Raw genomic sequence first — 56,661 nt, 5'->3', positions numbered from 1 at the left:
TCCGAGTCAAAGTAGTAGAACATGAAAATGCCCCGCGTGAAGACGCGGGGCATTCGCTTTTATGACTTTGGTTTCCTATTCTCCGATGTTGTATTCGGGCTTCCAGCTTTTGATCTCGCCGGAGTAGAGCGACTCGTTGGCCAAGGCAACGGAGATGGCCGTTTTGCCGCCGGTGTTCACGTTGGACTCCGGTTGGGTAGCCTTGGTGAGGGACTCGTAGAAAGCCTCCAAGGCATAGATCGTCCCGTCTTTGGTGGGCTCTTCGGTGAGTTTGATGCCTTTTTTGTCGCTCGCCCAGATCAGGGGAGTGGCTCCGCTCACCCCGTCCACCACTTCCAGCTCTTCGCGGGTCTTGGGCTCGGGATAAAACATCCCCTCGTTGGTCAGCAGGTTGATCATGCCTTTCGAGCCCTTGATTTTGAAGGAATACCCTTCATGTTGGTTGGCGCAGGTAGCTCCGAAATTCCCAACCATGCCTTCTTCCTCGTAGCGTACGGTGAGCTGCACGTTGTCAAACGTCTCGCGGCCGTCCTTATAGACGTCGATCCCGCCGGTGCTGAAGAGTGTGCTCGGGCTGGTCTCAAATGCCCAGTGGATGAAGTCCATCTGGTGGGAAAGCAGCTCTGCAACCAGTCCGCCGGAGTAGTCCTTGTACATTCTCCAGTTGATCTTGCGCTCCAGCGCCGGATCGTGGACAGGTCGCCTCCAGTTCCAGTTGCGGTCCCAGCGGGCGTCGATGGAGGTGACCTTGCCCAGATAGCCTTTTTGGATGTAGTCTTTTACCTTAAAATACAGCGGGGAATAGCGGTACTGATGGCCGATCTGAACGATTTGCTTGGGATAGCGCTGGGCGATGTTGACCAAGTCCAAAGCCTGATCGACTTGGAAGGTCATGGTCTTTTCGAGGAAAAGATGCTTGCCCGCTTCCAGTACCGCCTTGCCGTGCTCGTAGTGGAGATACAGCGGGGTGGCGATGATGACCAAGTCCAGGCTTTTGTCCTCGAGGAGTTTTCGGTAGTCTTTGTAGAACACAATGGATTTGCCGGAGCTGGCCTTTTTGGCGTTTTCCAGTCGGAAGTCCAGTTCGTCGCAGATGCTGGTGACTTCAAACTTGTCCTCCAGCTTGGAGATGGTGCTGTAGATGCCCGATCCCCGGTCGCCAAAACCGATGATTCCCACTTTGAACTTTTGCTGGGCCGACTTCGCAATGCTCCACAGGCCCGAGCTTCCCAAAACTGCAGTCGCCAATCCGGCGGACTTGATAAACTGTCTTCTTTCCAAAATCTTAAATTTTTACCGAGTCGGCTAAAATAGCGAAATCGAGAATTGGGCTGTCCTGATTCGTCAAGGATTGGAAAAAGATCGCCGACAAACTACGCAAACGATTTCATGGAAAGGGGCGTTTTGCAGATTCCGGAATAGGGAACCTCAGACTTCTCCTGTCATTTTGCGTCGAGGATTCTGTGAGGCCAGCCAATAGCCTTACCTTTAGACTGAAGAAAATGGAATTTGCCATCGTCGATATAGAAACTACCGGAGGCTCCGCCGCCGGGGGAGGGATCACCGAGATCGCCGTGCTGATCCACGACGGGGTGGAGATCGTGCGCGAGTTTCAGACGCTGATCAATCCCGGACAAAGCATTCCCGCCTACATCACTGGGCTCACCGGTATTGACAATGCCATGGTGGCCGATGCGCCGACATTTCAGGAGATAGAGGAGGAGCTGTGGGGGCTTTTGGACGGCAGGGTCTTCGTCGCCCACTCGGTCAACTTTGACTATGGCTTTATCCGCGAGGCTTTTTTGAAGACGGGAAGGGAATTCAAATCCCAGAAGCTGTGCACCGTCAGGCTTTCCCGCAGGGCTTTTCCGGGCCTGCGCTCCTACAGTTTAGGGCGGCTTTGCGAAAGCCAAAAGATCCCCATCCTGGCTAGACACCGGGCTATGGGAGATGCCCGCGCCACGGCCATTCTTTTCGATCGGATTATCAAGGAAAGCCAGGACTTGGTCTTTTCTTCCCTGAAGCGAAATTCCGGCGAGACCTTCCTGCCTCCCAATTTTCCCCTATCCCGCTATCGGCAGATCCCCGAGTCCTGCGGCGTGTACTACATGCTCAATGCAAAGGGCAAAGTGGTCTACGTGGGCAAGGCGATCAATATCCGCGAGCGCTTCAAGGGGCATTTTTCCGGAAGGGTTTTGCCCCAGCTCAAGCAGCAGCTGAAAGCCGAAGTCTGCGACCTGCAGTGGAAGCTGACCGGATCGGAGGTCATGGCCCTGCTTGTGGAGACGCTGGAGATCAAGCGCCTGTGGCCGGCCTACAACTCGGCCTTGAAGCTGCCCAAGGCCCTTTGGGGACTGTTTCACTATCAAGACGGCTCAGGGTATTGCCGTTTTCAGCTGGCCAAAGTCTCCAAAAACCTCGTGCCGCTGGAGACCTTCTTTTCCTCCGAAGAGGCCACGCAGTTTCTCAAATCCGGCATCGAAGCCTATGGGCTTTGCCAAAAACTATGCGGCCTGAGAAAGGTCACCTGTCAGGTGGTGCAGGACGAAAGCTGCCGCGGTGCCTGCAATTCCACAGAAAAGCCTGACGCGTACAATGCCCGCGCGGAGGAGTTCCTTACACTGATCCACGAATCCAAGAAAGACCTGATGCTCGCGCTGCCGGGCAGGGAGGAGGGGGAAAAAGCCTATTGCTACTTTGAGGGCGGGATGCTCAGCCGCTACGCGTACCTGAAGGGCGGGGACTTTCCCAACGCCGAGGAGCTCGAGGTGGTGCCTCGGGTGCCGGAGACCTTCTACATACTCAGACAGTACATCCATCTGCTCGACCCGGAGCAAATCCGGGTTTTTTCTAGCACCTGAGTCTTAAAATTTCATTCCGCCAGCGTCCTTAGCTTAAGTCTCTATGGCCATTCGCCTTCGAGCAGGCTGTAGTAGATGGTGTCTCTTCGTCGGCCTTTGGTGAGCAGGGTGTGGCTTCGAAGCACGCCCTCTTCTACAGCGCCGAGCTTCAGCAAAGCCTTGCGGGCAGGCATGTTCAGGACGTCGGTTTTGATTTCCACGCGCTTGAGTTTCAAGGTGCCAAAGCAATAGTCCAGCATAAGCTTTTTCATGGCCTGGTTGATGCCGGTGCCTCGGAAGTCTTTTCCCAGCCAAGTCCAGCCGATCTCGATGCGCTCGTCCCTGGCGGAATAGTTGCCAAAAGCAGTGGCGCCCGCCACCTTCCCGCTCTCCTGGTCTATTACGGTGAACTGGAGGCGCTCTCCATCAAAATGGGGCTGGGCCCATTTGTCCATTTCCTTGGGAATGCTCAGGTCGTAGGTGAAGTAAACCCACATCTGGGGATCTGAGGTAAGGGGCTGAAGTAGTGGTAGATCCTCTCTTTTCATGGGGCGCAGGCAGACCCTGCCGTCCTGCAATACCAGATTTCTGTCCAAGCTCATCCCAATACCGATTTGATGGCTTGGTTGTAAAGGGTGATCTCCTCGATCGTGCCGGTAGAGATCCTGCACCAGTCATTCAGCGGAGGAAAAGGCCGGCCGATGATGAAGCCCATCTCTGCCATGGTTTTGCCCAGTTCGGAAATATCCCTTCCGGCTTGGAAAAAGACGAAGTTGGCGTGGGACTCGAGATAGGGAAGCTTCAGCTCGTCCAGGGTTTGGGTGATCATCGCTTTGGCTTCCGCGTTTTTCTGGAGGGAAAAACGGTAAAAGTCTTGGTCGGCAAGGGCGGCTTTCCCAGCCTCTATGGCCATGATGTTGGTGTTGGCGACGACACGGTCGCGGAGCTTTTGCGCCAGCTCGGGCCGGGCGATCAGGTATCCGATGCGGATCCCAGCCAGCCCATATACCTTGGACAGCGTGCGGGAGACCACCACGTCCTTCCCCTTCTTGACCAGCTCTACCATGCTGGGATAGTTGGGGACGGTGATGTAGTCATAGTAGGCCTCGTCGCTGAATACGACCGTTCGCCGGCTTACAGTTTCGCAGAAGTCCATCACCCGATCGGCAGGCAGGAGCTTTCCTGTGGGATTGTTGGGGTTGCAGAGGAAGACGAGGCCGGTCTCGTGACTGACCCGCTTTTCTATTTCCTCCAGGTCAAAATCCAGGTCTTTGTCGAGCGGAACCCAGTTGATCTCCGTGCCCCAGAGCTCGGCATATTCCATCATGGAGAGAAAGGTCGGCGCGCAGCTGATGATCTCGCGTCCTCGGCCAAAGGTAATCCCGGCTACCTTGAGTCCCTCCATGGAGCCAGCCACCAATACGATGTGGTCTTCGGGAACTCCCTCTTTTTCGGCGACCATTTTTGCCAAAGAGCCATTTTGGCTCCAGGGGTAGCGACAGCCGCTGTCAAAGGCCGCCGTCATTGCCCGGCGCATTGCCTCGGATGGGCCGTATGGATTTTCGTTGGACCCGAGCCGTATCGGGCCCGCCAAAGGCCTTGGATTGTATTTTCTGACCTCTTCCGCACTGAGAGACGAGGCGATTCCGCTGCCGCCCAGAAGTGCGAAGGCTCCTCCGAGGGAAGTGGTTTTGATCCAGTCTCTTCTTGATAGACCCTTCATTGTATATCTGTTTTGATTGTTAAAATACTAAGGTTTTGCCGAGTGTTTTAGAAATAATTCATTTTTGGAGATACTTTATTTAATAGAAGTTTGTGCTGTAATTGTATATGCAAAAAATGTTTTTATTCTGAAAATTGATTTTTTACGAAATAAATATTTAAATTATTCGAAGCACAATTAACCCTAAATCCAATATAACATGAAGAAGATTGTAATACTCTTGGTTTGTGGGTTGCTGTGGGCAGGAGTCCTCAACGCCCAGCAAACTCAGTATATGGTATTCGAATTCATCAAGGTGGAGAAAGACCATCTTTTTGACTACATCGAGTTCAAGGATCTGATGGAAAAAGTCTATCGACAGGCTCTCAACGACAAGCGCATCAAGGCTTGGGACTTCTGGTCCCTGCAAAATGGCGCCGACGAGGGCGATTTTCAATATATTATGGTGACCACCTACGACGACCCGGTCAAGATGATGAACGGACTAGACGACGAGTCCATGATGGAATACACCAAAATAGCCTATCCGCATCTCACGGGAAACCAGGTGGCGACGCTCTTTGAGCAGTCGCTGAGTATGCGGGATATGCCCATGCGCCTATACATGATGGAGATCGTATCCACCGACGACAGCTTTCAGTTTAAACCCGGGGCTTTGGCTTCCTTTGACCTCATGAAGGCCGTGGAGGGCAAATTCCAAGAGTACGAAAAAGCTGAGATCGAAGTATTCAGGCCCATCCACCAAAAGCGTATCGAACAGGGCCTGATGGGACATTGGAGCTTCCTGAGAACTGCCCTGCCACAAGGCTCAGAGGCCAAATCCACCCACCTGACCCTGAACATGTACAAGGATTACATGCAGTTTTTCAACGCGCAGGCCTATGAGGATCTGTCCCAAACAGCGGAGCAAAGAAAGGCCGTGAATGAAGGCCTGAACTCACGGGACCAAAAGTGGGTTTACTTGGCAACACTCGAAAATGTAGTTAGATGATAGTCCGGTTTGACTAGACGGTAAAGAGGCTCCTTTTGGGAGCCTCTTTTTTGTGTTGCCATCTTGTGATCCGGGCCATTTAGGCGCCGAGGATGGATTTGATTTTCGAGACTTCCTCGCCTGTGAATTGCGTGTTGGCCACCGCGGCTACGTTGTCGTCCAGCTGCTCCGCTTTGGACACCCCCACCAACACCGAGGTGATTCTTGGGTCTTTGAGTAGCCAGGCGATTGCCATCTGAGCGAGGGTTTGGCCTCTTTTGAGGGCAATTTCATTGAGCTGGCTGACCATTTCCAGTTTGGCTGGATCGAGCTTGCCGGGATTCAGGTAGCGTCCGTCTTTCGCCGCGCGGGAATCGGCGGGAATGCCTTTGAGGTACTTGTCGGTGAGCATGCCCTGCTCCAGTGGGGAGAAGGCAATGCTGCCCACGCCCTTTTCGCCCAAGACATCCAGGAGGCCATTTTCCACCCATCTGTCCAGCATGCTGTAGCGTGGCTGGTGGATGAGCAGGGGAGTGCCCAGGGATTTCAGGATCTGCTGGGCCTTGGCAGTGTCTTCCGCATTGTACTGGGAGATGCCGACGTAGAGGGCTTTTCCCTGTCTCACGAGCTGGTCCAGGGCGCCCATGGTTTCTTCCAGCGGTGTGTTTGGATCTGGGCGATGGTGGTAGAAGATGTCGACGTAGTCCAGCCCCATGCGCTTCAGGCTCTGGTCACAGCTGGCGATGAGGTATTTTCTGGAGCCAAAGTTGCCATACGGCCCCGGCCACATGTCCCATCCCGCTTTGGAGGAGATGAGCAGCTCGTCGCGGTGGGAGACAAAGTCTTTCTGGAAGATCCGGCCAAAGTTTTCCTCGGCAGAGCCATAGGGAGGGCCGTAGTTGTTGGCCAGGTCAAAGTGGCAAATCCCCAGGTCAAAGGCCCTTCTCAGTATTTTTCTGCCAAGGGTGAGGTCGGCGTTGTGGCCAAAGTTGTGCCAGAGGCCCAGACTGATCTCGGGAAGCTGGAGCCCACTCTTGCCGCAATAGCGGTACTTCATTTGGCTGTAGCGGTTCGGAGCGGCTTGGTAAGGTGGTAGGGGATTGTGGTCGTTGATCTGCATAGGTTATTCGGATTGGTGTAGATTTAGGCAAACCAAAATAAGGCAAGGATCGCGGATATCAAACCCAAGCCCAAAAGGAGCAGGAAGCTTTTCCAAACATAGGCTATCCAGCGGTCGTAGGCCACCCCCGCCGCGGCGATGACGGCCATCATGCCCCCATTGTTTGGGATGATGATATCCATCAGTCCGGCGGGATACTGGTAGGTGAGAACGGCCACCTGTCGGGAAAGACCGAGAAGGTCCAGCAGGGGAGCGGATAGCGGCATCGTCAGCACCGCCTGCCCCGAGGTACTGGGGACCAGGCCGTGGATCAGTCCTTGGCTCACAAAGATGCCGATCGTGGCCAGGGTGGAAGGCAGGACTTCGAGTGGCGAAAACAAGCCTTGGATCAGGGTGTCGATCACCTGTGCTTTTTCCAAAACCAAATAAACGCTACGCGCCAATCCGATGAGTATGCCTGCAAATATCATTTCGGAAAACCCCTGTGAATAGGCTCTTGCGGTGCCGTTTACGCCCATTTTGCCAATGAGCCCGCTGGCGATTCCGATGACGAAAAACAAGGCGGACATTTCATTGTACCCCCAGTCACGCTGGATGATACCCCAGGGCATGAGTACCATACCCACACCCGTGAGGAGCAGGATCAGGGCGTGGGGCCGTGAGATTTTTACTGGGGAAAACTCCGTCTTTTCGTCCAGGTTTTGCTTTGATTTTCCCAATCGGAGGTGGAAAAAAGTCCAGCTCACAAAGGCCAAGACCAGGAAGACCATGCGGTACGCAAAGCCCTGTCCAAAGTCCAACTCGGCGATCTGCTGGGCCAGCAGAGAGCCAAAAGGATTGATTGGGGAGAAGGCCGCTCCCACCAGCGAAGAACCGAGGGAGAGGGAAATAATCGCTCGCAGGTCGTAGTTGATTTTGCGCGAAAGCAACACCAAAATAGGCACCATCGCGATGATCTCCTCCTGCATGGCAAAGCTCACCCCACCCAAAAAGAACACTGCGCTGAAGACGACCAACAGGAGGGACTGGCTGCGGCGAAAGCGATAAACCAAGGCTTCGATGCCTACTTGCAGGGCCCCGGTCTTTTCGATGACATAAAAAGCCCCGCCGATCAGCAGGATCAGCACGATGATATCCGCGCCCAGGATGATGCCCTCCGGAACGGAGCCCAGTGCGTCATAGAGACTGATGCTGCGGTCTTCGGTAAGCTGGTAGCTGCCCGGCACCACGATCTCCCGCCCGGACTCTTCATCCAGCATGCGCTCGAAGCTTCCCGACGGGATGACAAACGTCGAGAGCGCGGCCAGGGCCAAGATGCCCAAGAGGATCACCATGGGGTGGGGAAAGGAGAGTTTCATTGGCTGTGGTCGGAGCTGAGTAGGGTGAGGATTTCGGAGGAAAGCAGCTTTCGAAAGTCCGCTTTGTCCTCCGCATTGGCGAGGAGGAAAAGGCCCAGCTCCAGCTCCGGGGAGTACGCCAAGATAGCGCTAAAGCCACCCTGCTCCCCAAAGTGGCCCAAGAAAACGCTCCCGTTGAGCGTGATTTTCTGGAACCCAGCCGGCAGGTCAGACTTGCCCTGAAGCCAGCCCAGTTCCTTGTCAAAGGCCCCCATATTTCCCCGGCAAAGATGGAGCAGGGCCTTGGACAGCTCCTCAGGGCTCACGAGCAGGCCGGAGGAGGGGGAAGGGTAGCGCTCTAGCTTCAGGTCCGTGGCCTGGAGCCTTTTCCAAAGAAAGGTACGCTTGTAGCCTTGCGCTGGGCCGAGGGGCCGTGCGGAAGGGAAATGACTTGTTTCCATACCGGCTGCCTTCAGCGTGCTTTCCCGGATCAGCTCTTCAAACGGCTTTTTTGCCTTGCTTTCCATGGCATAGCCCAGCAGGTCAAAATTGATGTCTGCGTACTGGTATCCCTTGTTGTCCAAGTCGGGAGTAGGCAGGTACTCAGGCAGAAGGTTGAGCTTGCGTTTTTCTTCCCCGAGCAGGAGATTTCTGATGCTTCGGGAGTCCGAGAGCCCGGAGGCATGCCTTAGCAGATCCCGCAGCGAGATTCCGTCAAACTCCCGGGGAAGTTGCTTGCCTCTTGGCAGGAGGGCATTGAGGGTGGTGTCGACGGGGAATCCGCTTTCCAGGCCTAGCTTTGCGAGGCCAAGGGCCGTAAAGAGCTTGGAAACGGATGCAACAGGAAGCTGGCTTTGCACCGAGAGGCTGTCTTTGGTTTCCAGATCCAGGTAGCCAAAGGCCTTGAGGTAGATGACTTTCTGGTCTTCCACCACGCCCACAGCCAGTCCGGGAATCAGCAGATCACCAAGAGCTCGGAGCAGGACCGAATCGATTTTTCCCTCCAAGGATTCTGGATGGACGACCGGGACTGGTCTGACCTTGGGATAGCTGCGCCACCATTCCCATCCCAAAAACAGCAGGAGCCAAAAAGCCAGACCCAAGATGGCGTATTTGATTTTCCAGTTCATGACTGGAGTAGAGGGGCTGTGGGAAAAGAAAAAGCAGAGGCCTTCGCCTCCATCATGGTAATCGCTGACTTCATGTTATTTGGGCCGAGGAAAAATGAAGGACTAGTCTAGCCGTCCTGTCAATCAGTTTCTTAAGGTAGAACAAAATATGAGTATCCGCAATGTTGCTTTTGACCCATTCCGCACAGAATTCCATTGCGGATACTCGTCCGCAGTCCATAGACAACCTTCCGCTGCCAGTGGAAATGCGCGCGGAAGATGATTCTATTTGGCTAGGTGCATGACTGCGAAGGTGCGGCAAACAAACATCCAAAAGCTCGAAAAAAAATTGAAAGGATTGGGTTCAAGACTTCCGGACAAGGCTCTTGTTTAGTGGCTCAAAAGCAGTTTTTCCAAGGTTTTCATGCCCAGGGTGGCCTTTTCTTGGATCACTACCACCTCCCTGTCCAGCCGAAAGTCAGGGACTTGTGGGTCGATGAGGAATTTTTTGGCGCTTTTTGGGACATAGTCGATCAGGCTCGCCGCCGGGTAGACCTGCATGGAGGTGCCCAATACCAAGAAGATGTCGGCCTTTTCGGCCAGCTTCATCGCAGGTAGCATCATCGGCACCGCCTCGCCAAACCAAACGATGAAAGGCCGGAGTTGGCTGCCTTTTTCACATTTGTCACCAGGCTTGATTTCCCAGTGATCGAGCGTATAGACCAGCCTGGGGTCGACGGAACTCTGGGCTTTGGAGAGCTCGCCGTGGAGGTGGATCACCTGGGTGGAGCCCGCTCGTTCGTGGAGGTCGTCGACGTTTTGGGTGATGATCTGCACGTCATAGTGCTCCTCCAGCCTGGCCAAGGCGAGATGGGCCTCGTTGGGCTGGCAGTCTCTGGCCTGCCGGCGGCGCTGGTTGTAAAAATCGAGGACCAGATCCCGGTTTTTTCTCCAGCCCTCGGGCGAGGCGACTTCCGTGATATCGTGGTTTTCCCAAAGGCCATTGCTGTCCCTAAACGTCCGGATGCCGCTTTCGGCCGAGACTCCGGCGCCGGAGAGCACTACCAGTTTTTGCTTCATGGTGGGCAGAAAAAACAAACCCGAAGCTTGGGGCCTCGGGTGTGGTCGGATTAGGTAGAAAGAATGTTGGCGACTCTGAGGTCTTCCTCATCCACGATCTTGTCATCGACGATGGCCTTGACGATGGGGGTGAAGACGACCTTATTGTTGATCATCCCTGCCATCACATCGTACTTGCCCTGCATGAGTCCTTCGACGGCGGCTACTCCCAGTTTGGAAGCGAGCAGGCGGTCAAAGGACGAGGGAGCCCCGCCCCGCTGCAGGTGGCCGAGGATGGTCACCTTGATGTCATAGTAGGGGAGGAATTTTTTCACCTTGTCGGCAATCTCCTGGGCAGAGCCACTTTTGCCGCCTTCGGCTACGATGACGATGTTGGAAGCCTTCATCGCTTTGGATCTGGACTTGAGTTTTTCGACCAGATTCTCGATAGGAGTCTTGTTTTCTGGAATCAGGATCGCCGCCGCGGCGCTTCCTATGCCCGCGTTGATGGCGATGAAGCCTGCGTCTCGGCCCATCACTTCCACAAAGAACAGACGGTCGTGGGAAGTGGCCGTATCACGGATTTTGTCGATGGCGTCGATGGCCGTGTTGCAGGCGGTGTCAAAGCCGATCGTCGAGTCAGTACCGGAGAGGTCATTGTCTATCGTGCCGGGAAGGCCGATGGACGGAATGCCATACTCCTGGAAAAACAGATGGGCCCCGGTCAGGGATCCGTCCCCGCCGATCACCACGAGCGCATCGATGCCGTGGGATTGGAGGTTTTCGTAGGCTTTTTTGCGCCCTTCCGGCGTGCGGAATTCTTCGCTTCGCGCTGACTTGAGAAAGGTGCCTCCCCGCTCCAAAACGTGGGTGATGTTTTTGGAGTCGAGTTTTTTGATGTCATTTTGGATCATGCCCTCGTAGCCGCGGTAGATCCCGTACATGTCCAGGTTGTAGTAGAAACCGGCTCTGACCGCTGCGCGAATGGCGGCGTTCATTCCCGGCGCGTCTCCACCGGAGGTGAGTACACCGATTTTTTTGATGGTTTTGGCTTCCATTTTTAAGATTGTGTTAAGGCTTTAAACATGAGTGCCGCGGAGGCGGGGTTGGTGGCCAAAGGGATATTGTGTACGTCACATATCCGCATCAGCATCTGTACATCCGGCTCGTGGGGATGCTTGTCCAGAGGATCTCGGAAGAAGATCACGGCGGCGAGCTTTTTTTCGGCTGCCAAAGCAGCGATCTGCGCATCGCCACCCAGTGGACCGGAAAGCAGGCGCTCCACCTCAAATCCCGATCTCTCGATATGGGAGCCGGTGGTGCCGGTGGCAACCAGCTCGATATCAGTCCGATGGAGGGCTTCCCGGAATCCGGTTAAAAAGTGTACCATGTCGGCTTTTTTTCCGTCATGGGCGATCAGGGCGATTTTCATGAACAGGTGATAATAGGTTTAGGTCAAAGTTAGGAAAATTTCGCGTTTCAGGTCTCAGACCTTGACTTTATAGTGCTGCCTCCCACAGGTGAGGCAGGTTTAGTGTTTCGTTTTCCCTTCCAACATTAACAAAAAGGCATATTCCAAGGCCAGTTCCTTCAGCGCATTGAACCTCCCCGAGGCGCCGCCGTGCCCAGCCTCCATATTGGTCTCCAGCAGGAGGAGGTTTTGGTCGGTCTTGAGCTCGCGGAGTTTGGCGACCCACTTGGTCGGCTCCCAATACTGGACTTGGGAGTCGTGGAGCCCGGAGGTTACCAGCAGGTTGGGGTAGGCCTTGGCCTCCACGTTGTCGTAAGGGGAGTAGGAGAGCATGTAGTCGTAGTATTCCTTGTCCTTGGGATTGCCCCACTCCTGAAACTCGCCCGTGGTCAGTGGAATGCTTTCGTCCAGCATGGTCGTCACCACATCCACAAAGGGGACGTTGGCGATGGCACCCTTGAAAAGCTCCGGCCGCATGTTGATCACCGCGCCGACCAGCAGGCCTCCCGCACTTCCTCCCATGGCGTGGAGGTGGTCGGCGGAGGTGTAGTTTTCTCCGATAAGATGGGTGGCGCAGGCGATGAAGTCGGTAAACGTGTTGCGCTTGTGTAGCATCTTGCCCTGCTCGTACCAGTGCCTGCCGAGATCTTCCCCCCCACGGATATGGGCTATTGCAAAGATAACCCCCCGATCCAGCAGACTGAGGCGGTTACTGGAGAAGTAAGCATCCATGCTGTAGCCATAGGAGCCGTAGGCATAGAGGAGAAGGGGGCTTTTTCCGTCTTTGGAAAAGAGGGATTTCTTATAGACGAGAGAAATGGGGACGAGCGTGCCGTCGGCTGCTGTTGCCCAGATGCGCTCCGAGTGGTAGAGGTTTTGGTCATAGCCTCCTACCACTTCCTGCTGTTTGAGCAATGTTTTTTCTCCCGAAATCATGTGGTAGTCAAAGACCGAGCTGGGAGTCACCAGGGAGTTGTATCCAAAGCGCAGCAGGTCGGTGTCAAACTCGGGATTGGTGCTGATCCAGGCGGTGTAGGTTTCGTCGTCAAACTGGAGCGCAAAACCCCGCCCTTCCCAAGGCTGAACCTGGATTTGCGTGAGGCCATTGGAGCGCTCCTGAGTGACCAGGTAGCGGGAGAAGAGGTCAAAATCCTCCAGCAATACTTCCGGCCGGTGCGGGATCACGTCCACCCAGTTTTCCTTTGAGGGAGCCGCGATAGGGGCTTTGACCAGCTTGAAGTTTTGCGCGTCGGCGTTGGTCCTGATCCAAAAGTGGTCTTTGTAGTGGTCGGCGGCGTATTCCAAGAAAGGAACTCTCTCCTGTAGCATCCGAAACTCCCCATCCGGCTTGTCGGCTTCCAGAAAACGCATCTCGGAGGAAATGGTGCTTTCGGAGTGGATGAAGAGGTATTGTTCCGTTTTGGACTTGTGCATGACGCAGGAGAATTCCTCGTCTTTTTCCTCAAAGACCAGCTCGTCCAGCTGGCTGTCCGTTCCGAGCCGATGCTTGTAGATTCTGTGGGAGCGCAGCGTGTCGGGGTCCTGCTTGGAGTAGAAAAGCGTCTGGTTGTCGGCCGCCCACACAAAGTTGCCCGTCACCTCCGGGATGGGCTCCAGGTAGATCTCCCCTGTTTCCAGGTTTTTAAACCAGATGGTATAGATCCTTCTCCCCACCTCGTCGGCGGCGAAGGCCAGGATGTTTTGGTCGGGAGTGGTGGCGGTACCCCCGACTTGGTAGAAGGGCTTGTCTTTGGCTAGTTCGTTGACATCCAGGATGATTTCTTCCTGTCCGTCGAGCGAATCCTTTTTTCGGCAATAGATGGGGTACTCCCCACCTTTTTGGTAGCGCACATACCAATAATAGCCTGACTTGAAGTAGGGGACGGTCTGGTCGTCCTCCTTGATTCGCCCTTTCATCTCCTCAAAAAGCTCCTTTTGGAAGTCCTCCGTAGGCTTCATAACCGACTTGGTATAGGCGTTTTCCGCCTCCAGATAGGAGATGACCTCCGGGTTTTCCCGCTCGTTCATCCAGTAGTACTTGTCGGTTCTTTGGTGGCCGTGGGTTTCTAAAAGCAGGGGTTTTTGTGGAGCTACGGGTGCTTTCATGCAGGGTGATTTTGTTGCATGATTATCCGCAATCTTACCAGTAAGCGAATTTACTTCTTCACCCGGCCTGCCTGAGCAGACAGGCTGGAAGACCCCGACACGTCGGGCAGGCGATGACCGAAGACCGAAGTAGGGCAAAGCCCCAATTTTAGCATTCCTTCAGATTGTCACTTTGCCTACTGGCATAAAAACGGATAATCAGATTTTGTTGCAAGGTTAATCAAAAATCAATGGGCATGGTTCAAAGTTTTCCATTCCATCGCGGATTTTTGTCTTTACCATCATGAAATTTGAAGGGGCTGTTGCACATGAGCGTAATTTTCAGAATATTGATCTATACTTCAACCAACCTTATACTTTATGGGATTATTGAAAGAGTTTAAAGAGTTTGCCGTCAAAGGCAATGTCATAGACCTTGCTGTCGGTGTGATCATCGGCGGTGCCTTTGGGAAGATCGTGTCGTCTTTTGTCAACGACGTGGTCATGCCTCCGATTGGCCTGCTGGTAGGAGGAGTGGATTTCAAAGATCTGCAACTGGTGCTCAAAGAGGAGACCGTCGATGCCGCCGGAGAAGCGGTCGCCGCCGTGACGCTCAACTATGGGATGTTTATCCAAAATGTCGTTGACTTCATCATCATCGCATTTGTGATTTTCTTGGCGATCAAAGGGATCAACCGGATGAACAGGAAGAAAGAGGCAGAAGCTGCGCCGCCGCCACCGCCTCCGGGGCCTACTCCTACCGAGAAGCTGCTCGAGGAGATCAGAGACCTGCTGAAAAAACAATAACAAAAAGGCCCCGAAAGTGATTTCGGGGCCTTTTTGCTGCTCCAGCTTAGCCCCAGAGAGAGCTAAAGCCAAATAAAATGGACCTTCCTAGCTTGGGCCTACTTCCGTTCGTCCCGGCTACGCTGATAGAGATGCCGGTTGAAGTCGCGGGCTATATTGTTGAGCATCAGGATTTGCTTGGAGCTGAGTACTTTGGAAGCCGCACCCACGAAGTTTTGCTCTTGCTTGAGCAGCTCGCCTTGGAGCTGTAGGCGTTTTTGGATTCTGGATTTGGCCTCTTCCTCGCTGATGTTTTCGAGGTCTTTGCCCAAGGCGGACATTTGGCGCATGGTGTTTTCGCGAGAGTCGCTAAACTCGTTGAAGATGGGCCAGAATTTTTCCGCCTGCTCAGGCTTGAGGTCGATCCGTGTGGTGATGAAGGCGATTCTTGCTGCTTCCAGTTTCTCCCGGTCCACGGGTGGCCTTTGCGCCAGCGCATTCCAAACGAGGCCAAGGAAGAGTACGATAGATAGAGGGAGGTATTTTTTCATAGGATTAAAACCAAGTTAGTTCGTTTTCCAGCCAGACATCATCGGACACGGGCATTTCCTCGGCGATGATCTGGTCCAGCAGGGCATTGGGGTCATCGGACAGCGTGAGGACGTCCTCGGCCGTCCAGACCTGGCTGTCGATATACAGCTGCGCTTCCTCGTCCAGGCTCAGGAGCTGCGGCTCCGGGCTAAACCATCCCAGCTGCCAGGCAAGTCCCAATCCGATCAGGACTGCGGCCGCGGCGGCGTAGGGGACGGGAAAGGAAAACTTCCGCCCCTTTTCCCTGGTCAGGATTTGGTCGGGAAGGCGTTCGAAGTAGCCCTCAGGCGCCTGGAAATCTTTGAGTTTCGGCAGTTGATTCATCGTGAGTTAGACTTGGGTACAAGGATAAAGTTTACTCTGAAAGCACATATTGTTCTACTTTTTTGACCGCGTGGTGATAGCTCGCCTTGAGCGCACCCACGCTGGTGCCCGTGATCTCGGCCATTTGTTCGTAGGTCAGTTCCTCCTGGTATTTGAGATGAAAGACCAGTCGTTGCTTCTCGGGAAGCTTGAGCAATGCCTTTTGGAGGCGGAGCTGAATGTCGTCTCCGTTGAGCCCGCCCTGCTGATCGAGGTAGGATTCCATCTTTTCCTGATGGTCGTCTAGGGAGAGGAAAAAGCGCTTTTTCTTTTTCTCCAAGAAACTCAGGGACTCATTGGTCGCAATCCGGTAAAGCCAGGTAAAGAGGGAGGAGTTCCCTTCAAACTTGTCCAGGTTGCGGTAAGCTTTGATGAAGGTGTTTTGGGTCAGGTCATCGGCATCCTCGTGGATGAGGACCATCCGGCGGATGACGTGGTAGACTTTCCGCTGATAGGTTTCGATCAATTGCCTGAAGCCCACCTCCCGGGTAAACGGAGAGCGGATCTGCTCCAGTATTTGTTGATCGGTTTGGTTCATTCTCGGGTCATTAGACTTGGGGAATGAAAGAAGGTTTAAAAAAGTGTCAGACTTCTGTCAATGTCGGCATTCAGGTTCTCCGACATCGCCGATTGTGCTGCGTCAGATTTCCAGGATATAGTCGAGGATTCCGGCATTTTTGCCCTTTGGCCGGGTCACGAGCAGTGGGAGGCTGTCGTTGAACTGGATCAGGCGCTCCGCCATGCTGCCGATGAACAGGGCCGTCGCTGCGGTGCGGCCTTTGGCTCCGATGATGATCGCGTCTGCTTCGATCTCCATCGCCTTGGCCACGATCTCCTGCACGGGATCGTCGTCATCGTCCTTGGTGTAGATCGGGGTGATCTTGATGCCCTTGGTGTCGATCTTACGGATGAACTTCCGGTAGTTGATTTCGGCGTGCATTTTCATGATCTCGGTAAACTCCTCGTAGCTTTTGCCGGTAAAATGGTAGCCTGTAGGCACGGTAAATACATTTTGGCAGACGATCTCCGCCTGTCCACCGTGCCTGGCAGCGATCATGATCGCTTCTTCGAGGGCATCTTTGGAGTAGTCCGAAAAATCACTGGGAACCAACAGTTTGGATATCCTTGGCTTGGAGCCCTCGGGCACGATAAGCAGGGAGCAGCTGGCCCGGCGCGCGAGTCTCTGCGAAGCTACTCCGGTCCCGGGAAGCTCGACTTTTCTGCCGATCAGGATCATGTCGGCGGATTTTTCCTCAGCCAGCTTCAGCACTTTTTTGGAAAGATTGCCCTCCTTCACCACATAACTGATGGCCAGTCCCTTGATCTCCGGCAAGTACTCGTTCACCATCTTTTCCATGGCTTCCTTGCGCTCGTTGATCATGTTTTCGATCAGGTTGGGAAATTCCTCCAGTACCTCCTTGGGGATCGAGAGATTCTTGATCACGTTGGTGAAGTAGATCTTCTTGGTCTGATTGACTTTGGCGATGAATGCGGCGTGCTCGATCAGGGTTTGATCCAGGGGAGTTTGATCGAGGCAAACAATCAATTTCTTAATCAGGTACATAGTAGCCGAGGATTTGCGGTGCAAAGTTATTTGAAGACCTATAATCTATCGAGAAATTCGCAAAATAAAATTCCGATTTTGATAAGTGGGCGCTTAAATTCCTCATCCTGACCGGATTCAAAATGTTTCGGGGGGAAATAAAATTTGGGGGTCTTTTTTTTCGGCGGCAATCGCGGGGAATTGCCGGCCATGGATTGCCTATTTCTTGGGTGGATTGGCCAACCCATCCGATTTGATCCCGTATATTTGTGGTGTCCGGGCCGCCGACTTGTTCAAACTTCACAATTTAATTACAATTACGAGTGAAGCCCTCTCCAAAAACAGGCCTCATCCCGATAGCTATCGGGACCTCGCACAAAACGCAGGATAACAGTGGAAGTTTGCGGATTTCAGGCAGCTCAAATCTTGTCAGTACGGAGGTTTGTAACACTCTAAGGCCCGGACTTTTTTAACCTCGCCCTGATCCACTGCCACTCTTCCCTGCCGAGTCCCAGCAGCCAGGACATTCCCAAGAAAATCCCCAAAACCAAAATCGACTTTACCGCCATCAGCAAAACGGGGTGGAGAAAGTCTGTCTGCATAAACATCAGGCCAAACGCCGGCAGACCCGCCAGCAGGATTTTTCCCGTTTCGGCGCTGAAGGGAGAGAGGTCCATGCGCACGTTGAGGTAGAGGTATTTCACCAGATTGAAGGAAAGCATCACCGCTGCGGAGCCTATGGCCGCGCCTTCTATCCCAAAGACCGGAATCAGCCAATAGTTGATCGCGATGATCAGCAGGCTCATCGCGATGGTGAGCGAAAGGTTGAAGCGGTAATAGTTGGAGAAGACCAGGATCTCCCCGTTGACCGAGAAGGCGACGTCGAAGATTTTTCCCAACGCAATATAGAAGACGACCCACTTGCCAGCTTGGTAGATTTCCCGATTGGGCACAAAATGGTAGATGCTGTCGATGTTGCACCAGATCAAGGCAAACAGCAGCAGACAGATGTAGAGCTGGCGGTTGGAGATCTGCCGGTACAGGCGGTTGATGGCCGAAAGTTCGTTTTTTGCAAAATGCTCGGCGATCACGGGCATGGCCACTTGGGAGATGGCCCTCCGCGGCAGCTCCACCACCAGCGCCATGTAGAAGGCGATGGAGTAGATGGCGTTGGCCTCCAAGCTCACCATGGAGCTGACCATGATGCTGTCGATCTTCATGATCAGGGTGGATGCGGCTGTCGCCAAAAAAGTGACCAGGCTGAAGCGGACGAAAGAGGAGCGGAAGCCTTTGGGAAAGCTTTTCCAGTTGAAGTCCACCTGGATTTTTCCCAGCCAAGCCAAATAGCCCCATACTCCAAAAAACGCCAGCCCATACACCACGACGAGTCCCTGCATCACCTGCCCAAAGCTGATCCAGTCCAGCAGGTACACGGCCACCAGGACAGAAGTCAGCAACCTCAGGAATACCTCCCGGAAAAAGGTCGGCACGGCGACTTTGAGGTAAGACCTGCCGTAGGCGTCCAGGACACTGCTGAGCAGCGCAAAGAGCGTGATCAACAGGACGATTCCCAGAAAGTTGATCACCTCCGGTGAGTTGGCGGCAAACAAGCCGACTACCTGGTCTTGCAGCCCAAAGAAGATAGCAGAGACCGCGATGAACCCAAAAAGGGAGAACGTGAGGCTGTAGAAAAGAAAAGCGGATTGGTTTTGCTCGAGCTGGGGGAAGAAGCGGGTGATGCCGTGGCCCACACCCAGCTGGGCAAAGGGTACGAAGAGCAGCCCGAGGTCCTGTATGGTCCGAAAGGTGCCCAACTCGGTGGCGTCCAGCGCAAAGGGGTAGAGCCAGAGGACATTGATGTAGCCCAATACTACGCCCAGGTAGGAAAAAACGGTGGTTTGGATGCTTTGCTGGGCGATCTTACTCATGGTCGAAAAGTAGAAAAAAACCGGGAATCCATGGGGATTCCCGGTTTTTTAGGGCTTGGCACACTTGTCACAGCCCGGCTGCTTCTTGGACTTGAGGAAATATTTTCTCCCCAAGAAGACCAAGGCTCCAAGCACCAACAAACCGACGCCAATTTCCTGCCACATGCTTAAGATAGGATTTGGTAAGTGATCAGCGCGCCGACATAGGCCAGCACGCTCATGTAAAGGGTCTGGATCAAAGGCCATTTCCAGCCTTTGGTCTCCCGCTTCACCACGGCCACGGTGCTCATGCACTGCATGGCGAATGCGTAAAATACCATCAACGAAAAGGAGGTGGCCAGATTGAAGGTCTTTTCCCCCGTGTTGGCGTTGATTTGCTGGGCAAGCTTCTCACGGATGGTGAGCTCATCCTCCAGGTCCCCGCCTATGCTGTAGATCGTGGCCATGGTGGACACGAACACCTCTCGCGCGGCAAAGGAAGTGATGAGCGCGATGCCGATCTTCCAGTCGTAGCCCAAGGGGCGGATCGCGGGCTCTATGGCTCTTCCCATGATTCCGATGAAGGAGTTTTCCAAAAGCAGGGAGCTCGTCTCCGCTTCTATCAAGGCGATCTGCTCCTCATCGCTCACGTTTTCCAGACGGGCCTCGCCTTCTTGGCGGATTTGGTCCATGGTAGCGGGTGGGCCATAGGACGCAAGTACCCACAGCACGATGGAAATGGCCAAAATGACCTTACCCGCTTCCATCACAAAGGTCTTGGACTTTTCAAACATCGTGATGCCCACATCTCCCCAGCGAGGAATGCGGTAGGGCGGAAGCTCGGAGAGAAGAAAACTCTTTTCGGAGGTTTTCAGGATAAACTTCAACACGAAGGCTGTCCCAAATACGCCGACGATTCCCAACAGATACAGTCCCAGCAGGGCCAGGGCCTGTAGGTTGATGAATCCCAAAACCACCTCGTCGGGGACGGTGAGTCCGATCAGGATGATGTACACGGGGAGTCGGGCCGAGCAGCTCATCAGCGGGGTGATCAGGATGGTGATCATCTTCTCCTTCCAGTTGGAGATGTTTCTTGCCGCCATCACGCCGGGGATGGCGCAGGCGACTCCGGAGACGAGTGGGACGATGCTTTTGCCATGCAGGCCAAAAGGCCTCATCCATCGGTCCATCAGGAATACCACCCGGGACATGTAGCCGGTGTCCTCCAAGATGGCCAGGAAGCCAAACAGCAGTGCGATCTGGGGAATGAAGATCACCACCCCACCGACGCCGGGAATCACCCCCTCCGAGAGCAGGCGCGTGAGCGGCCCGTCAGGCAAAGCCGAGGACGCCCAGCCGCTGATGTCGGCAAAGAGTCCGTCTATCAGATCCATGGGGTAGGAGGCCCAGGTGAAAATCGTCTGGAATATCAGCAGGAGGATGCCCAGGAAGACCGCATAGCCCAGTATGGGATGCAAGAAGACCTTGTCCAGGTTGGACTTGGGCTTGGGTTCGGTTTTTTTGGTGAGCGCTTTGGTGACGATCTCGGTGATCTTCTTGTAGCGGATCTTGGTCTCCTCGAGTTGGGCTTCCTCCAGGTCAAAATCGGCCGATTGGGCCAGGTTTTCGAGCCAGGCTCGGTTTTCGGCAGAGACGGCCTTGTCCCGGGTGCCAAAGCGGATCATCTGATAGGCCTGGTAGTGGTTTTCCAGTGCAAAGCGCTCTTTGACCTGAGCCAGCATCTCTACCGGCACCACCTGCTGGATGTCGATGAAGTTGGGAGCCTTGCTGAAGTTGCGCTGGCTGATCAGGTTTTTGACCTCCTCCAGTCCCTTTTGGTTTCGGGCATCGGTGGAGAGGATGGGCACGCCCAGCGCTCTGAAGAGCTCGTAGGACTTGATGTCGATGTTGTTCTTCAGGGCCAAGTCGGCCATGTTGAGGATGATAGCCAGATTCACCCCCAGGTCGATCAGCTGGGAGGCGAGAAACAATCCCCTGGAAAGCTGGGAGGAGTCGATGACCATGAGCACATGGTCGGGACGGGTCTCCAGCTGGGTATGGTTCAGCACCCGATGGGCGATGATTTCGTCTTCGGAGTTGGGGAAAAGGCTGTGCGTCCCAGGAAGGTCGAGGATCTCAAAGCTCTCGCCGTTGATCTGGACAGAGCCGGTTTTTTTGTCCACGGTGACGCCTGGATAGTTTCCGATTTTCTGGTTGAGGCCGGTCAGGTAGTTGAAGATCGTGGACTTGCCGACATTCGGGTTGCCCACCAGAGCAATCCTCGAGGTGAGGGTCTTTTGAGAAAGGGTAGTTTCGGCCATGAATTAAATCTGTTCGACGCGGATCAGGGCAGCTTCGGATTTTCGAAGCGCCAGGAGAGTTTCGTCCATTCGGAAAGCCATGGGGCCGCCCGAGGGAGCCAGGTGCTGGAGCGTGATCTTTTTGCCCGGCAGGAAGCCCAGTTCCATCAGGTTGATCTTGAGTGGGGAAGGCAATATCTCTAAAATTTTTCCGGATTTGTTGAGCGGAAGGGTGTCAGCTGTCATGGATCAAATTCTCCTTTCGGCAAAAATAGGATTATTTGGAATGAATCTAAGGAAAAAAAGAAGATTTTCCCCGCCAAAGAATCCATCCAACGACTCCAAAGCGGGCGGAGGGGTACAACTGGCCCCCGCCTGCTCGATACGCGGATGCTTTTCGGCGCCTTTTTGGGCAAGGACTGCGGAATAAGAACGGTCGGATTTATGTTGTTTTTCGAATATCGGTTTGCATATATCCCGTGCATACCTATTTCTTTTTTCCTAAAGCGGACTTAAGAGTAATGTTTTCAAGAAAATAGCGCCTGGTTTCGCTGGCCTTTCCAGGCAAAATTGGTTAGATTGAATCCTCTATTTTTCAATTTTCAATCGATTTCGAAGCGGGTTTTTCTTGGGGCTAGGCAATCAAACGGCAATTGCGAAATAGTTTTTTCAACCCTCAATTTTTTACCAGATGGAAAAAGACCAGTTAAGTGCTTTACTCGCTGAAGTGTTCGGGCACCTTCAGCTCAGCGACGCCCAGGATGCCAAGCTTTGGGAAGAGGGTCTGCCTCTTTTTGCCCGAAGCCTGCTCCTGTCCAAAGACCTCACGGTCAAGTCCGAGTCTTTCAGCTTTGAGCGCTCACAGCTGTTTGCTAAGGAGCGGATCAAACCCTCCCAGATGGAGAAGATCCGCGAAGTCGTGGAAAAGGTGCAGGTGGAGGAGGCAACTCTGAAGGCCGAGGAGAAAAAGACCGTGGCGACCAAAGCGGCCACAGGAGTGGAACTGAGGCCTTTTGTGAGGGAGGTGCCGGTGAGGACTACCCAAATCAAAACCAGCGTCCCTGCCTGGGCGGCCGGTGCGAAGGTGGAAAAGACCGTTGGCCCCCTGCTCAGGGAAGACGGCCGCCTGGTGTTGATCGATTTTTATAAGGTCGTCAAGCTACTGGGCCTCTACCAGCAAAACAGCGCCTTGCCCGTGATCCTCTTCCAGGCCGAATTCCAGACCAAGCTGGTCAAGCCAGTCAACAGCCCGCCCGTGGAAGTGACCAAAGAATACAAAGTCGTAGCGGGAAGCGTCTGGATACGGGCCGATATGCTCGCCGCAAATGCGCCTAACAACCGCTATGCAGGGCTCAAGGTAAGCTCTGGGACGATTCAGTTGAGCCAGAATCCCGTCCTGCAAAACGAAAAGCTGGTTTTGGGCGCGCAGACAGGCGTGCAGGTTTCCCTGGATCTTGCCCAGCCGGATCCGATCGCCGAACCCAAAAAGAAACATGGAAAGGACGGTTTGGCGGCAGTGGTGAAGACTCCGTCGAAGTTTGCCTTTTCCTTCACAGGGGCGACGAAGGCCCAGATCGCCTTGGTAGGCGAGGGGGCTGCGGAGCTCTATGCCCAAAAGTTTGCTTTTCAACAGAAAAATGCCGCTCCGAGCTACCACGCCCAGATCAGCCGCCTGCTGATTCCCATGGCGAGCAGCCAGCAGGAAGTCAAGCCTGCCAAACAGCGCAGTCCGCTCATGGAGCTCTCGGAAAGTGCTCCGCTCAAAGGGGCCTATTGGGCCATCCCTGCCGCGGAGCTAGATGTGGACAACCCACTGGAAGTGGCGGGATCGGGGGGATTTATGCTGGAGGGAAAAACCGGACTGAAGTGCAGCTGGAAAGGCCTACAGGCCAAAAACCTGAGACTTTTGGCGCCGATCTTCCTGGTCGATCCGGGAAGGATAGGGATCACGGATCTGCTCGCCGAGGGGGAGGGGGCGTTTCAGGAATTTGCCCACTGGAAGGACGGACAAAATGAGCATGGCACCAGCTTGAGCGTTTTTCTGGGCAAGAAGACCTCTTTTCTCTACAACTCCCTCGCTGAGGGAATCGAGCTCCTCGTCGCCTCCGCCAATGCGGTGCACTATGTAGATCGGCCTGTGATGGTCAATGGCCTGCCCGTAGGCGTGAAGACCAAGGACAGCCTCCTGATCCTGGCGGGTACGGAGGCCAAGAATATCCTTTACCTCATCGACGACAACATCCTCTGGGACAACAAACTACCCAATGACAAGGTGCCGAAGTTCAAAAGTCTTGCGCTGGCACTGGAAAACGCGCTCTTCACCGTGACACCGGTCAATGGCGCGATGGTTTTTGGGGAATGTACGGAGGACTGGACGAGGATCATCCGAAGCGAAACGATCTTGGTATTTGGGCTGCTGGGCTACCTGCCCACGCTGCCGGACCCTTACTTGGCCAATATTTCCTATCTGAAAAGGCTTCAAAGGGGAGAGGGAAATCGGGGATTTGAAGGGATAATCACCTGGCTGGTTTGCCAGATTTCACAGAAGCCCGTGGATGAAAAGCCGGACAGTGTAAAGGTAGGCTTCCATTTTGGCAACGAGGCCGCCGGGCAGCAAGGTCAGGGGGCTAGTTTGGGCGTGTCAGGAGGGCTGCAAGCCAGCGCGGTCAGCGGTACCGCCAGCGTGACCGCCAAAGCTGCGACCACCGCCACGGTAGCCGCCTCGACTTCCTCTGCCAACAGAATCAGCAAGCAGGAACCGCTGCCGCCCTATGAGCAGCACTTGGTGCCCCATGTGCAAAAGTACCAGAATGAATTTTTTGCCCTGCTCGATGTCAGTTCCAACGCCAACCAAATGGGAGTCAGCTTGGGCACTCCCTTTTTCCGGAGAGTTCGTACCGGAGTAGCCGTGGGAACGGCCGAAAACGAGGCGCATATCGAGCAAACTTCGAATCAGCTTTTTGGGGTAAAAGGCATGGAAGTGGTGGTGGCAGGCTCGGCGGCGAGGCTTTTTATGCTGCCCCAGGTCGCGTGGGAGCCGGTGTACAACTTGACACCTCCGGGACAAAATGTCCTGGGAGACCCCCAGTTGCTTTTCAACTATTATCCCAACGATGGCGGGCCGACGCGCATCGCCAACTATCACGCCGGGCTGGTTCCCCTCGCGCCGATACCACTGGTGGACTACACCCTGGAGCAATACAAAAACCAGAAAACGCCAGTGGATGCGCTGTTTACGCTCCCCTTTGGGTTGAGGGCTTTGGCAGAGCTTTCCCATGACGAGCCTCGGGAGTCCGAGAAGCCCGAGCTCAACCTGGTCGAGCCGAGCTTCCCCAACGACATGGTGGGCGGCATTCAGATCCGTGCGATCGCAAAAGACTACGGCAAGGACGCCATGCAGGGAGCCGGGCCGGACAGTCCCATGTTTAAGGGGTTTACGGTGCAGCTGGCCAACATACTCGGTATGAACGGACAGCCGACCAATACCAGCACCTTGGGGAGAAGCGTCACCAAGATTTTCAACGGGGAGTTTTTCACAAATGAATCCACGCCACATATCCTCAAAAAACGCGGCGTCCCCCTCTCGAAGATCGATTTTTCCGGCTACGGAGCGAGTACCTTCAGCAACTGGCTGAGTCCCCGCGCGGCCATTGCAGAGACCAGTCAGGCGAGGTTTGACATCATGCTGGGTCGGACTGGGCACGAGGTGATCCAGGTGAAAAGCATTCTTTATCCCTGGGGCATCCGGGTGGTGAGGACGATCACATTGTTCAGGACAGGTTCTGGCTACGTGTTTCGCACGGACAGCGGCTGGCAGGCCGAGTCGGACGGGCTTTTTGACTTCCGCTACAAATACATCGACAAAAGCCTCCCTACCCAAGGGGTGGATGAATCGGGCAACACAATCTATCATACGGTGACCGTGGAGCCCTACGAGCTACACACCGGTGCGATCAGGGGGCTGTTTGACGTGACCAATATCCAAGAAGATGGAAGTATCGCCGAGTACAATGTCCCCAAGGCGATTTCTGTCCCGATTGGGGAAAATTACGTGGACGAGTTTGGGGAGTGGGTGAAAAACACCTCCGGCGAGGTGGTGACCAAAGACGTGATTTTGGCTCCGGTCTGGTTTGACGCAAACATCAAAATCGATAACCTGGTCCAGGGACACAAGGGAGGCATGACCCCCTCAAAGAAAATCCTCGGCTATGTACAGCTGGCGCCGCAGGGAATCACGATTCCCAAAGCCCACTTCAAGGCGCTCTTGGACTTGCAGGGCGGACAGATCGGAGGGGACATTGACTGTGTCATGAACCTGAACAATTCCGGGCAGATGATGCGGATCACCCGCTTTGACATCTCCGCTTCGGTGAAGAAAAACAACGATCTGACCGACCCGATTTTTGTTGCCGCAGCTCGGGGAAGTGTGCTGCTGCCCAAGGACGGCAGCTGGTCTATGGTCCAGCACGAGACCGGCACCGGGGAAGTGACCCAGCTTCCTACCTACGTGCCCGTGCCGGTAGTGAGGGAAGGGGCATGGAAGGAAGGCAATGTCCTGCCGGCAGCCGTGCAAACCGGCAAGCTGCTGCGACTCGCACATCCCATGGAGATCCTCAGAAACCCCGTTGCGGCAACGATGAATTTTGGCCTGCTTCAGACCACGGCCACCCAAAAGGCGCTTTTCCTGACGCCGAGCTTTGAGTTTAACAAAAAGAAGCTGCTCAGCAAGACGCCCCCGGCTTTTGCGGATGCCTACCGCCTGATGGACAGCAGCAGTATTTTTCCCAACATCGGCGACGGATATACCAACTTGGGCAAGGCTGTGGCCCTGCTGTCGGGCGTGGATGCCAACGGCAACGCCATCGATGCCTTCAAGACCAGTGGGATCCTCGACGGAGACCGGCAGGTCTTTGAACTGATGGAGCTGGCGGTAAAGGAGCAGGCAGGGGAAGTGATAGACCGAGGCTTCAAGCTGTTGACCGGGGAGGCCAATGACTTGCTCAACAAGGCGATTGCCTTCGATGTGCCGAGTTTCGAACCGCTCTATCTGGTGAATATGGACGCGCTGAAGATCTATATCGAATACAAAGCCAAAGAGACCAAGCCGCAGAATACGCCCTACATCGATTCGAAGCTGAATTTTGATGTGGACTCTTTTGCCAATGACCTCAAGGACACTTGGAAAAGCAGGCTGAACAATGTCGGCATGGTGGTGGACTTAGGTTCCTTTGAGCGGCTGATGACGATCAAGGGGAACTTTGATGCCCAAAAAGGCAAGGAGTCGGGCTACGAAGGCGGGACTGACACCCCCACCAAGCTCGACGGCATTCCCACCCCGGAGATAGAATTTAGCGACGCGCTCCAGCCGGTGATCGACCTGCTCCAGCTGCTCGCTTCCATGTCCACAGGCAACTATGCGGAGGTCTTGAAAAAAGGCCTCAAGATCGCCATGAGCAATGCGGGTGAGATTTGGGAGTACAAATTTGAGGCTACCAAGGAGATCCCGCTGGTAAGATTCCCTCCGGTGAAGGAGGCCTATGAGTCGCCACAGTGTCCACTGCGGTTGGAAGCCGGGCTGGCGCTCGGAGTCTATTTCAATGCCGCGCTGAAAGTCACTACCGACCCGACCCAACTTTTGCCCACGGCGGGGGGCTTTATCCAGTTCAAAGGCGGGCTGGAGGTGATGTGCGTCACTGTGGGTGGAGCGACGGTGTATGCCATCGGTGCCGTGGAGCTGAAGATCGCCTGCGATACGAAGGTCGGGCCAAACCTGACCATGAAGTTTGGCTTTGGGGCTTCGATCTCCGTGGGCTTGCCGGTGATCGGCAATGTAAGCGTCACCTTCATGGTCGGCTGCGAGATCTACGCCTCTGCCGAGAAGATTTCCGTGACCGCCTTTATGATGTTCAAAGGACATGCGAGCTTGGTGGGCGGACTGGTGAGTGTGACGATCTATATCGAAGCCAGCGGCACCGTGACGAGGATACCCGCACAGGACAAGACCGATTGCACGGCATCTGTCACGTTTGGCCTGGATATCAGCATTGCCTTTATCATCAACATCAGCTTTGAAGAGACCTGGCAGGAACAGCGCCAAATCGCCTGATTTTTTTCCTTTAATCCTTTTGAAATGGAACCAAGAAGAATCCTAACCCTCATGACCTTTCCGCAGCGACTGACTGCGAATGTGTTGACTGTCAATATTGTCGTGGTGCCGCGAAATAGCGATCCCTTTGCCGCATGGCCTACCGGTCTGGCAAGTCCTGCCCAAGTGCCGGGATTTGCCAACTTACAGCCCAAATTTAAGCTGGCGGTGGTCAAGGGCACCGATGACTTTCCCCTGAGCAATGCCACGGCGGCAAGCCGAAAGCCTATCCTCGTGGACGTGAATGAAGTCCCTGCGGCAAACAAGGCGGCGCTGCTCCAGCAGATTTCGGGGACCTTCACGGTCACGGACAATACGGACAAAATGCCCGATCCCGTTCCCTTGGCACAAGCCGGGAAGCGCGGGATCAAAAAATACCTTCCGCTTTCCTACCGAAACCGGTTTAATTTCACCCAGCCCCGCCATCCCAATGCGGTCACGGACGACTCCTACCACTGTGCAGTCCGAGACAAGGTGGAGGTCATCCAGAACTACTCTCCCAAAAACAACGTGAGTTGGGGAAAGGTCTTCGCCAATATCCTGCGTCAGCCCCTGCTGGCGAAAGCCTGCGGAATGATCTACGAGGTGCAGCTGGAAGTGCAGCCGGATTGGTTTGAAAACGGCGGCTACCTCTACGCAGATATCGTGGGTAGTGACTACGAACTGGCTCAAAATGGACTTTTGGAAAAGGCCGATGGTCCACTGGTCAAGCGCTATGCGTCCAAGATCCCCGAGCTGGTGATCGGGGAGGACAGGCCGGTCTTTGCCCCGGTGCTTTTTCCAGTCCTTTATCAAAAATCCACCGAGCTGACCGAACCCATACCTGTGGGGCCTTGGGATGAGCTGTTTTTGGAAGCCCATCTGTATAGCGACGGGTTTGCCAAGATCGTTCATGCCAACCAGGCCGAAAGTGGAAACCTGCTGGAGGAAAAGCCGGACGGGCTGCCTCCCCAGTCGGACTCCGGGATTCGAATGGGCTGGGACGACGAGCAGATCCTGGTGTGGTACCTGCGGCAGATTCTCGAAAATCCCGGAGACGCCCCCGGCTCCAACAAGCGACTGGATGCGCCTCTGGGTGTGATGGGCTATCATATCGACGTGCAGCAAGCCTCGCCCGGAGCACAGTGGGAAAGCCTCAACGTGATCCAGGTGAATGGAGGACAGGGCGGCTTGGCGGCTAGCTTTGCCAACCAGAGCGCAGAGCTGCCCTACCAGGTCTATCCGACCAAGATCGCCGGGCCAAAAAGCGATGGGTATTGGCTGCCGATGTACTATGCCTATTGGATTGGGAAAAGCCTCTCTACCGAAGACCGGGATGCCCTCGAAATCTACAAGAATGACCAGGTCAACGGCAAGCGCCAAAATGAGCCACAAGATGGAATAGTGGCGCCAAACAATACCTTGGTACCGGGAGCAATCCAGACGCAGCTCCGCTACGGAAATACCTACCGATTCCGTATCCGTTTGGCCGATATCTCGGGGGGTGGTCCGAGCTTAGCTGATGAGCCCCTCAATCCAGCTCCAAGTCCCGATACCTCGGTTTCGTTTAAGCGCTTTGTCAACCCCGGCATGCTTCGGATAGAAAAGCCCCTGGAATACACGACCCACAAGGTAGACTTCTTTAATTCCCTGGATCCGGGCGACACGGAGTTTGGAGACAATGTGGTGCTGGAGATCGAGCGGCCTCTGCTGGAGTATCCGGCGGTGGTCTTTACAGACAAGTACCAGCTGGCAGGGCAGGATCCGATTGCGATGCTGAAGGCTCTGTCTTTTGGGCCTACCGGGCTGAAGCCGGCCCTCCCTGATCCCGATGTTCAAAAGATCAAGATCCTGGTGGAGGTCAAGTCCCTCCGGATGGATACCCAGCTCAGCCGCTCCGGCCGGGACAGCTACATCCCGCTGTATTCTCGGGAATGGGATTTTCCAGAGGATTTTGCGGGGAAGATCAGCATGCCGATCACGTTCCTAGACGTACCCGTGCTCAATCTCGGAGAGGCGGCCGACCCCTTTCTCTCCAAAAAACTTGAGTTCGACCAATTGTCCGAAAATTCCCTCGTGCTTCCCACGGGTCGTGAGGTGAGGGTTTCGCTAAGGGCTGTGGCTTCTTCGGATCAGCCCGAAGAGGTCTATTTTGGGATTATCGACAGCGACGAGGACAAGGACAGCCGTTTCGGGAAGGTGCAGCAGCTTATGTTTTACAAGGAGACGACCGACGAGGAAGCGTTGCTTTTGCCCTACAAAAATATCCCAGAGCTCCAGGCCCTTTACCTCAAGCCCGACCCGATTCCCACCGCGAAGCAGATCACCTTGGGGGCGAGATTGCGAAAAAGATCCGAATACGATCAGCCCGATGTGGTGAAGCGCCTGGCAGATTCCCTGGGGCTGGCCTCGAAGGGTTTGACCCTGATGGCCAAAAAAGGGGAACGCGTGGCATTTGGCTGCAGCGCCAGAATTCGCCATACGCTCGCCCCGGACGGAAGCAGCATCACCTTTGCCACCAAGGCCGACCTGTATTACCACTGGGTCACCTGCCTCAGCTATCAGCTCAACCGGGACTGGAGCTGGGACGGTCACCAGGATGTGGCTTTTGTCATCCAGCGAAAACACCGTTTCAGAAGAGAACCCAAAAAAGAAGTACGCATCAACGAGTACCTCGACGACATCGAGCTCAAGCACACCGTGTCCTTTGAGGCCCTGCAGCCCGACAACTTTGACGATGTCAACCGGGACTATACGAGGATCATCTACATCGACGCACTCGAACCCAAAAACGAACGCACACAGCCCGCATCGTCCCAGCTTCGTCTTCCCGACGAGCTGTGGGCCGAGTACACGCTGGTGCCAAAAATGAAAAAAGGCCATGCCGATCCGGGTTCAATCACAACGGATCTCCTCAAGCTGCCGACCGTGCTGAACCCCGCACAGACACCGAAGGTCGTCAGTGTAGGCTTGGCTTTTTCCCCCTATGAAAGAACGGAGGACTACAGCCAGTCAGAGGCCAGGAGGCGCTTTCTCTGGGTGGAGTTTGAAGAGGCTATCCAAAACCCGGATGACACCTACTTCTGCCGCATGCTCGCCAATGCGCCAGACCAACTGATTTCCAACAACGATTTTGACCTCTTTGAGACACCGGAGGAGGCCTCCCTCAGCTTGGATCCCGAGGTGATCCGACGGATCATTCCGGGACAGAGCGATGACAAGTCGGGCATAGACGCCATGCAGATGATGGTCAAATCCACCGACAGCGACAAGCACTACCTGTTGCCGATACCTCCGGGCATGCATCCGGAAAGCCCAGAGATGTTCGGGTTTTTCACCTACGAATTTCGGGTAGGGCACGCGCACTTCATAGACCGGGAGGCGGAAGACGAGGAGCTGGAGTCGCAGACATTTACCAGCGTTCAGGATTTTGAGGTGATCGGGGGCACGCCCAAAGGTAATCTGTGGTCTACCGCCCAGGGCCGCTTTGGAAGAGAGCAGCGCGTGACGGGAATGCAGCATCCGGTGCCGACCCTGCTTTGCTCGCTCAACAGAAACGAGAACCACATGTACGTCTCGGCGCCTTTTGCCAAGGCGGTGTTCAAGGGCAAAAACGTCACCTCCAAGCCTCCGCGCACCAGTCTCTGGACGCTGCTCTATGCGCAAGTACACCAAGCGGACGGACTGGACTATCGAAATATCCTCCTTGCCGAGCGCAGGATGAGCGTGGACGTGCAGGTAAATACCGATCCCAAAAAGCTCAAGGAAATCAACCAGCTCAGGGAGACGACTTACTTCCAACCCGCGCTGCCAGACTACCAAAAGGGTATTTTCAAAGTTACCCCCCAACTCTCCAAGGCAACGCTGTTGGCCTATCTGAAGGAAACCCACCCCGTGGGTACGGCGGTGTTTACCTCCCAAGAGATCGCCGGATACCTGATCGACCTCGGTCTTCCCGAGGACAGTCCCCTGAGTGTGCTGGTCGTGGAGGTCTTTGGCAATATCACCAACATCGCCGAGCACCTCAATCTACAGAGAGCCCGGGCAGCCGACGACCAAGCAACTGTCGCCATGGCAGAGGCCCGCAAGTCGGTGCGGACTCCGGGGGCTGCCCCCGCGCCCGACCGGGTAGTGCTGGGTGATCATCTCGGCCATTTCCGGATCCTGCGGACATCACCCCTTACCAAGGTACCTTTTGTTTGTTGCCCTACCTGCGAGTAAGTTGCTGAACCCTCCCTATGTAAATGCCCAGCCAAATGGCTGGGTATTTTTGATTGGGTATGTACTGGCCCGGAAAAACTGCCCGCCCTAATGATACGCTCTGTCGCAAGGTTTCTGAAAAAAAATAGTCGTTCGTATAATGGATGGGTAGTTTAGTTTGTTTGGATTCTTTATATTAGAAATCAGCTATTTAAACTTACTATGAAGAAAATCCCGTTGCTTTTTGTCGTGTGGAGCCTGATTGCCTTTTCCTGTCAGGAAGAGGCCGAACCGGAGACGGTTTTTGGCAGGTATGTGGTCCAGTCCATTGTGGCCGATCAGGCTATGGACATTTCCGGAGGAGGGGTCTCAGCCGTGGATCTTTTGTCGCAGTTTGAGTCTATGAGGATCTGGCCGCAGAGCATTTTTGTGTCACTCTACAGTCCACAGGAATTTAATGTGGGCTATTCCCAAGTGGTGTTTACAATCCCGTTCCAATCCGAAGAAGATCCCAAGCTGGGTTTCGGAAATGGCAGTTTCGGAAGACGGGCCGATATCTCAGCCGATGGGCGAATGTCCCTCGACTGGTCTTTGGCGCCTGATTTTGACCAGCCGGATCAGTTGCACCAAAGTATCAGAGTGGAGGGAGTCCGGCTTTTGGAAAATGCGGAGAAGGAACTGGAGGTAGTGTTGCAGCAGACTTTTTTTGACCAAGGAACTCGGGAATGGGTGGATGCGCGAGTGACCTACAAGCTTCAGCTGGAGAAGGGGACTTGAGAGGTTCCGGTTTTGGCTTGTTCCGATAGGCTACTTCCCAAACAATGCCATAAAAAAGAAGCCAGTGGTGACACTGGCTTCTTTGCGTTAAGTTTGAGAAATCAGGCTTCCTCGGCTTCCACTACTTCGAGTGGTCTAGTGGAGATTTTTGCTTCGCCGACCTGGAAGTCGTCGATCACGATGGCTACTTCCTGCTGGAAGGTCGAGTCCGTACCCACCAGCCTGAAGGTATAGATCGCGTCTAGCCGGACTTTTTTTGGAGTCATGAAGAGCTTGGCTTCTCCGACAGCGTGCGGGGGAATTCTTACCGCGACCGACTTGCTGAAGGTGCTGGCTTCGCTCACCGTCTCTTCCTCCCCGATGGTGAAGGTGTTTTCGAGCGTTTTGCTGATGCTGGTTTCCATCTCGGCTGAGATCGGGCCCTTTTCGACCCCCACGCTGGCCGTGGTGGTGACAGTGATGCCGATCAGCGTCGAATTGCTCCAGCTTCGTGTGGTGGATTTGGTGATTTCCCTCTCCAGAGTCAGCGTGTTGACCTGCTCGATACTGCTGTGGTTGACGGTGGAGTCGGAGAGTCCGATGGTGTTTCCGTCTGGCAGGGCCACCTCGTTGATGTATTCGATGTTGATCAGCTCCAAGTCGGGCCGGATGATCTGCACGCTGGAGATTTTGTCGTTGAACCCAAAATGCCCCAGGTTGCTGTATTCGCCCGGGCCAAACTCACGATGGGCGCCTCGCAGCCCACTGTCTGCGTAGAGGATCACACGGGCGCCGTGGGGGACTTTCATCGAGGAGATGCTGTCGTTTTTGAAAAAGGGAAAATTGTAGTCCGCGCTGGCGCCCAAGCCGGCGAGGTTTTGCTGGAAGCCACCGAAATTGGCATGTTCAAAAAAGCTCACCATGGGATAGAGCTCGGCATCGTGCTCGAAGATCTCCATCGAACTGATCTGGTCATTCCACTGATGGACAAAGGAATAATCGCCCCCAAACAAGACCAGACGAGGTCCCCGGAAGCCGGAGTCCTTGTAGAAGTAGGCGAAAAAGCCAGGCTCGACCTTGATCGAGCTGATCTGGTCGTTTCCGATGGGGATGGTGGCGTAGTTGCCTTTTTTCAAAGTCATGGCGGTGCCACCGAAGTTTGCGTGTTTAAAAATAGATACGGACATGATGGATAGAATTTTGGTGTGAACTGGAAAAAAACCGACTGCAGAGCGACCAAAATGAGTGCTGCCGGCAGCGGCTGAGCCAAGTCCTGACGCCCTCTTAAAAATCTTCCCGGGAAAGGGTATCAAAACTTCGACTATACAAAGGTATGGGCTATAAATGGCTCATATCTAACAGTTTCACGACAAGTCTTGGCACTTTTGCGACAAGCCAAAAAGACGCTTACAGCCACTCCTTAAGCCTTGATCCAAGCCAGTAGAGCTATCAGCGCCAATGAAAAAAAGCCAAGCTGCAATCCTGCCAGGATCAGGTGCTTTTTCTTCAGGACAAAGTCTTTCTTTACTTCCAAAGAAAGGATGAGGTTGAAAATGATGGAGGTCAAGACCGTCAGTACAAAAAGTGAGATGGCGGTGAAGAGCCAAAACGACAGGGGGGCGGATTTGTCCGGCCGAACGTCCCGCAGCACGACGATGCAGCCTGTGGCTGCCGAAAAGTTGACCCCCACCATCCACTTGCTCCAGTTGATCAGTTCCTTGGGGATTTCTTGGTTGGTTTCCATGTAGAGTCTCATTGATGCCATGGAAGTTATCTAGAGAATTGTCAGGGCTATGGCATTTTCCCGACAGATATCATCACTATTGCGACGAATCTGAGCACTCAGTACTGGGAGATGAGGGAGGAGGGGCTGATGCCAAATTCCTTTTTGAAACACTTCGAGAAGTAGGAGGGATTGGAAAAGCCCGTGAGGAAGGCGATTTCCGACACGACGTACTTTTGCGAAAGCAGGAGCTCTTTGGCGCGATGTAGCCGGACAGAGGAGATCAGCTGGCTGGGTGACTTGTTGCTCACCGCCTTGAGCTTTCGCTGGAGCTGCCTTCCGCTCATGGACAGCTCGTCGGCCAGCATATTCAGCCCAAACTGCTCGTTGTCCAGGTGGGTATGGATGCACTGGATCACACCCTCGAGAAAGGACTCGCTCCACGAGGTGCCATGTTGGCTGCTTCCAGTAGCCGAAGCAATGCCGTCGGTCACTCGGAAGAGCGCCTGAGGCTGCCAGTTTGTAGTTTTTAGCGTGTGGAGGGAGGGGGAGATGGTCAGGCCCGTTCCGGCGAGGAGGTGTTTCGCCGTTTGGGTGATCAATAGTTGTCCGGGGAGCCCTTGTTCCCACATCGCGTCCGTCCATGCTTGCGCTTCTCCCCAGTTGGCTACCGGCTCCTCCGAAGCGGTCTCCAGCATGTGGATGCAGATGGCCAATCCTCGCTGTGGGTTCGTCGCCAAGTCCATCAGTTCCAGGCCGCAGTGCACCGCTTTGCTCGGTCCTTCAAAGGTAGCAACCAGCCTTTCCTCATCGAGGTGGGACAGCTTTCCCCTGAACTTGGAGATGGCCTGGCGGAAGCTGCCTTCCGGACTGCTTGTCGGGTTCTCGCGGCGGATTTTTGCGACGAGTACCGCAGTGAGCCGCTTGTCGCCGTGCGGATGGACTTGGTTTTGGAGAATAAAAGCCTTCATGCAGTCCAGGACTTCCTGACTGTCTCCGGCCCAAAAAAGATGGTCGCTTCCTTCCATCTCCACGAGTGTTGAGTCCGGGATCTTTTCGGAAATGAAGCGGCCTTCCTCGATTTTGACGTCGATGTCCTGCCTGCGCTGCATAATCAGCGTCGGCACGCGGACCATTCCCAGGATGTCGACGATATCCACGAGGGTGTTCATCCGGGTTAAGACCATCGCGGCGCTGGGACTGGCTCCCGAGCGGAAGTACTGGGCCAGCCAATCCATAAATTGCGTGTCATCGGCCCGTGAGGGTGCCAGGGTCTCCAGCTCCATGTCGCCGCTTCCCCAGCTGTTTTCGATCATGTCATAGACTTTTTGTCGCTGCTGGTCTGTGGGAGCCCAGGGATAGTCCGGGGAATACCGTCTCTTGGCAAAAATCCCAAAGGCAATCAGGGAGATGGTACGCTGGGGATAGGTGGCCGCAAACAGTGCAGACACCGAGCCTCCCTCGGAGTGACCGAATAGGATGGACTTTTCCGAACCCACGGCATCCATCACCGCACGCAGGTCGTCCATCCGCTCCTCCAGGGTGGAGAGCTCGCTGATGCGGTCTGAGAGGCCGGTACCCCTTTTGTCAAATAGGATGACCCGGCAGATCTTGCCAAGCTCTTTGAGAAAATAGGAAAGCGAAGGGCAGGCCCACATCAGGTCGATGTTGGAGACCCAGCCTGGGATATAGACCAAGTCGATGGAGCCGGTGCCAAAGACCTGGTAGGCAATGTTGATGCTGCCGCTTTTCGCATAGCGCGTGGCTGGTTTCATGAATAGCTATCAAAAAGATGGAAAAAATAGGACAGGGCTTGGCCACAAGTTACCCAAAACTAAGGTTGCATGTGGTTGGTTTCCGGATTTTATAGCGTTGTGCTGGAAAAAAATGGGGGAATACGACTAGGGAAATCGAAGATCATCTAGCCTTAAAACGAATAAAACCGACCTGGCTAGGTCGGTTTTATTCGTTTTGGGTGCTTCCCTTAGCTTTTCTTTTTGGCTCCGAAGCGCCCTTTTTTCTTTCCGGCGTCCGGTTGGGATTCGATGATCTCCAGTGTCTCGGCGTAGGAGAGCTGCTCGGCTTCCTTGCCCTTCGGGATCTTGTAGTTGGTCTTGCCAAACTTGATGTAAGGTCCCCAGCGGCCGTTTAGGATCTGGATTTCCGGATTTTCGTCGAAGGTTTTGATGTGCTTTTTGGCATCTGCCTCACGCTTGTTTTGGATGAGGATGATGGCTTCCTCCTCGGTGATGGACATGGGATCCTGTCCTTTTTCCAAAGAGTAGAAAGCGCTGTCGTGGCGGATGTAGGGGCCAAATCGACCAATAGCGGCCGTCATCTTTTTGTCCTCAAAGAAGCCGACTTCACGAGGCAGCTTGAAGAGCTCCAAGGCATCTTCCATGCTGATGTTTTCGATGAATTGGCCTTTTTTCAGGCTGGCGTATTGCTTGTCCTCGTCCTCGTTTTCGCCGATCTGCACCAGTGGCCCAAAACGGCCCAGGCGCGCATAGACGTTTCTGCCCGAAGTAGGATGCTGTCCGATCAGTCGGCTGGAGTTGACGTCCTGGCGGGATACCTGCTCGGTCTCTTCGACGCTTTTGTGGAATTTGCCATAGAAGGCATCGATCATGTCCTCCCATACCTGCCCTCCTGAGGCGATGTCGTCAAATTCCTTTTCTACCCTGGCGGTGAAATGGAAGTCGATCACATTGGGGAAGTGCTCCACCAGGAAGTCGTTGACCACCATGGCCGTGTTGGTAGGGAAGAGTTTGTTCTTTTCGGCCCCTGTGTTTTCGGTTTTGGTGACATCTTTGAACTGCCCGTTGGCGATCTTCATCTCCACGTAGTTTCTCGGAGTGCCGTCTCGGGCCTCTTTGACCACATAGTCGCGCTTCTGGATCGTAGAGATGGTAGGCGCGTAGGTGGAAGGTCGGCCGATGCCGAGTTCTTCGAGCTTTTTCACCAGCGAAGCTTCCGTGTAGCGTGGAGCAGGTCGGCTGAAGGTCTCTCGGCCTTTCATCTCCTGCAGGTTCAGGCCCTGTCCTATGGACATAGGGGGCAGGAGGGACTTGCCGCCGTCTTCGTCCTCCTCTGGCTCGTCGTCGGTATCCTCCAGATAGACCTTGAGGAATCCGTCAAACTTGATCACTTCACCGGTAGCTACCAGGTTGAGCGGTGAGTTGGAGACCGCAATGGTGATGGTGGTTTTCTCCAGTTCCGCATCGGCCATTTGGGAGGCGATGGCTCGCTTCCAGATCAGTTCGTAGAGGCGCTGCTCGTTTCGCTCACCTGAGACTTGGCTTTGGGAAAAGTCCGTGGGACGGATCGCTTCGTGGGCTTCTTGGGCGCTTTCGTTTTTGGTTGTAAACTGTCTGGATTTATGGTAATTGGCTCCATAAGAATTCTCGATGGCGCTTTTCGCCGCGGCCATCGCGTCTTGGGAGAGGTTGGTGCTGTCGGTACGCATATAGGTGATCTTACCGGCTTCATACAACTTCTGCGCGACGGACATGGTCTGGGCCACGGAAAAGTACAGCTTTCGCGAAGCTTCCTGCTGCAGGGTAGAGGTGGTAAATGGCGCTGCCGGAGATTTCTTGGTCGGTTTTTTCTCCAGGTTGGCTACGGAGAAGTCGGCCTGAAGGCAATTTTTCAGGAAGTCTTCGGCCTCCTGTTTGGTTTCGAATTTCTTTGGCAGCTCGGCTTGGAAAGTTTTGCCTTCCACTTCAAAGATCGCCGTGATGCGGAAGGAAGACTTGGCCTTGTGCGCCTCGATCTCACGCTCGCGCTCGACGATCAGACGAACGGCCACGGATTGAACGCGACCCGCGGAGAGGCCGGTTTTGATCTTTTTCCACAGAATGGGAGAAAGCTCAAAACCTACCAAGCGGTCCAGGATTCGCCGGGCCTGCTGGGCATTGACCAGGTCATAGTCTATACCGCGCGGGTTTTCTATGGCTTTGGTGATGGCGTTTTTGGTGATCTCGCGGAAAACGATGCGCTTGGTATGTGTTTCGTCCAGTTTGAGGACTTCCTTCAAATGCCAGGAAATGGCTTCTCCCTCCCGGTCATCGTCACTCGCGAGGTACACCGTCTCGGCGTCCTTGGCAAATGATTTCAGGTTTTTGATCACCTCTTTCTTGTCGGCGGTGACCTCGTAGGTGGGTTTGAAGCGGTTTTTGATATCTATAGCTTTATCGCCTTTGGGGAGATCCCGTACGTGGCCGTAGCTGGAGACTACCTTGAAGTCCTTGCCCAGGTAGCCTTCGATGGTCTTGGCCTTGGCGGGGGATTCGACGATGACTAGATTTTTTGACATAGAGAAAAGGGAATTTAGCCGTCGGTCCGGCCGATATTGAAATGCTAAAAATAGAGGGCCTAGTCTTTCCGTCCAAATATTTAAAAATTGAGGCGCTTGGGTTTGGATGGATTTTTGATGTTTAGCTCGCTGGATTTCTGGCAAAAAACGATTTCGAAATGAAACATTTGATACTCTTGAGACATGGCGAGGCTGGCTTTTCGGACGGGGTGGATTTTCAGCGCCAGCTGACCCCCAATGGCAAGGACAGCCTGAATCGCTTGGGCGAGACGCTTCAGTCGGGTGGACTGAAGGTGGATTTTTTGCACTGCTCGGCGGCCACCCGGACGATGGAGACGGCTGAAATCATCAGGAAATATGTGCCCATAGAAGAAGTCGAATACACCCGCGACATCTATGAAGGCCACTTGGATGCCTTGATCGGCTTGCTGGAGCATACACCCAAGCAGGCCGATTCCTGCATGCTGATCGGCCACAACCCGACCATCAGCCTGCTGCTGTCGCACCTGACCCACGAGAGCTATCTGGGACTAAAGCCCGGCATGATGGCCCTCATCGAGCTGCAGATCACCGAGTGGTCTATGATCGGGCTGGGGACGGGAGTCTTGAAGGAAGTGCTGCAGTGATCAGTTTTGGCAGTTTTCAGTTGGCAGTGATCAGTAAGCTGGCGCAGTAGACCGTGGGCAGGTAAGTAGTAAACAGTAAATTGTGAGTGGTGTTATTACTTATAACTCACTACTAACCGCTTACAAATTAATACCTTACGTTAGAATACTGCGACTGCCGACTGCACACTGAATACTGCCAACTTATCACTGATTCACCCAACCTTCTCAATATCCGCCTCTGAGTACCTCGGCGTTCCGCCTTTTTGCGTAGCGACAAATGCCCCCAGTCTACAGGCGAAATCCAGAATCTCCTCGGGGGCTTTTTCCTCCAGATAGGTTTTGATAAATCCGCTGAGGAAGGCATCTCCCGCGCCAATGGAGTCCTGCACCTGCACGCTGTAGCCGGGATGCTCAAACAGCTTTCCTTTCTGGTAGATCACTGCGCCCTTGGCTCCGCGAGTCACACATATGATCTCCATGGGATAGTGTTGGTCGAGGTAAAAGCAGAGGTCTTCGATGGTCGCTTCGGTCTCGAAGTAGTCGGCAAATATTTCCAGCTCGTCCTCGTTGATCTTCAGGATGTCCGCAAAGCCGAGCAAGGTCTCGATCACCTCGAAATCATAAAATGGAGGTCGGAGGTTGGCATCAAACACACGCAGGGTAGGGTGATGCAGCAGTCGGATCAGGGTTTTGAGGCTTTCGGGATTGCGAACGCCCAGGGTGCCGAAGACGAAGGCGTCTGCCTCCTCGACTGCCCGGTCGTTTTCCTCATTCCAAGCCACAAAGTCCCAGGCGACTGGAGAGACGATGGTGTACTTGATGTTTTCCGGGTCAGAGTCGTCCACGAGCACCTTGGAAGTGTCATGGTTTGGCTTGATCTGGATCAGGTCTAGGGGAAGGCCGAAGTCCGCCAGAAAGCCGCTGAGTTTTTCCCCGTCTTCATCTTTGCCCACAGCCGAGATCAGGCGGGAGCTCAGGCCCAGCTGGTGCAGGTTGAGGGCCACATTCATAGGAGCACCGCCGGCGACGGGTCCAGAGGGGAGGCAGTCCCAGAGCATCTCCCCAAATATCACGACATGATCACGCATGGCTTTTTTGTAAGTCTTTTTGAATTTCCTCCAGCGAGCGGCCTTTGGTCTCAGGCATCTTAAACATCACCCAGAGCAGCTGCCAGACCATCATCGCGCAGAAAAACGCGAAGATATAGCCCGGACCAAAACTGTTGGCAAAGAAGGGAAAAACGTTGGCGATAAGCGCGGCAAGAATCCAGTGGGTAAACGATCCCAGGGACTGTCCATAGGCACGCAGCTCGTTGGGAAACATCTCGGAGATAAAGACCCAGATCACCGCGCCCTGTCCCACGGCATGCGAGGCGATGAAGCCAAAGACGAAGATCGGCAGCCAAAAACCCGGAATGCCCGGACCGAGGAAGTTGTAGGCCATCAGGGAAAGCGAGATGATGTAACCCAAAGAGCCGATGTACATGAGGACTTTTCTGCCAAGCCTGTCGATGAGGTAGAGGCCAAGAAAGGTCGCAAACAGGTTGATCAAGCCGATCCCTACGGTGGAGATCAAGGCGCTCTCTGTCGAAATCCCGGCCATTTCAAAGATCCTGGGGGCAAAGTAGATGATCGCGTTGATGCCGGAGACTTGGTTGAAAAAGGCGATCATCACTGCCAGCATGGTGCTGGAGAAGAACCGTTTTGAGAACAGCGTTCCGAAACCTGCCTTTTGCTTCATGCTTTTTTCCTCCTCCAGAGCCAGGCGAATCGCTTCGTCCACGCCCTCAGAGTCGGTCTTGCTGAGGATCTCCCGGGCTTTGTCCAAGTCGTTGAACTTAGCAATAAGCCAGCGTGGGCTCTCGGGGATCCGGAAAATCATCACACTATAGATCAACGCGGGGATACCCTCGACTCCCAGCATCCAGCGCCAGTCCTCTGCCAACCCGGCGGTACCGATCAGGTAGTTGGACAGGTAGGCCATCACGATCCCAAAGACGATGTTGAACTGGTACAAGGCAACCAGGAGACCGCGGTTTTTGGCAGGTGCGATCTCGGAGATGTACATCGGGGCGACCACCGAGGAGGCGCCTACTCCCAGGCCGCCCAAAAATCGAAACAGGGTAAAAGAGGTGAAGTCCCAGGCGAGAGCCGATCCCAGCGCGGACACGAGGTAGAAGACGCCGATCCACAGGAGACTTTGCTTCCTGCCCCACTTGTCGGCGGGGATCCCGCCAAAAAGCGCGCCGATCACTGTGCCATATAGCGCCGAGGCAATGGCTAGTCCGTGCATCCAGTCGCTGAGCTGCCAGACTTCCTGGATGTCGCGCTCGGCGCCCGAGATGACGGCTGTATCAAAGCCAAATAAAAAGCCGCCCAAAGCGGCTGTGATGGAAACGAAAAAGGCGTATCTATTGGAAGGCATGGGGGATTTTGGGACTATTGTTTCACTAAACTAAGGAGAAGGATCACAATTCAAAACCCCGCTCCCCTTAATTTTCTTATATTCGCGGGCATTAAAACAGGCACATTCCAGGCTTTTCTTTTGCCCCTGTTTCTTCCAATCGGCTACCATAGACCCAAAAATATGACTTTCCCTACTGAGGTGTACAAGCCCCAAAACCACATCCGTATCGTCACCGCAGCGTCGCTTTTTGACGGGCACGACGCGGCGATCAACATCATGCGAAGGATCATCCAGTCCACGGGCTGCGAGGTGATCCACCTTGGCCACAACCGCTCCGTGCAGGAGATCGTGGACTGTGCGATCCAAGAAGACGTGCAGGCCATCGCCATCACTTCCTATCAGGGCGGCCACGTGGAGTTTTTCAAATACATGTATGATCTACTCGGCGAGCGGGGCGCTGCGCACATAAAGATCTTTGGCGGAGGAGGGGGGACCATCCTGCCCGAGGAGATCAAAGAGCTGCATGGCTATGGCATCACCCGCATCTATTCCCCCGACGACGGACGCGCGATGGGATTGCAGGGCATGATCAACGACATGGTGAAGCGTTGTGATTTCGCAGTGGGAGATGAGCTGCCGGAGGGGTTTTCCCTGGGAAAAGAACACAAAGAACACGTCGCACGGGCGATTTCCGCTTTTGAAAACTTTCCGGAAAAGTCCGTTACTCTACTAGACTCCGTGCGGGAGCAAAGCAAAAAATCGACCACGCCCGTGCTCGGGATCACCGGAACCGGAGGAGCCGGAAAGTCTTCCCTAGTCGATGAATTGGTCAGAAGATTTCTGCTTGATTTTGAAGATAAAACGCTGGCAATCATTTCAGTGGATCCATCCAAAAGAAAAACCGGTGGAGCACTGCTCGGCGACCGTATCCGGATGAATTCCATCCATCATCCCCGCGTGTTTATGCGCTCCCTGGCGACTCGCCAGTCCAATCTCGCCCTGTCCCGATACGTGCAGGATGCCGTGGATACGGTGAAGGCGGCAGGCTATGACCTGGTCATCTTGGAGACATCCGGGATCGGACAGTCCGATACGGAGATCACGGAGCACAGCGACCTGTCGCTCTACGTGATGACACCGGAGTATGGCGCCGCGTCGCAGTTGGAGAAGATCGACATGTTGGACTTTGCCGATGTGATCGCGCTCAACAAGTTTGACAAGCGTGGGGCGCTTGACGCCATCCGCGATGTGAAAAAGCAGTACAAGCGCAACCACAACCTCTGGGATATCGCCGATGAGCAGATTCCCGTCTTTGGCACCATCGCCTCACAGTTTAATGATCCGGGCATGAACCAGCTCTACCGTGCCGTGATGGGAAAAGTAAACGAGAAGTTTGACGGATGGGAGAGTAGCTCGGACTTGGCCGCTGGCAGTTCGGAGAAAATCTACATCATCCCACCCGCCCGTACCCGCTACCTGAGCGAGATCACCGAGACCAACCGGAGCTACGACGCTTGGGTGGAGGAGCAAAAGGAAATCGCCCAGCAGCTCTACAGCATCCAAAAATCCATCGAGACCATCCAGTCTGCGCGAGTCGCTGATGCGGATCGACTCGTGAAGGAGCTCCAGGAAGTGTATGCCCAGGTGGAGCTCAGCCTGGATCCCAAAAACAAGAAGTGGCTGGAAGAATGGCCCGCTGAGGCGGCCAAGTATGGAGAGGATTTCTACGTCTTCAAGGTTCGCGACAAGGAAATCAAGATCAAAACCTATTCGACCTCCCTTTCCAACTCGAGGGTTTCCAAGGTGGCTTTGCCCAAGTTTGAGGCTTGGGGCGAGCTGCTGAAGTGGGGACTGCGGGAAAATTTGCCGGGGAAGTTTCCGTACACGGCTGGGGTTTTTCCTTTCAAAAGAGAGGGAGAAGACCCTACCCGCATGTTTGCAGGTGAGGGCGGTCCGGAGCGTACCAACAAGCGTTTTCACTATGTGTCTGCCGGTATGCCGGCGAAGCGCCTTTCCACCGCTTTTGACTCGGTGACCCTCTATGGCGAAGACCCAGACTACCGTCCCGATATCTATGGCAAGATCGGCAACTCCGGTGTGAACGTCTGCTGCCTCGACGATGCCAAAAAGCTCTATTCGGGCTTCAACCTCGTCGATCCCATGACCTCGGTGTCCATGACCATCAATGGCCCTGCGGCCACGATGACGGCCTTTTTCATGAATGCGGCCATAGATCAGCAATGCGAAGTCTATATCAAAGCCAATGGACTGGAAGAAGAGGTGGAGGAGAAAATCACGGCTATTTATAAGAAAAAAGGGCTGAAGAGACCCAAATACAACGCAGCCATTCCAGAAGGAAACAACGGGCTTGGCCTGATGCTGCTCGGTGTGACGGGCGACCAAGTCTTGCCGCTGGAGGTGTATGAAAAGATCAAAGCTGACACGGTTTCCAAGGTACGGGGAACAGTGCAGGCGGATATCCTGAAAGAAGACCAAGCGCAGAATACCTGCATCTTTTCCACGGAGTTTTCACTCCGGCTGATGGGAGACGTGCAGCAGTATTTCATCGAGCAGAACGTGCGAAACTTCTACTCGGTCTCCATCTCCGGGTATCATATCGCCGAGGCCGGAGCCAATCCCATCACGCAGCTGGCGCTGACGCTTTCCAACGGGTTTACCTACGTGGAATACTACGTCTCCCGTGGCATGAACGTGAATGACTTTGCGCCCAACCTATCCTTCTTTTTCTCCAACGGAGTCGATCCAGAATATGCAGTGATCGGTCGCGTGGCCAGAAGGATCTGGGCCAAAGCCATGAAGCTGAAGTACGGCGCCAACGAGCGCTCGCAGATGCTGAAGTACCACATCCAGACTTCCGGCCGCTCCCTACACGCGCAGGAGATCGACTTCAACGACATCCGTACCACGCTGCAGGCACTCTATGCGATCTATGACAACTGCAACTCGCTCCATACCAATGCCTATGACGAGGCAATCACCACGCCTACTGAAGCATCCGTTCGTCGTGCGATGGCGATCCAGTTGATTATCAATAAAGAATTGGGTCTGGCGAAAAACGAGAATCCGCTACAGGGAGCCTTCATTATCGAGGAGCTGACTGACTTGGTGGAGGAAGCCGTCTATGTGGAATTTGACCGGATTACCGAGCGGGGAGGTGTACTCGGCGCGATGGAGACCATGTATCAGCGGGGCAAAATCCAGGAGGAAAGCCTGCACTACGAGATGCTGAAGCACACCGGAGAGTTCCCGATCATCGGGGTCAATACCTTTCTTTCTTCCGAGGGCTCGCCCACAGTCACGCCGGGTGAAGTCATCCGCGCCAATCCGGACGAAAAAGAAGCCCAAATCGAGACGCTGAGGAACTTACATCAGACCTACGAAGGTTTGGAGACAGAGCTGCTCAAGGAGCTCCAAAATGCGGCCGTGAAAAACGAAAACGTCTTCACCCAGCTCATGGAGGCTTCCAAGCGATGCTCTTTGGGACAGATCACCCACGCGCTCTATGAAGTGGGGGGGCAGTATAGAAGGAATATGTGATGGGATTGAAAAATTGAAATATTGCAAAATTTGAAAATTGCTGAGCTGAAACAATAATTGAGAACCAAAAAGAAATGCGGGTGTGAGGTCGGCGGCTTCGGCTTTATGCTCAGAAGATGAAACGACCTCGTATTTCGTAAATCGCAAATCGTAATTCTAACAATGGCAAATAAGCGAAATGTCACCGTCCGCATGAAGGCGGATATGGAGTATGAAGCCCTCAACCTGCAGGGTAACCTGGTCAACATCGACATGTATGACCCCGAGCACAAGAAAGCCCAATCCCCAATGGATTTGCTGCTTTCTGCTTTGGGAGGCTGCGCATCTGTGGATGCCGTACTGATGATGAAGAAAAAGCGCAGGGAGATCGTCGACTTCTACGTGGAAGTGGAAGGTGTCCGAAACGACGGCGTGCCGGCCTTTTTCACCGACATTGAGCTGACTTTTGTGCTGGTGTCGCCCAATGCTACCGAGGAGGAATTTGCCAAGGTCGTGGCGCTCTCCGTGGACAAATACTGCTCCGTGGCTTCCTCGCTGAAGTCCAACATCACCTACAAGTCCGTAGTCAAAAAGCCGGAATGAGGGTAGTCAAGGAAATGACCCGGGAGGAAGTGCGCGTGAGCATTTTCTCCTGGAACAACAAGTATATCCTCAAGTATGAGCTGGGGCCGATGGAGCAGACCTTCAAGCTCAGCGAACTTGATGTAGTGGAGGAGCAGGATTTGGACGCATTTCTCGAGGGTCAATTTTTTGAAAAAGTAAAGGAGAGATTTGACGAAATGGGAAGATCTTTTCGTTCGCAGCTGGAAAATCTCTAATTTCCCTGAAAACGGATTGACACATGCGTCTTTTTAGAGTACGCTTTTTTGTTCTTGCCATGATCGCCTTGGTGATGGGCTGTAGTGCCCCGGAAGAGGAGATCCCGGAGGAGAATTTTCAAAAGCTGGAGCTATTGATAAAGAGGATGGTGCAGCAGGGAGGCGCTCTGGCCGAGGACCTGGACACCGTCGCGCACTACTATGAATATCTCCTGACCAGGAAGGATTCCATTAGGGAGCACTCCCGGCCTAGTCCTTATCGATTTGTGGGAGGCATTTCCACCAACCTGCCCGGGCAGGACTCTTCCCTCAGCTCGGTGATCTTGCTCAACTCGACTCCTGACCGCAAAAAGGCGGAAGAACAGGTCGTCCTCACCAATTTTCTGGACAGTGTTTTTGCGGCGTTCATGAGGCGAAACCCCATGGCCGTGCAGATCTACTCCAACTCTTCCATGCAGGTAAGCAGGGTATATCCTACCTATGATGTGAGGAATATCGTCGATATCAACTTGGACGTGACGGCCTTCAATTTCTATTATGAAGCGGATTTCGACCACAATCCTTCCAAGGGCCTGGTATGGATACCGGAGGCGTATGTAGATCCGGCCGGCAAAGGCTGGATTCTTTCCCTGGTGCATCCCATCTATGACGGGGATGAGCTTTTTGCCGTGCTTGGCGTGGACTACACCGTCAGCGATATCATCCAACACTACCTAGACTCGGTGGAGGGGGAGTTTATTCTGGTCAACTCTAAAGGTGACATCGTCGCGGGAAAAGCTGAAGCGATCGAATCCCTGAGCATGCCCCCGCTCAAAAACCACGTGTACCGTGAGACGGTCCATTCAGACTACTTTAGGATTTCCGACTTCAACCTGTTCAGCAGCAAAAGCCGGGAAGTGAGAGAGATGGCACAGCATTTTCTGCTGGAGAAGAAGGACAGGTTTGAATTCCAGGAAGAAGCCAATCTCCACTGGGCGATCTGCGTGCCATTTGTTGGAGTGGATTGGTTTCTTGTAGAAGTGTTTCCCAATCACTGATGGCAAAAAATCTCATTGGCCGCGCCAATTTTTGGATGATCTCCATCACTGGGACACTGCTGGTGGTGCTGGTGATTGCCTTGGGCTTCAGCTTCTTCAATGCCATCTATTTTTCCCAAATGGATTCCCGTCGGGAATTTTTGATCAACCAGACCGAGCTGGCCGCCAGGGGATTGGAGGTGGATCTCAACCGCTTCAAAGAGGAGTCCAAGATACTGGTGTCGTTTTTGGAAGATCCAGACCTGGATGAGGACGATTTCAAGGACGAGTTTACGGTCATCGTCCGGCGGACGTTTACGAGCTATCCGGGAATGATGGATTCGGTGGTCGTGGACATGAAGGATTCCATTTTGGTCTTTGAGATGACCGACACCAACGATTTCATCCGAAAGCGCTATCAAGGTGATTTTCCCAACAAAGTGGAAAGCTCCCAGCTTTTGGCTACGGGAAAAGAGGGCTTCCGAATCCTGTACACTCTGGACGTGCCAGCGTATAGCAAGGAATATGTGACGAATTTCTACCTCGATCCCGGAGGGGAAAAGTACCTGCTCTTCGAGTCGGATCTTATTCCTCTAGGCCAGCGGTCGAGAGAAGGAGCTGTCATCCTCGATGATACTGATCTCAGCCGGGTCAGATCCGATATCCGGCTCGGGCTGAAGGGTTTTTATGAGGTAGAATGGCTGAAGGAGGGTGAGTCCTTTTCCGGTATCTTGGCGCAATATCCATTTTCCTATGCCAATTCGGATGCAGCGGCCTCCCTGCTTTTTCTCGTGCCTCTGGAGGGCCTCACTTCGGGGATCTACAGCACCTATTTTCTGCTGTTTCTAGGCATCGTGGTACTTCTGATTGGTACCGTGGCGTTTTTTATCATTTCACTCAAAGGGAATGTGGACTCCATCCGCGTCCAGGAGGAAAACCTACAGGAAATATCCCGGCTCTTTGACCAGCAAAACCTCCTGTTGCAGGAGATGAAGGGGTTTGTGTTTTTTCATGACCATCGCGGGGAGATTACCAAGGTCTCGGATGAAGTAGAGGAAGTACTGGGACACACGAGACAGGAGTTTTTTGATGCGTTTAAGGTTGGTTCCACCCACGCCCAAGCCAATCTGGTCAAGGAGGAGACGGTCAAGGCGCTGACGGAAGGCAGGCACCTGATCGAGCTGGAGTATGACTTCGTGAAGCCCAACGGCGAAAAAATCAGAATCAAGATCTTTGAAAAGCTGATTTTTGACGAGCAAGGAAGGCTCTCCGGGGGCATGGGGATTGGCACGGATATCACCTCCCAGTTTCTCGCGCGCCAGGAGCTCGTGCAGAGCGAAAACAGGCTACGAAGCCTCATCAGCAATATACCCGACACGATTTTCATCTATGACAATGCGGGCGTCGTGTTGGACTTTCATGTCCAGGACAAAAAAAACCTGCTGGAGGCTTCCAAACTGACCGTGGGCAAGTCTCTGGAGGAGTTTGTGCCACATGGGCAGGCAGACGCCGTGGTGAAGACGTTCAAGAGGGCCAGGGACACCAACAGCATACAGACCATGGACGTGGTATGGCACACGGCACTGGGGGACAAGCACTATGAGATGCGATTTTTCCCCTTGGATGAAAAGCAGATCATGTCCATCTCAAAGGACATCACCGGACAGAAAATATGGGAGAAAGGCCTGGTCGAAGCCATGAACGCCGCTGACCAGGCTAGCCGCGCCAAATCCGACTTCCTCGCCAACATGAGCCACGAGATCCGCACACCCATGAACGGGCTGCTGGGGATCATCGACCTGCTGGAAAGCACCAACCTCAACCGAATCCAAAAGCAGTACGTCGAGATCATCAAAAACTCAGGAAACTCCCTGCTAAACATCATCCGGGACATCCTCGACTACTCAAAAATCGAATCGGGGAAGATCGAGATCATTCCGGTGACCTTCGACGCGGTGGAGGAACTGAAGGATCAGGTGAAGATCCTCTCCGGGCTGGCTGGGAAAAAGAAAATCAAGCTGGAGCTGACTTACGGAGAGTTTGACCATACCGTGGTGGAGGCAGACAAGGGGAAAATCAACCAAATCCTACTGAACCTGATCGGCAATGCGATCAAGTTTACGCCGGAAGGTGGCGCGGTGCGGGTGAGGATGGATTTGAGTTCAGTTGACGAATTTTTTCAGTTTCTCACGTTCAGCGTGGAGGATACCGGCATCGGCATCCCTCAGGCGCATTTGGAGCATCTCGCGGATCCTTTTTACCAGGTGGAGACCTCCAACACGCGGGCTTATCAGGGTACGGGGCTGGGCTTGGCGATTGCAAAGAAGATCGTGGAGCTGATGGGCGGGCAGCTGGAAATCTCCAGCGAACTGGGCAAGGGCTCTGTTTTTAAGTTTTCCGTCATCGTCAAGAGGGTGGAGCAGGATATAGTCCCGCAGGAAACCGACGAGCTGACCTGGCGGGATATCCGCGAGATGGGCACGGAGTTTCCGCTCCGGATTCTTTTGGCAGAGGACAACGACCTGAATCTTCAGCTGATGACTTTGATGTTTCAGCAGCTGGGCTTTGAGTTTGAAGTGGCGCACAATGGCGTGGAGGCGGTGGAAAAGGTGAAAAACCAGGATTTTGACGTGGTCTTGATGGATGTGCAGATGCCCCTGAAAAATGGACTGGAGGCCACCCGAGAGATCAGAACGCTGCCCGGCAAGGAAAACCTGGTGATCATCGGGCTTTCGGCCAACGTATTTGAAGAAGACGAAAAGAAGGCCATGGAGTCGGGTATGAACGACTACCTCACCAAACCCATCCGGCTGGCTCTCCTGGCGGACAGGCTGGAGTTTTACTACAGAAAAGTAAGGGAAAGGGCGGAGTGAGCTTGCCGGTAATCAGTAGGCGGTAGGCAGTGGGCAGTTTGCAGACTGCCTACTGATCACTGCCTACTGCCTGCTAGAGATCGCTGCGAAGGTCAAACTCCTCCAGATAGTCTGCCACTCGGCGCACAAACATGCCACCCAGAGCCCCGTCCACCACGCGATGGTCGTAGGAGTGGGAGAGGAACATCTTGTGCCGGATGGCGATCACGTCTCCGGTGGGCGTCTCTACCACGGCGGGCTTTTTGACGATGGCTCCCACGGCCATGATGGCCACCTGGGGTTGCGGGATGATAGGGGTGCCCATCACATTGCCAAAGGAACCCACATTGGATACAGTGTACGTGCCGCCGGCGAGATCGTCGGCAGTCAGCTTGTTGTTTCTGGCGCGGTTGGCCAGGTCGTTTACTTTTTTGGATATACCGACCAGGTTGAGCTGATCGACGTTTTTGATCACGGGCACGATCAGGTTGCCGGAGGGCAACGCCACGGCCATGCCGATGTTGATGTCTTTCTTTTTGATGATTCGGTCACCGTCCACGGAGATGTTGATCATCGGGAAGTCGCGTATCGCGCGGGCGATGGCCTCGATGAAAAAGGGTGTAAAGGTAATCCCTTCGCCATATTTTGCGCGATAGGCATCTTTGTGCTTTTCTCTCCAGAGGACGATGTTGGTCATGTCAGCCTCTACGAAAGAGGTGACGTGCGCGGAGATGCGCTTGGAATCGACCATACGCTGGGCGATCATCTTGCGCATACGGTCCATCTCGATGATCTCGTCCGTTGCCGAGATGCTGACTTGGACTTTCGGCTCGGAAATGGATGGAGCGGAGGGCGCAGCGGCGGGGCTTTGCGATCTGTTTTTGACGTAGGCCAGCATGTCTTCCTTGGTGACGCGCTGGTCTTTGCCGGTTCCGGGGATTTTGGACAGCTCGGCTTTGCTGATGCCTTCTTCCTTGGCGATGTTTTTTACCAAGGGGGAATAAAAGCGTCCGTCATCGGATTTTTCCTCTACCTGTGGCTCGGGCTGTGCGAGGATGCTGCCGGTATTTTCCGGCGCTGCGGCTACGAGTTCTTCTTTTTCCGTTTTCGGTGCGCTGGGAGTTTCGGTCTTTGCGGTTCCGTTTTCGGAGCTGGTCTCGATCAAAGCTATGGGCGCACCCACGGCGATTACCTCTCCTTCTTTGGCAAGGATCTTTTTCAAAATCCCGCCATGGGTGGCAGGAACCTCGGTGTCCACCTTGTCGGTGGCGACTTCGAGTACCGACTCATCCTGCTCGATGGAGTCGCCTTCCTTCTTGAGCCAGGTGAGGATGGTGCCTTCTATAATACTTTCGCCCATTTTGGGCATCAGCATTTCTACACTTGCCATAGCTATTGAGGTAATTTAATTGGGTTTAAATTCAAGTTTTAAAATTAAATTTTATACGACTTCCGCCCAAACCCTAAATGTAAAATTTTATTTGTTGTCTTGATTGAGGCAAATCCTTAGCAAATTCAAAACGGCAACGCCCGTCAATTGAATATTCAGCAAGCGATCCTGGCTCAATTGGAGTTTTTTGGTCTCGACAAAACCCGCTCCCGCACAGGCGATCCAGACCGTTCCGACCGGTTTTTCCTCCGTGCCACCGTCAGGACCGGCTATTCCGCTGCTGGCTAGGCCAATGTCCGACCCAAACAAACTTCGGACTCCGCTGGACATTTCCCTCACTGTCTCCTCGCTCACCGCCCCGTGGCTGGCAAGCGTTTCGGCCTTCACTCCCAGGATGTTTTCCTTAAACTGGTTGTGGTAGGGGACTACCGAGCCGTTGAAGTAAGCGGAACTTCCTGCGATGCTCGTGACCAGGTGGGAAATGTAGCCTCCAGAGCAGCTTTCGGCCAAAGCTAAAGTTTTCCCTGACTTCTTCAAAAGATTTCCGATGGCGGATTCCAGGCTCTCCTCGTCGTAGCCGTACACATAGCTGGCGATCCGGGGCATGACCAATGCGATCTGTTCGGCGACTTCCGAGGCGAGCTTTGCCTTGTCATTGCCAAAAGCCGTGAGCCTCAGGCGCACCTGTCCCAAAGAGGGAAGGTATGCCAGTTTGATGTGCTCCGGCAGTGCGTTTTCCCAGTCCCGGATCAGATCTGCCAGCCAGCTCTCGCCGATTCCCACCGTCTTCACGACCCGGTGGTAGATCACAGGCAGCTCAAAAATCTCCGGCAGCTTGGGGAGGACAAAGTCCTTCATGAGCTTTTTCATCTCGTGCGGCACGCCAGGCATGGACATCCAATAGGCGCCGTTTTGCTCAAACCACATCCCCGGAGCCGTGCCGACCTCATTGGGGACATAGGTGCAGCAGGAGGGAAGGTGGCCCTGCAGTACGTTGAGCGGGGTGATCTCCCGACCCCGCTTTTGGAAGAAGGCCGTGACCGCGGCCACCGCCTCGGGAAACTCCACCACGCCGCAGCCGAAGTACTCGGCCAGCAGGGGCTTGGTCAGGTCGTCTTGGGTCGGGCCGAGGCCTCCGGTGATCAGGATGAGGTCGGCGCGCTTTTCCGCCTCGGCAAATGCGGTGAGGATGTCCGTCCGGTTGTCGCCAACGGTGGTTTTTCTCACGACTTTCACCCCCACCAGATCCAGCTCTTGGCTGATCCAGTGCGAGTTGGTATCCATGATTTGGCCATAGAGCAGTTCGTCTCCTATGGCGATGATTTCGGCTTTGATGAGTTGCATCTATCGGACTTTGGCTTTTCGGATGATTTTTGAGAAAAGGGAGGGAAGGAAGCGCTTGAGGTAGATGGCCATGGTCTCTTTTCCCCCGATGTAAACTTCCTCCTTGCGGCCACGGATGGCGGAGAAGATCTGGTTTGCGCATTCCTCCGGACTCATGCCTTTGGCTTGTGCTTCGTCCATCTGGCCAAGGGCTGAGCCGTCAGCCGTGATGGCATTGACGGAGACGTTGGTACGGATGAAGCCCGGGCAGATCATCGTGACGGCGATGTGGTCGCCGTGGTGCTCCGCCCGGAGCGTGTCAAAGAAGCCGTGCAAAGCATGCTTGGAAGCGGCATAGGAGGAGCGGTAGGGGGATTCGATCTTTCCGACCAAGGAACTGATGACCGCGAAGTGGCCGGTTTTTCTTGAGATAAAATGCGGAAGTAAGGCCTTGGTCAGGGCGATGGTGCCAAAGAAATTGACCTCCATCAGCTTGCGGTCTATCTCCAGTCCTGTCTCGCGGATGAGGGAGCGCTGGCTGATGCCGCCATTGTGCAGGACGACGTCGATCTGCCCGAATTGTGCCAAGGCTTGGCTCACTTTTGCTTCGAAAGAATCGATCTCCGTCAAGTCCAGGGGCAAGACCAAGACATCTTCCGGGTGGGCGCACTCGCTTTTGACACGTTCCAGTTCGGGCTCTTTTCTGGCAGAAATGATGACGCGATAGCCCTCTTTTGAAAACTTTTTGGCCGCGGCCTCCCCAATGCCGGAGGAAGCCCCGGTGATCCAGATGACGTTTTTGCTCATGGTTTGGCGGTTTTTTCGTAGGTCACAAAGGAGTAGGCATACTCGTTTTTCTCATCTGCGGGATGGCTTTCCCTTCCCGTTTCCCTCCAGATGTGGGGATCAATCTCCGGGAAAAAGGTGTCCCCTTCGGGTTTGGCTTCTACCTCGGTCACCTCGAGTCGGTCGCAGAGCCGGATCGTCTCGGCATAGATCTGTCCGCCTCCGATGACGTAGAGCTCGTCCACCCCAACCTTGTTGGAATGGATGAAAGCATCCTCGACGGAGGAAAAGACATAGTGTCCCTCCGGAACGGTAAAGTCTGGGTTTCGGGTGATGACCAAGTGGGTTCGGTTGGGCAGGGGCTTGCCCAGGGATTCGTAAGTCTTTCGGCCCATCAGGATATGGTGGCCGGTGGTGAGGTTTTTAAAACGCTTGAGATCAGCGGAAAGCTTCCAGATGAGCTGGTTGTCTTTGCCAATGACGTTGTTTTTCGCTTTGGCTACGATGAGTATGATCTTCACAGGGCTTCAAAGTTTGGCCTGAATTTACCAGTCTTTGAAGAGTAAAAAATGAAAAAGGGTAGAAAAACTACCCTTTTTGCCGATTACTTGCCGCCTCCCGACATCATGTTGGGATAGTCGGACATCTGGAATTTCCTCGGGCTGTCGGTCTCCAGTTCGACTACCTTCATGTCCGTGACTGCGCCGTCTTTGTCGGTGAAGACCATTTCCATGAAGCTGCCCTTGGGGGCGTTGGAAAACATGGAGCTGTAGCGCTCGATAGTCTTGTCGGAGACCATGGGGTTGCTCTGGGGGGAAAACATCGAGAATCCTTCTATCGGCTCCTCGGTGACCCAGTATTGTCCATCTCCATCTTCGGTTTTCACCAGGTATTCCTCGCAGGTATAGCCCAGGATGGTTTTGGTGTTTCCGGTCTTGGTGATTTCGTAGTCGGGTTGTTCCAGTTGCTCTTCGGCCTCCTCGTCCACCATGCCCTGCAGCTTGTCGTAGTTAAGCTTCATGGCCATGCTCGATTTGTTTCCTTTGTCTTCCAGCAGCATCACCATCGCTTGGTTTTTGGTGTCCATGATGGTCGTGGTAGTGGTGCTGGGCTGCTTCGGATCGCTGAAACTCATGCCCATAAACTCGGTGCCCGAGGACAGCAGGTACTGCATCCGCACGGGTTCCTCCGATTTGCCCTTCTTGTCCGTGGCGGTCACTTCCATGACCATGTAGCCGGTGAAGGAATATTCTGACTCCGTCGGAGCGGGCTGCATCATGCCGCCAAACATGCCGTCCAAGGCGTCACTTGTAGCTTTTTCGGTGGATTCACGGGTCTTTTTGGTCACCGCGTTTTCCGCTCCCTGCTGGGCTGCTTGTTGGATTTTTTTCAAAATCTGGGCTTCCGAGGGCATCGCAATCATCGCTCCAGCCAAAAACAGGATACTTAAAACTGACTTTTTCATAGTGTTAGATTTAAAAATTTACCCCAATTTCCTAAAAATCACCGGGATTTTAAAATAGTTGGCTGTTTGCAGTCTGCGGGGATCAGTGGGCAGATATCCAGTAGGCAGTATGCAGAAACCACTGCTCACTGCATTCTGCCTACTGCAGACTGGGATTTACAGCTTCAGTCCCCGCAGCAAATCCTCGGTTTTCATCCGCTTTTTGCCTTCGAGCTGCAGTTCCAGAATGTCCAAGGAGCCCGAGCCTGTTTGAAAACGGAGGAACGTCTTTCCATCGGAGCTCCATTCTCCGGCCTCCTTGCCTGGGATATCCTTGGCGGAAAGCGCTGATTTGAAAACTTTGCAGGTCTTGCCTTGGAACTCCGTCCAGGCGGCAGGATAGGGGGAAAGGCCACGGATCAGGTTGTGGATGGATTCGGCAGACTTGGTCCAGTCGATCTTGCCTGTTTCCTTGAAGATTTTTGGGGCGTGGTGGATGGCCTTGGACTCGTCTTGGACGGTGGGAGTCACTTCGTCTTTGGAGATGGCATCGACCGTCTTGACAACCAGTTCGGCGCCGATGGTCATCAGTTTTTCATAGACTGTTCCCAAGTCATCCTCTTCCAGAATCTGGATTTTTTCCTGGAAAATGATGCTTCCCGTATCGATCTCATGCTTGAGGAAAAAGGTCGTGACACCGGTTTCCTTCTCCCCGTTGATGATGGCCCAGTTGATGGGAGCGGCGCCGCGGTAGTTGGGCAGGAGGGAAGCGTGCAGGTTGAAGGTGCCGAGGGGCGGCATATTCCAGACAGCCTCGGGCAGCATGCGGAAGGCCACCACGATCTGCAGATCTGCCTGTAGGTCTCGCAACTCTTGCTGGAACTCGAGGTTTTTCAGATTGGTGGGCTGGAGGATGTGGAGGCCCAGCTTTTCGGCGGCTTCCTTCACGGGAGAACCTACCAGCTTTTGGCCGCGACCTTGGGGTTTGTCGGGAGCGGTGATGACGGCGACCACGTTCCAGCCGTTTTCCACGAGCTTTTCCAAGGCAGGCACGGCAAATTCCGGCGTGCCCATGTAGATAATGCGGAGGTCTTTTCCTTTGGCTTCAGTATTCGACATTCGGAGAGTAAGATTTGAAATTCGGGGTTCGAAATTCGAGATTTCGGTACCCTAAAGGTATTGGCTGTTTTTGAGAGGTCGGCATTTTAGCAGGAGATTTCAGTTGGGTAGTGGTACTAACCACTTGTCTTATTAATCGCTCGTTCCTCGGGATTTGCAATCCCGAGGTATTTCTGGAGGATTTTTAATCCTTGGGAGAACCGGATTAATCTTTCGACACTCTTTTATCTCTATCACCTATTTCATCCATTCATTAAATGAGAAAATCGGTATCGTATCACCTTCAGAGGATTTGATGTAAAACTTTCTGCCTCCGGAAAACGGTGTTGTGTACAATTCGATCAATAGGGAGTGAGGCTGGATCTTTCCGTTTCTGGCTTCGATCAGTAAAGTTCCACGAGAAAGTAGCTGAGCAATGAAAAAATCATTCTCAAAGCTCTCCAGGCTGTCCAAATTTTCGTTTTCAGCCACTATTCTTGCAAGTTCTTGATACGGATCGATCTCAAAAGGAAATGCGTTGCTTTGTTCTAGACTCCTGATTTTTTTGTTTATCCTTTTTAAAAACGACTTTTTTTCCAAAACAAAGTCAAAATCGGCAACAGAAAATGGGTAGCCGTCTTGACGGAACGTCACAGGCTTTTTCTCGAAATACCTTGATACGACCTCAAAGCTCGAATCGAAGCCGTCATCTGAGACTCCTTTGAGATCGATGTAGTTTTTTTTGAGCGTTGTTTTATCGATTCGTACTGTTTCTATTCTCAATGTGTCACCGTAATTCTCGATTTTGGTTTGGGGGGTAAAGCTTGTGACTTTGGAAATCTGACTTTTGCAATTGGCGAAAAATATCAACAGAACTATGATGGAGACTGATGTTCTCATTATTTGGCAAACACTTTTTAAGATTAACTGAGTAGGATTTCAAATCCTAGGATACCGCTTCGAAATTGCGAATTCCGAAGAGCTGGTTGTTTCCAAGGAATTTCATTCTATTTCAATCCTTTTTTGTTCTATCCTCCCTT

The 56,661-nt window shown here is 53.9% G+C and carries 42 protein-coding genes; 12 read left to right on the top strand and 30 right to left on the bottom strand.

The features are described from left to right. Nucleotides 1-75 precede the first annotated feature (75 nt). Entirely contained in the window at nt 76-1,281 is a 1,206-nt protein-coding gene (locus J0A68_RS21870; RefSeq protein WP_206580391.1) for a Gfo/Idh/MocA family protein, read from the bottom strand. 221 nt (nt 1,282-1,502) lie between these two features. Here J0A68_RS21870 and J0A68_RS21865 point away from each other — a divergent pair, with 221 nt between their 5' ends. Next, nucleotides 1,503-2,861: an exonuclease domain-containing protein gene (locus J0A68_RS21865; RefSeq protein ID WP_206580390.1), complete on the top strand. Its 1,359-nt coding sequence runs from the start codon at nt 1,503-1,505 to the stop codon at nt 2,859-2,861. A 41-nt stretch (nt 2,862-2,902) separates the two neighbouring features. Here the strand turns inward: J0A68_RS21865 and J0A68_RS21860 are convergent, their stop codons facing one another. After that, nucleotides 2,903-3,442: a GNAT family N-acetyltransferase gene (locus tag J0A68_RS21860; RefSeq protein WP_206580389.1), complete on the bottom strand. Its 540-nt coding sequence runs from the start codon at nt 3,440-3,442 to the stop codon at nt 2,903-2,905. After that, nucleotides 3,439-4,563, bottom strand: coding sequence for a pyridoxal phosphate-dependent aminotransferase (locus tag J0A68_RS21855; RefSeq protein WP_206580388.1), 1,125 nt, complete (start codon nt 4,561-4,563; stop codon nt 3,439-3,441). Before J0A68_RS21855 ends, J0A68_RS21860 begins: the two co-directional genes overlap by 4 nt. A gap of 199 nt (nt 4,564-4,762) precedes the next feature. Here J0A68_RS21855 and J0A68_RS21850 point away from each other — a divergent pair, with 199 nt between their 5' ends. Then, nucleotides 4,763-5,554: a hypothetical protein gene (locus tag J0A68_RS21850; protein WP_206580387.1), complete on the top strand. Its 792-nt coding sequence runs from the start codon at nt 4,763-4,765 to the stop codon at nt 5,552-5,554. A gap of 79 nt (nt 5,555-5,633) precedes the next feature. Here J0A68_RS21850 and mgrA read toward each other — a convergent pair whose 3' ends face one another. From mgrA to J0A68_RS21815, 7 genes are all read right to left on the bottom strand, one after another. After that, complete coding sequence (gene mgrA / locus J0A68_RS21845; RefSeq protein WP_206580386.1) at nt 5,634-6,653, bottom strand: L-glyceraldehyde 3-phosphate reductase; 1,020 nt, start codon at nt 6,651-6,653, stop codon at nt 5,634-5,636. Between the two features lie 23 nt (nt 6,654-6,676). After that, nucleotides 6,677-8,011, bottom strand: coding sequence for a YfcC family protein (locus J0A68_RS21840; RefSeq protein WP_206580385.1), 1,335 nt, complete (start codon nt 8,009-8,011; stop codon nt 6,677-6,679). Then, nucleotides 8,008-9,120 carry a serine hydrolase domain-containing protein gene (locus tag J0A68_RS21835; RefSeq protein WP_206580384.1) on the bottom strand — a complete coding sequence of 371 codons (1,113 nt, stop codon included), beginning with the start codon at nt 9,118-9,120 and terminating at the stop codon, nt 8,008-8,010. The genes J0A68_RS21840 and J0A68_RS21835 overlap by 4 nt, the downstream gene beginning before the upstream one ends. A gap of 369 nt (nt 9,121-9,489) precedes the next feature. After that, complete coding sequence (locus tag J0A68_RS21830) at nt 9,490-10,179, bottom strand: SIR2 family NAD-dependent protein deacylase (RefSeq protein WP_206580383.1); 690 nt, start codon at nt 10,177-10,179, stop codon at nt 9,490-9,492. Nucleotides 10,180-10,229: 50 nt separating this feature from the next. Continuing rightward, a complete protein-coding gene (gene pfkA / locus J0A68_RS21825) occupies nt 10,230-11,216 on the bottom strand; it encodes a 6-phosphofructokinase (RefSeq protein ID WP_206580382.1) in 987 nt (328 codons plus the stop codon). A gap of 2 nt (nt 11,217-11,218) precedes the next feature. Further along, on the bottom strand, nt 11,219-11,590 hold the full coding sequence (locus J0A68_RS21820; protein WP_206580381.1) for a methylglyoxal synthase: 372 nt from the start codon (nt 11,588-11,590) through the stop codon (nt 11,219-11,221). A gap of 99 nt (nt 11,591-11,689) precedes the next feature. After that, the gene (locus tag J0A68_RS21815; RefSeq protein ID WP_206580380.1) at nt 11,690-13,735 is read right to left on the bottom strand and encodes a S9 family peptidase; all 2,046 of its coding nucleotides are present in this window, start codon (nt 13,733-13,735) and stop codon (nt 11,690-11,692) included. A gap of 360 nt (nt 13,736-14,095) precedes the next feature. Here J0A68_RS21815 and mscL point away from each other — a divergent pair, with 360 nt between their 5' ends. Further along, on the top strand, nt 14,096-14,521 hold the full coding sequence (gene mscL, locus J0A68_RS21810; RefSeq protein WP_206580379.1) for a large-conductance mechanosensitive channel protein MscL: 426 nt from the start codon (nt 14,096-14,098) through the stop codon (nt 14,519-14,521). Nucleotides 14,522-14,619: 98 nt separating this feature from the next. Here the strand turns inward: mscL and J0A68_RS21805 are convergent, their stop codons facing one another. From J0A68_RS21805 to J0A68_RS21775, 7 genes are all read right to left on the bottom strand, one after another. Beyond that, nucleotides 14,620-15,051, bottom strand: coding sequence for a hypothetical protein (locus J0A68_RS21805; RefSeq protein WP_206580378.1), 432 nt, complete (start codon nt 15,049-15,051; stop codon nt 14,620-14,622). Between the two features lie 4 nt (nt 15,052-15,055). Further along, complete coding sequence (locus J0A68_RS21800) at nt 15,056-15,415, bottom strand: hypothetical protein (protein WP_206580377.1); 360 nt, start codon at nt 15,413-15,415, stop codon at nt 15,056-15,058. Nucleotides 15,416-15,446: 31 nt separating this feature from the next. Continuing rightward, nucleotides 15,447-15,992, bottom strand: coding sequence for an RNA polymerase sigma factor (locus tag J0A68_RS21795; protein ID WP_206580376.1), 546 nt, complete (start codon nt 15,990-15,992; stop codon nt 15,447-15,449). A gap of 102 nt (nt 15,993-16,094) precedes the next feature. Continuing rightward, nucleotides 16,095-17,018 carry a universal stress protein gene (locus J0A68_RS21790; protein ID WP_206580375.1) on the bottom strand — a complete coding sequence of 308 codons (924 nt, stop codon included), beginning with the start codon at nt 17,016-17,018 and terminating at the stop codon, nt 16,095-16,097. Between the two features lie 431 nt (nt 17,019-17,449). Then, nucleotides 17,450-18,925 carry a lipopolysaccharide biosynthesis protein gene (locus J0A68_RS21785; RefSeq protein WP_206580374.1) on the bottom strand — a complete coding sequence of 492 codons (1,476 nt, stop codon included), beginning with the start codon at nt 18,923-18,925 and terminating at the stop codon, nt 17,450-17,452. A 167-nt stretch (nt 18,926-19,092) separates the two neighbouring features. Then, nucleotides 19,093-21,225: a ferrous iron transport protein B gene (feoB, locus tag J0A68_RS21780; RefSeq protein ID WP_206580373.1), complete on the bottom strand. Its 2,133-nt coding sequence runs from the start codon at nt 21,223-21,225 to the stop codon at nt 19,093-19,095. 3 nt (nt 21,226-21,228) lie between these two features. Continuing rightward, on the bottom strand, nt 21,229-21,450 hold the full coding sequence (locus J0A68_RS21775; RefSeq protein WP_206580372.1) for a FeoA family protein: 222 nt from the start codon (nt 21,448-21,450) through the stop codon (nt 21,229-21,231). Nucleotides 21,451-21,895: 445 nt separating this feature from the next. On the opposite strand from J0A68_RS21775, the gene J0A68_RS21770 reads away from it, so the two are divergent. The 3 genes from J0A68_RS21770 (at nt 21,896) to J0A68_RS21760 (ending at nt 32,305) form a co-directional block, all read left to right on the top strand. Beyond that, nucleotides 21,896-27,310, top strand: a complete 5,415-nt coding sequence (locus tag J0A68_RS21770; RefSeq protein WP_206580371.1) for a hypothetical protein — start codon at nt 21,896-21,898, stop codon at nt 27,308-27,310. A 24-nt stretch (nt 27,311-27,334) separates the two neighbouring features. Beyond that, nucleotides 27,335-31,549, top strand: a complete 4,215-nt coding sequence (locus J0A68_RS21765; RefSeq protein ID WP_206580370.1) for a hypothetical protein — start codon at nt 27,335-27,337, stop codon at nt 31,547-31,549. Nucleotides 31,550-31,750: 201 nt separating this feature from the next. Beyond that, nucleotides 31,751-32,305, top strand: coding sequence for a hypothetical protein (locus tag J0A68_RS21760; protein ID WP_206580369.1), 555 nt, complete (start codon nt 31,751-31,753; stop codon nt 32,303-32,305). Nucleotides 32,306-32,406: 101 nt separating this feature from the next. Here the strand turns inward: J0A68_RS21760 and J0A68_RS21755 are convergent, their stop codons facing one another. The 4 genes from J0A68_RS21755 to topA form a co-directional block, all read right to left on the bottom strand. Next, nucleotides 32,407-33,471 carry a beta/gamma crystallin-related protein gene (locus J0A68_RS21755; RefSeq protein ID WP_206580368.1) on the bottom strand — a complete coding sequence of 355 codons (1,065 nt, stop codon included), beginning with the start codon at nt 33,469-33,471 and terminating at the stop codon, nt 32,407-32,409. Between the two features lie 233 nt (nt 33,472-33,704). Beyond that, nucleotides 33,705-34,049 (bottom strand): hypothetical protein, encoded by a 345-nt coding sequence (locus tag J0A68_RS21750; protein WP_206580367.1) that lies wholly within the window; start codon nt 34,047-34,049, stop codon nt 33,705-33,707. A gap of 77 nt (nt 34,050-34,126) precedes the next feature. Next, nucleotides 34,127-35,782 carry an alpha/beta fold hydrolase gene (locus J0A68_RS21745; protein WP_206580366.1) on the bottom strand — a complete coding sequence of 552 codons (1,656 nt, stop codon included), beginning with the start codon at nt 35,780-35,782 and terminating at the stop codon, nt 34,127-34,129. Nucleotides 35,783-35,991: 209 nt separating this feature from the next. After that, nucleotides 35,992-38,322, bottom strand: a complete 2,331-nt coding sequence (gene topA, locus J0A68_RS21740) for a type I DNA topoisomerase (RefSeq protein WP_206580365.1) — start codon at nt 38,320-38,322, stop codon at nt 35,992-35,994. Nucleotides 38,323-38,480: 158 nt separating this feature from the next. Between topA and J0A68_RS21735 the strand changes: the two genes are divergently transcribed. Then, entirely contained in the window at nt 38,481-38,948 is a 468-nt protein-coding gene (locus J0A68_RS21735) for a SixA phosphatase family protein (protein WP_206580364.1), read from the top strand. Between the two features lie 194 nt (nt 38,949-39,142). Here J0A68_RS21735 and J0A68_RS21730 read toward each other — a convergent pair whose 3' ends face one another. Together J0A68_RS21730 and J0A68_RS21725 are read right to left on the bottom strand one after the other, a co-directional pair. Further along, complete coding sequence (locus J0A68_RS21730; RefSeq protein ID WP_206580363.1) at nt 39,143-40,018, bottom strand: carbohydrate kinase family protein; 876 nt, start codon at nt 40,016-40,018, stop codon at nt 39,143-39,145. After that, the gene (locus tag J0A68_RS21725) at nt 40,011-41,372 is read right to left on the bottom strand and encodes a sugar porter family MFS transporter (protein WP_317195145.1); all 1,362 of its coding nucleotides are present in this window, start codon (nt 41,370-41,372) and stop codon (nt 40,011-40,013) included. The genes J0A68_RS21730 and J0A68_RS21725 overlap by 8 nt, the downstream gene beginning before the upstream one ends. Before the next feature lie 144 nt (nt 41,373-41,516). Between J0A68_RS21725 and J0A68_RS21720 the strand changes: the two genes are divergently transcribed. The 5 genes from J0A68_RS21720 (at nt 41,517) to J0A68_RS21700 (ending at nt 49,601) form a co-directional block, all read left to right on the top strand. Further along, on the top strand, nt 41,517-44,894 hold the full coding sequence (locus J0A68_RS21720) for a methylmalonyl-CoA mutase family protein (protein WP_206580361.1): 3,378 nt from the start codon (nt 41,517-41,519) through the stop codon (nt 44,892-44,894). Nucleotides 44,895-45,056: 162 nt separating this feature from the next. Next, nucleotides 45,057-45,476, top strand: a complete 420-nt coding sequence (locus tag J0A68_RS21715) for an OsmC family protein (protein WP_236025718.1) — start codon at nt 45,057-45,059, stop codon at nt 45,474-45,476. Next, nucleotides 45,473-45,712: a hypothetical protein gene (locus tag J0A68_RS21710; RefSeq protein WP_206580360.1), complete on the top strand. Its 240-nt coding sequence runs from the start codon at nt 45,473-45,475 to the stop codon at nt 45,710-45,712. Before J0A68_RS21715 ends, J0A68_RS21710 begins: the two co-directional genes overlap by 4 nt. A gap of 23 nt (nt 45,713-45,735) precedes the next feature. After that, nucleotides 45,736-46,749 carry a PDC sensor domain-containing protein gene (locus tag J0A68_RS21705; RefSeq protein WP_206580359.1) on the top strand — a complete coding sequence of 338 codons (1,014 nt, stop codon included), beginning with the start codon at nt 45,736-45,738 and terminating at the stop codon, nt 46,747-46,749. Beyond that, the gene (locus tag J0A68_RS21700) at nt 46,749-49,601 is read left to right on the top strand and encodes a PAS domain-containing hybrid sensor histidine kinase/response regulator (protein WP_206580358.1); all 2,853 of its coding nucleotides are present in this window, start codon (nt 46,749-46,751) and stop codon (nt 49,599-49,601) included. Before J0A68_RS21705 ends, J0A68_RS21700 begins: the two co-directional genes overlap by 1 nt. Before the next feature lie 73 nt (nt 49,602-49,674). Here the strand turns inward: J0A68_RS21700 and J0A68_RS21695 are convergent, their stop codons facing one another. From J0A68_RS21695 to J0A68_RS21665, 7 genes are all read right to left on the bottom strand, one after another. After that, nucleotides 49,675-50,970 (bottom strand): dihydrolipoamide acetyltransferase family protein, encoded by a 1,296-nt coding sequence (locus J0A68_RS21695; protein WP_206580357.1) that lies wholly within the window; start codon nt 50,968-50,970, stop codon nt 49,675-49,677. An 87-nt stretch (nt 50,971-51,057) separates the two neighbouring features. Beyond that, nucleotides 51,058-52,314, bottom strand: coding sequence for a competence/damage-inducible protein A (locus J0A68_RS21690; RefSeq protein WP_206580356.1), 1,257 nt, complete (start codon nt 52,312-52,314; stop codon nt 51,058-51,060). Continuing rightward, nucleotides 52,315-53,100, bottom strand: a complete 786-nt coding sequence (locus tag J0A68_RS21685; RefSeq protein ID WP_206580355.1) for an SDR family oxidoreductase — start codon at nt 53,098-53,100, stop codon at nt 52,315-52,317. Beyond that, entirely contained in the window at nt 53,097-53,600 is a 504-nt protein-coding gene (locus J0A68_RS21680) for a dihydrofolate reductase (RefSeq protein WP_206580354.1), read from the bottom strand. Before J0A68_RS21680 ends, J0A68_RS21685 begins: the two co-directional genes overlap by 4 nt. An 83-nt stretch (nt 53,601-53,683) precedes the next feature. Then, entirely contained in the window at nt 53,684-54,544 is an 861-nt protein-coding gene (locus tag J0A68_RS21675) for a DUF4412 domain-containing protein (RefSeq protein ID WP_206580353.1), read from the bottom strand. Nucleotides 54,545-54,700: 156 nt separating this feature from the next. Next, the gene (gene fmt, locus J0A68_RS21670; RefSeq protein WP_206580352.1) at nt 54,701-55,642 is read right to left on the bottom strand and encodes a methionyl-tRNA formyltransferase; all 942 of its coding nucleotides are present in this window, start codon (nt 55,640-55,642) and stop codon (nt 54,701-54,703) included. Between the two features lie 237 nt (nt 55,643-55,879). After that, nucleotides 55,880-56,521: a hypothetical protein gene (locus J0A68_RS21665; protein ID WP_206580351.1), complete on the bottom strand. Its 642-nt coding sequence runs from the start codon at nt 56,519-56,521 to the stop codon at nt 55,880-55,882. Between the last annotated feature and the right edge of the window lie 140 nt (nt 56,522-56,661).

The organism is Algoriphagus oliviformis (genome assembly GCF_017254915.1).
Classification (GTDB): domain Bacteria; phylum Bacteroidota; class Bacteroidia; order Cytophagales; family Cyclobacteriaceae; genus Algoriphagus; species Algoriphagus oliviformis.
This window is presented reverse-complemented; position numbering and strand designations above follow the sequence as displayed.

What these genes read in the sequence shown, in the direction of transcription:
- J0A68_RS21865 (WP_206580390.1), top strand. Translation starts at nt 1,503, where the DNA reads ATGGAATTTGCCATCGTCGATATAGAAACTACCGGAGGCTCCGCCGCC.
- J0A68_RS21860 (WP_206580389.1), bottom strand. Translation starts at nt 3,442, where the DNA reads ATGAGCTTGGACAGAAATCTGGTATTGCAGGACGGCAGGGTCTGCCTG.
- J0A68_RS21855 (WP_206580388.1), bottom strand. Translation starts at nt 4,563, where the DNA reads ATGAAGGGTCTATCAAGAAGAGACTGGATCAAAACCACTTCCCTCGGA.
- J0A68_RS21850 (WP_206580387.1), top strand. Translation starts at nt 4,763, where the DNA reads ATGAAGAAGATTGTAATACTCTTGGTTTGTGGGTTGCTGTGGGCAGGA.
- mgrA (WP_206580386.1), bottom strand. Translation starts at nt 6,653, where the DNA reads ATGCAGATCAACGACCACAATCCCCTACCACCTTACCAAGCCGCTCCG.
- J0A68_RS21840 (WP_206580385.1), bottom strand. Translation starts at nt 8,011, where the DNA reads ATGAAACTCTCCTTTCCCCACCCCATGGTGATCCTCTTGGGCATCTTG.
- J0A68_RS21835 (WP_206580384.1), bottom strand. Translation starts at nt 9,120, where the DNA reads ATGAACTGGAAAATCAAATACGCCATCTTGGGTCTGGCTTTTTGGCTC.
- J0A68_RS21830 (WP_206580383.1), bottom strand. Translation starts at nt 10,179, where the DNA reads ATGAAGCAAAAACTGGTAGTGCTCTCCGGCGCCGGAGTCTCGGCCGAA.
- pfkA (WP_206580382.1), bottom strand. Translation starts at nt 11,216, where the DNA reads ATGGAAGCCAAAACCATCAAAAAAATCGGTGTACTCACCTCCGGTGGA.
- J0A68_RS21820 (WP_206580381.1), bottom strand. Translation starts at nt 11,590, where the DNA reads ATGAAAATCGCCCTGATCGCCCATGACGGAAAAAAAGCCGACATGGTA.
- J0A68_RS21815 (WP_206580380.1), bottom strand. Translation starts at nt 13,735, where the DNA reads ATGAAAGCACCCGTAGCTCCACAAAAACCCCTGCTTTTAGAAACCCAC.
- mscL (WP_206580379.1), top strand. Translation starts at nt 14,096, where the DNA reads ATGGGATTATTGAAAGAGTTTAAAGAGTTTGCCGTCAAAGGCAATGTC.
- J0A68_RS21805 (WP_206580378.1), bottom strand. Translation starts at nt 15,051, where the DNA reads ATGAAAAAATACCTCCCTCTATCTATCGTACTCTTCCTTGGCCTCGTT.
- J0A68_RS21800 (WP_206580377.1), bottom strand. Translation starts at nt 15,415, where the DNA reads ATGAATCAACTGCCGAAACTCAAAGATTTCCAGGCGCCTGAGGGCTAC.
- J0A68_RS21795 (WP_206580376.1), bottom strand. Translation starts at nt 15,992, where the DNA reads ATGAACCAAACCGATCAACAAATACTGGAGCAGATCCGCTCTCCGTTT.
- J0A68_RS21790 (WP_206580375.1), bottom strand. Translation starts at nt 17,018, where the DNA reads ATGTACCTGATTAAGAAATTGATTGTTTGCCTCGATCAAACTCCCCTG.
- J0A68_RS21785 (WP_206580374.1), bottom strand. Translation starts at nt 18,925, where the DNA reads ATGAGTAAGATCGCCCAGCAAAGCATCCAAACCACCGTTTTTTCCTAC.
- feoB (WP_206580373.1), bottom strand. Translation starts at nt 21,225, where the DNA reads ATGGCCGAAACTACCCTTTCTCAAAAGACCCTCACCTCGAGGATTGCT.
- J0A68_RS21775 (WP_206580372.1), bottom strand. Translation starts at nt 21,450, where the DNA reads ATGACAGCTGACACCCTTCCGCTCAACAAATCCGGAAAAATTTTAGAG.
- J0A68_RS21770 (WP_206580371.1), top strand. Translation starts at nt 21,896, where the DNA reads ATGGAAAAAGACCAGTTAAGTGCTTTACTCGCTGAAGTGTTCGGGCAC.
- J0A68_RS21765 (WP_206580370.1), top strand. Translation starts at nt 27,335, where the DNA reads ATGGAACCAAGAAGAATCCTAACCCTCATGACCTTTCCGCAGCGACTG.
- J0A68_RS21760 (WP_206580369.1), top strand. Translation starts at nt 31,751, where the DNA reads ATGAAGAAAATCCCGTTGCTTTTTGTCGTGTGGAGCCTGATTGCCTTT.
- J0A68_RS21755 (WP_206580368.1), bottom strand. Translation starts at nt 33,471, where the DNA reads ATGTCCGTATCTATTTTTAAACACGCAAACTTCGGTGGCACCGCCATG.
- J0A68_RS21750 (WP_206580367.1), bottom strand. Translation starts at nt 34,049, where the DNA reads ATGGCATCAATGAGACTCTACATGGAAACCAACCAAGAAATCCCCAAG.
- J0A68_RS21745 (WP_206580366.1), bottom strand. Translation starts at nt 35,782, where the DNA reads ATGAAACCAGCCACGCGCTATGCGAAAAGCGGCAGCATCAACATTGCC.
- topA (WP_206580365.1), bottom strand. Translation starts at nt 38,322, where the DNA reads ATGTCAAAAAATCTAGTCATCGTCGAATCCCCCGCCAAGGCCAAGACC.
- J0A68_RS21735 (WP_206580364.1), top strand. Translation starts at nt 38,481, where the DNA reads ATGAAACATTTGATACTCTTGAGACATGGCGAGGCTGGCTTTTCGGAC.
- J0A68_RS21730 (WP_206580363.1), bottom strand. Translation starts at nt 40,018, where the DNA reads ATGCGTGATCATGTCGTGATATTTGGGGAGATGCTCTGGGACTGCCTC.
- J0A68_RS21720 (WP_206580361.1), top strand. Translation starts at nt 41,517, where the DNA reads ATGACTTTCCCTACTGAGGTGTACAAGCCCCAAAACCACATCCGTATC.
- J0A68_RS21715 (WP_236025718.1), top strand. Translation starts at nt 45,057, where the DNA reads ATGGCAAATAAGCGAAATGTCACCGTCCGCATGAAGGCGGATATGGAG.
- J0A68_RS21710 (WP_206580360.1), top strand. Translation starts at nt 45,473, where the DNA reads ATGAGGGTAGTCAAGGAAATGACCCGGGAGGAAGTGCGCGTGAGCATT.
- J0A68_RS21705 (WP_206580359.1), top strand. Translation starts at nt 45,736, where the DNA reads ATGCGTCTTTTTAGAGTACGCTTTTTTGTTCTTGCCATGATCGCCTTG.
- J0A68_RS21700 (WP_206580358.1), top strand. Translation starts at nt 46,749, where the DNA reads ATGGCAAAAAATCTCATTGGCCGCGCCAATTTTTGGATGATCTCCATC.
- J0A68_RS21695 (WP_206580357.1), bottom strand. Translation starts at nt 50,970, where the DNA reads ATGGCAAGTGTAGAAATGCTGATGCCCAAAATGGGCGAAAGTATTATA.
- J0A68_RS21690 (WP_206580356.1), bottom strand. Translation starts at nt 52,314, where the DNA reads ATGCAACTCATCAAAGCCGAAATCATCGCCATAGGAGACGAACTGCTC.
- J0A68_RS21685 (WP_206580355.1), bottom strand. Translation starts at nt 53,100, where the DNA reads ATGAGCAAAAACGTCATCTGGATCACCGGGGCTTCCTCCGGCATTGGG.
- J0A68_RS21675 (WP_206580353.1), bottom strand. Translation starts at nt 54,544, where the DNA reads ATGAAAAAGTCAGTTTTAAGTATCCTGTTTTTGGCTGGAGCGATGATT.
- fmt (WP_206580352.1), bottom strand. Translation starts at nt 55,642, where the DNA reads ATGTCGAATACTGAAGCCAAAGGAAAAGACCTCCGCATTATCTACATG.
- J0A68_RS21665 (WP_206580351.1), bottom strand. Translation starts at nt 56,521, where the DNA reads ATGAGAACATCAGTCTCCATCATAGTTCTGTTGATATTTTTCGCCAAT.